General features: G+C 54.5%; 51 protein-coding genes and 2 rRNA genes (2 of these 53 cut by a window edge). 29 read left to right on the top strand and 24 right to left on the bottom strand.

The window, feature by feature from the left end; translation table 11 throughout:
- Positions 1-1171 carry the 3' portion of an envelope stress sensor histidine kinase CpxA gene (cpxA, locus tag GJ746_RS00545; RefSeq protein WP_154678479.1) on the top strand. Its footprint begins 203 nt before the window's first position, so the window shows 1171 of its 1374 coding nt (coding positions 204-1374); its start codon lies beyond the left edge, outside the window; the stop codon is at positions 1169-1171.
- A gap of 289 nt (positions 1172-1460) precedes the next feature.
- Here cpxA and yiiM read toward each other — a convergent pair whose 3' ends face one another.
- Together yiiM and sodA are read right to left on the bottom strand one after the other, a co-directional pair.
- On the bottom strand, positions 1461-2135 hold the full coding sequence (gene yiiM / locus GJ746_RS00540) for a 6-hydroxyaminopurine reductase (RefSeq protein WP_154678478.1): 675 nt from the start codon (positions 2133-2135) through the stop codon (positions 1461-1463).
- A 70-nt stretch (positions 2136-2205) separates the two neighbouring features.
- Positions 2206-2826: a superoxide dismutase [Mn] gene (gene sodA / locus GJ746_RS00535; protein WP_154678477.1), complete on the bottom strand. Its 621-nt coding sequence runs from the start codon at positions 2824-2826 to the stop codon at positions 2206-2208.
- Between the two features lie 291 nt (positions 2827-3117).
- On the opposite strand from sodA, the gene rhaT reads away from it, so the two are divergent.
- Complete coding sequence (rhaT, locus tag GJ746_RS00530) at positions 3118-4152, top strand: L-rhamnose/proton symporter RhaT (protein WP_154678476.1); 1035 nt, start codon at positions 3118-3120, stop codon at positions 4150-4152.
- Between the two features lie 5 nt (positions 4153-4157).
- On the opposite strand, the gene rhaR is transcribed toward rhaT, so the two are convergent.
- Positions 4158-5006 (bottom strand): HTH-type transcriptional activator RhaR, encoded by an 849-nt coding sequence (gene rhaR, locus GJ746_RS00525; RefSeq protein WP_154678475.1) that lies wholly within the window; start codon positions 5004-5006, stop codon positions 4158-4160.
- Positions 5007-5080: 74 nt separating this feature from the next.
- Entirely contained in the window at positions 5081-5917 is an 837-nt protein-coding gene (gene rhaS, locus GJ746_RS00520; RefSeq protein ID WP_154678474.1) for an HTH-type transcriptional activator RhaS, read from the bottom strand.
- Positions 5918-6228: 311 nt separating this feature from the next.
- Between rhaS (GJ746_RS00520) and rhaB the strand changes: the two genes are divergently transcribed.
- The 9 genes from rhaB to rhaM all read left to right on the top strand — a co-directional run bounded on the left by rhaB (position 6229) and on the right by rhaM (position 16266).
- Positions 6229-7695, top strand: coding sequence for a rhamnulokinase (gene rhaB / locus GJ746_RS00510; protein WP_154678472.1), 1467 nt, complete (start codon positions 6229-6231; stop codon positions 7693-7695).
- On the top strand, positions 7692-8951 hold the full coding sequence (rhaA, locus tag GJ746_RS00505) for an L-rhamnose isomerase (protein ID WP_154678471.1): 1260 nt from the start codon (positions 7692-7694) through the stop codon (positions 8949-8951). Before rhaB ends, rhaA begins: the two co-directional genes overlap by 4 nt.
- Positions 8952-9087: 136 nt before the next feature.
- Positions 9088-9918 (top strand): rhamnulose-1-phosphate aldolase, encoded by an 831-nt coding sequence (gene rhaD, locus GJ746_RS00500; protein WP_154678470.1) that lies wholly within the window; start codon positions 9088-9090, stop codon positions 9916-9918.
- 81 nt (positions 9919-9999) lie between these two features.
- On the top strand, positions 10000-10983 hold the full coding sequence (rhaS, locus tag GJ746_RS00495; protein ID WP_154678469.1) for a rhamnose ABC transporter substrate-binding protein: 984 nt from the start codon (positions 10000-10002) through the stop codon (positions 10981-10983).
- 145 nt (positions 10984-11128) lie between these two features.
- A complete protein-coding gene (locus GJ746_RS00490) occupies positions 11129-12640 on the top strand; it encodes a sugar ABC transporter ATP-binding protein (RefSeq protein ID WP_154678468.1) in 1512 nt (503 codons plus the stop codon).
- A complete protein-coding gene (locus GJ746_RS00485) occupies positions 12640-13644 on the top strand; it encodes an ABC transporter permease (RefSeq protein WP_154678467.1) in 1005 nt (334 codons plus the stop codon). The genes GJ746_RS00490 and GJ746_RS00485 overlap by 1 nt, the downstream gene beginning before the upstream one ends.
- Positions 13641-14645: an ABC transporter permease gene (locus tag GJ746_RS00480; protein ID WP_154678466.1), complete on the top strand. Its 1005-nt coding sequence runs from the start codon at positions 13641-13643 to the stop codon at positions 14643-14645. The genes GJ746_RS00485 and GJ746_RS00480 overlap by 4 nt, the downstream gene beginning before the upstream one ends.
- 161 nt (positions 14646-14806) lie before the next feature.
- Positions 14807-15955 (top strand): lactaldehyde reductase, encoded by a 1149-nt coding sequence (gene fucO / locus GJ746_RS00475; protein WP_154678465.1) that lies wholly within the window; start codon positions 14807-14809, stop codon positions 15953-15955.
- Positions 15952-16266, top strand: a complete 315-nt coding sequence (rhaM, locus tag GJ746_RS00470) for an L-rhamnose mutarotase (protein WP_154678464.1) — start codon at positions 15952-15954, stop codon at positions 16264-16266. The genes fucO and rhaM overlap by 4 nt, the downstream gene beginning before the upstream one ends.
- A gap of 104 nt (positions 16267-16370) precedes the next feature.
- Here rhaM and GJ746_RS00465 read toward each other — a convergent pair whose 3' ends face one another.
- The 5 genes from GJ746_RS00465 to GJ746_RS00445 form a co-directional block, all read right to left on the bottom strand.
- Positions 16371-16964, bottom strand: a complete 594-nt coding sequence (locus GJ746_RS00465) for a DapH/DapD/GlmU-related protein (protein ID WP_154678463.1) — start codon at positions 16962-16964, stop codon at positions 16371-16373.
- Between the two features lie 39 nt (positions 16965-17003).
- Positions 17004-18269 (bottom strand): MFS transporter, encoded by a 1266-nt coding sequence (locus GJ746_RS00460; RefSeq protein ID WP_154678462.1) that lies wholly within the window; start codon positions 18267-18269, stop codon positions 17004-17006.
- Positions 18270-18310: 41 nt separating this feature from the next.
- Complete coding sequence (locus GJ746_RS00455; RefSeq protein WP_154678461.1) at positions 18311-20434, bottom strand: alpha-galactosidase; 2124 nt, start codon at positions 20432-20434, stop codon at positions 18311-18313.
- Positions 20435-20548: 114 nt separating this feature from the next.
- Entirely contained in the window at positions 20549-21544 is a 996-nt protein-coding gene (locus GJ746_RS00450) for a substrate-binding domain-containing protein (protein ID WP_154678460.1), read from the bottom strand.
- Positions 21545-21616: 72 nt separating this feature from the next.
- Positions 21617-22168: a helix-turn-helix domain-containing protein gene (locus GJ746_RS00445; protein ID WP_154678459.1), complete on the bottom strand. Its 552-nt coding sequence runs from the start codon at positions 22166-22168 to the stop codon at positions 21617-21619.
- A gap of 100 nt (positions 22169-22268) precedes the next feature.
- Between GJ746_RS00445 and GJ746_RS00440 the strand changes: the two genes are divergently transcribed.
- A complete protein-coding gene (locus tag GJ746_RS00440) occupies positions 22269-22928 on the top strand; it encodes an AzlC family ABC transporter permease (RefSeq protein ID WP_154678458.1) in 660 nt (219 codons plus the stop codon).
- Positions 22928-23251 carry an AzlD domain-containing protein gene (locus GJ746_RS00435; protein ID WP_154678457.1) on the top strand — a complete coding sequence of 108 codons (324 nt, stop codon included), beginning with the start codon at positions 22928-22930 and terminating at the stop codon, positions 23249-23251. Before GJ746_RS00440 ends, GJ746_RS00435 begins: the two co-directional genes overlap by 1 nt.
- A 40-nt stretch (positions 23252-23291) precedes the next feature.
- Here GJ746_RS00435 and GJ746_RS00430 read toward each other — a convergent pair whose 3' ends face one another.
- Both GJ746_RS00430 and fdhD read right to left on the bottom strand, forming a co-directional pair.
- Entirely contained in the window at positions 23292-23504 is a 213-nt protein-coding gene (locus tag GJ746_RS00430) for a YdgH/BhsA/McbA-like domain containing protein (RefSeq protein WP_154678456.1), read from the bottom strand.
- Between the two features lie 128 nt (positions 23505-23632).
- A complete protein-coding gene (gene fdhD, locus GJ746_RS00425) occupies positions 23633-24469 on the bottom strand; it encodes a formate dehydrogenase accessory sulfurtransferase FdhD (protein ID WP_154678455.1) in 837 nt (278 codons plus the stop codon).
- Between the two features lie 156 nt (positions 24470-24625).
- Here fdhD and fdnG point away from each other — a divergent pair, with 156 nt between their 5' ends.
- From fdnG to GJ746_RS00385, 8 genes are all read left to right on the top strand, one after another.
- A complete protein-coding gene (gene fdnG / locus GJ746_RS00420; protein ID WP_154678454.1) occupies positions 24626-27676 on the top strand; it encodes a formate dehydrogenase-N subunit alpha in 3051 nt (1016 codons plus the stop codon).
- Positions 27677-27688: 12 nt separating this feature from the next.
- Positions 27689-28591, top strand: a complete 903-nt coding sequence (fdxH, locus tag GJ746_RS00415) for a formate dehydrogenase subunit beta (protein WP_154678453.1) — start codon at positions 27689-27691, stop codon at positions 28589-28591.
- A complete protein-coding gene (gene fdoI / locus GJ746_RS00410) occupies positions 28588-29223 on the top strand; it encodes a formate dehydrogenase cytochrome b556 subunit (protein WP_154678452.1) in 636 nt (211 codons plus the stop codon). Before fdxH ends, fdoI begins: the two co-directional genes overlap by 4 nt.
- Before the next feature lie 167 nt (positions 29224-29390).
- Positions 29391-30725 carry a vWA domain-containing protein gene (locus GJ746_RS00405; RefSeq protein WP_154678451.1) on the top strand — a complete coding sequence of 445 codons (1335 nt, stop codon included), beginning with the start codon at positions 29391-29393 and terminating at the stop codon, positions 30723-30725.
- Between the two features lie 17 nt (positions 30726-30742).
- On the top strand, positions 30743-32236 hold the full coding sequence (locus tag GJ746_RS00400) for a sensor histidine kinase (RefSeq protein ID WP_154678450.1): 1494 nt from the start codon (positions 30743-30745) through the stop codon (positions 32234-32236).
- A 4-nt stretch (positions 32237-32240) separates the two neighbouring features.
- Positions 32241-32924, top strand: a complete 684-nt coding sequence (locus GJ746_RS00395) for a response regulator transcription factor (RefSeq protein WP_154678449.1) — start codon at positions 32241-32243, stop codon at positions 32922-32924.
- Between the two features lie 145 nt (positions 32925-33069).
- The gene (fdhE, locus tag GJ746_RS00390) at positions 33070-33999 is read left to right on the top strand and encodes a formate dehydrogenase accessory protein FdhE (protein WP_154678448.1); all 930 of its coding nucleotides are present in this window, start codon (positions 33070-33072) and stop codon (positions 33997-33999) included.
- Positions 34000-34271: 272 nt separating this feature from the next.
- Positions 34272-35189 (top strand): alpha/beta hydrolase, encoded by a 918-nt coding sequence (locus GJ746_RS00385; RefSeq protein WP_154678447.1) that lies wholly within the window; start codon positions 34272-34274, stop codon positions 35187-35189.
- Between the two features lie 17 nt (positions 35190-35206).
- Here the strand turns inward: GJ746_RS00385 and fabY are convergent, their stop codons facing one another.
- From fabY to typA, 5 genes are all read right to left on the bottom strand, one after another.
- Entirely contained in the window at positions 35207-36148 is a 942-nt protein-coding gene (fabY, locus tag GJ746_RS00380; protein ID WP_004127112.1) for a fatty acid biosynthesis protein FabY, read from the bottom strand.
- A gap of 44 nt (positions 36149-36192) precedes the next feature.
- Positions 36193-36630, bottom strand: a complete 438-nt coding sequence (gene dtd, locus GJ746_RS00375; protein ID WP_154678446.1) for a D-aminoacyl-tRNA deacylase — start codon at positions 36628-36630, stop codon at positions 36193-36195.
- Positions 36627-37487, bottom strand: a complete 861-nt coding sequence (locus tag GJ746_RS00370) for a virulence factor BrkB family protein (RefSeq protein ID WP_154678445.1) — start codon at positions 37485-37487, stop codon at positions 36627-36629. Before GJ746_RS00370 ends, dtd begins: the two co-directional genes overlap by 4 nt.
- Positions 37484-38080: a glucose-1-phosphatase gene (gene yihX, locus GJ746_RS00365; RefSeq protein WP_154678444.1), complete on the bottom strand. Its 597-nt coding sequence runs from the start codon at positions 38078-38080 to the stop codon at positions 37484-37486. Before yihX ends, GJ746_RS00370 begins: the two co-directional genes overlap by 4 nt.
- Positions 38081-38212: 132 nt before the next feature.
- On the bottom strand, positions 38213-40036 hold the full coding sequence (gene typA, locus GJ746_RS00360) for a ribosome-dependent GTPase TypA (RefSeq protein ID WP_154678443.1): 1824 nt from the start codon (positions 40034-40036) through the stop codon (positions 38213-38215).
- 378 nt (positions 40037-40414) lie between these two features.
- On the opposite strand from typA, the gene glnA reads away from it, so the two are divergent.
- The 4 genes from glnA (at position 40415) to GJ746_RS00340 (ending at position 44701) form a co-directional block, all read left to right on the top strand.
- Positions 40415-41824: a glutamate--ammonia ligase gene (gene glnA / locus GJ746_RS00355; protein ID WP_004127100.1), complete on the top strand. Its 1410-nt coding sequence runs from the start codon at positions 40415-40417 to the stop codon at positions 41822-41824.
- Between the two features lie 188 nt (positions 41825-42012).
- A complete protein-coding gene (gene glnL, locus GJ746_RS00350) occupies positions 42013-43062 on the top strand; it encodes a nitrogen regulation protein NR(II) (RefSeq protein ID WP_154678442.1) in 1050 nt (349 codons plus the stop codon).
- Positions 43063-43070: 8 nt separating this feature from the next.
- Positions 43071-44480 carry a nitrogen regulation protein NR(I) gene (glnG, locus tag GJ746_RS00345; protein WP_154678441.1) on the top strand — a complete coding sequence of 470 codons (1410 nt, stop codon included), beginning with the start codon at positions 43071-43073 and terminating at the stop codon, positions 44478-44480.
- Positions 44481-44590: 110 nt separating this feature from the next.
- Positions 44591-44701, top strand: coding sequence for a YshB family small membrane protein (locus GJ746_RS00340; RefSeq protein WP_110276071.1), 111 nt, complete (start codon positions 44591-44593; stop codon positions 44699-44701).
- A 37-nt stretch (positions 44702-44738) separates the two neighbouring features.
- On the opposite strand, the gene hemN is transcribed toward GJ746_RS00340, so the two are convergent.
- Together hemN and yihI are read right to left on the bottom strand one after the other, a co-directional pair.
- Positions 44739-46112, bottom strand: a complete 1374-nt coding sequence (gene hemN, locus GJ746_RS00335) for an oxygen-independent coproporphyrinogen III oxidase (RefSeq protein ID WP_154678440.1) — start codon at positions 46110-46112, stop codon at positions 44739-44741.
- A 188-nt stretch (positions 46113-46300) separates the two neighbouring features.
- A complete protein-coding gene (gene yihI, locus GJ746_RS00330) occupies positions 46301-46807 on the bottom strand; it encodes a Der GTPase-activating protein YihI (RefSeq protein WP_154678439.1) in 507 nt (168 codons plus the stop codon).
- 585 nt (positions 46808-47392) lie between these two features.
- Between yihI and yihA the strand changes: the two genes are divergently transcribed.
- Positions 47393-48025, top strand: coding sequence for a ribosome biogenesis GTP-binding protein YihA/YsxC (yihA, locus tag GJ746_RS00325; RefSeq protein WP_154678438.1), 633 nt, complete (start codon positions 47393-47395; stop codon positions 48023-48025).
- A 350-nt stretch (positions 48026-48375) separates the two neighbouring features.
- Here the strand turns inward: yihA and polA are convergent, their stop codons facing one another.
- Complete coding sequence (gene polA / locus GJ746_RS00320; RefSeq protein ID WP_154678437.1) at positions 48376-51165, bottom strand: DNA polymerase I; 2790 nt, start codon at positions 51163-51165, stop codon at positions 48376-48378.
- 396 nt (positions 51166-51561) lie between these two features.
- Here polA and GJ746_RS00315 point away from each other — a divergent pair, with 396 nt between their 5' ends.
- Positions 51562-52461, top strand: a complete 900-nt coding sequence (locus GJ746_RS00315; RefSeq protein WP_154678436.1) for an acyltransferase — start codon at positions 51562-51564, stop codon at positions 52459-52461.
- Positions 52462-52510: 49 nt separating this feature from the next.
- Here the strand turns inward: GJ746_RS00315 and dsbA are convergent, their stop codons facing one another.
- The 3 genes from dsbA to GJ746_RS00300 all read right to left on the bottom strand — a co-directional run bounded on the left by dsbA (position 52511) and on the right by GJ746_RS00300 (position 54493).
- Complete coding sequence (gene dsbA, locus GJ746_RS00310) at positions 52511-53134, bottom strand: thiol:disulfide interchange protein DsbA (RefSeq protein ID WP_154678435.1); 624 nt, start codon at positions 53132-53134, stop codon at positions 52511-52513.
- A 27-nt stretch (positions 53135-53161) separates the two neighbouring features.
- On the bottom strand, positions 53162-54148 hold the full coding sequence (locus GJ746_RS00305) for a serine/threonine protein kinase (protein WP_154678434.1): 987 nt from the start codon (positions 54146-54148) through the stop codon (positions 53162-53164).
- A 75-nt stretch (positions 54149-54223) separates the two neighbouring features.
- Entirely contained in the window at positions 54224-54493 is a 270-nt protein-coding gene (locus GJ746_RS00300) for a YihD family protein (protein ID WP_004127077.1), read from the bottom strand.
- A 71-nt stretch (positions 54494-54564) separates the two neighbouring features.
- Here GJ746_RS00300 and mobA point away from each other — a divergent pair, with 71 nt between their 5' ends.
- Both mobA and mobB read left to right on the top strand, forming a co-directional pair.
- Positions 54565-55146 carry a molybdenum cofactor guanylyltransferase MobA gene (gene mobA / locus GJ746_RS00295; protein ID WP_154678433.1) on the top strand — a complete coding sequence of 194 codons (582 nt, stop codon included), beginning with the start codon at positions 54565-54567 and terminating at the stop codon, positions 55144-55146.
- Positions 55143-55661, top strand: a complete 519-nt coding sequence (gene mobB / locus GJ746_RS00290) for a molybdopterin-guanine dinucleotide biosynthesis protein MobB (protein WP_154678432.1) — start codon at positions 55143-55145, stop codon at positions 55659-55661. The genes mobA and mobB overlap by 4 nt, the downstream gene beginning before the upstream one ends.
- Before the next feature lie 119 nt (positions 55662-55780).
- Here the strand turns inward: mobB and rrf are convergent.
- Positions 55781-55896: ribosomal RNA gene (gene rrf, locus GJ746_RS00285) — 5S ribosomal RNA — on the bottom strand.
- 198 nt (positions 55897-56094) lie between these two features.
- Positions 56095-57671 (bottom strand): 23S ribosomal RNA (locus GJ746_RS00280) (it continues 1329 nt past the right edge of the window).

Here is a 57671-nt window from a genome sequence, read left to right as displayed (position 1 = left end):
GCGTCGTCTGTTTCGCGCCATCGATAAGTGGGCTCCGCCGGGCCAGCGTTTGCTGCTGGTCACCAGCGAAGGTCGCGTTATCGGTGCCGAACGCAACGAAATGCAGATTATCCGCAACTTTATCGGCCAGGCGGATAACGCCGACCATCCGCAGAAAAAGCGCTATGGTCGTCTGGAAATGGTCGGCCCCTTTTCCGTCAGGGATGGGGAAGATAACTATCAACTCTATCTGATTCGCCCTGCCAGTACGTCACAATCGGACTTTATCAATCTGCTCTTCGACCGTCCGTTATTGCTGCTGATCGTCACGATGTTGGTCAGCGCCCCGCTGCTGCTCTGGCTGGCGTGGAGCCTGGCAAAACCGGCGCGTAAACTGAAAAATGCCGCTGATGAAGTCGCCCAGGGCAACCTGCGCCAGCATCCTGAACTGGAATCCGGTCCTCAGGAGTTTTTAGCCGCCGGGACCAGTTTTAACCAGATGGTGACCGCGCTGGAACGCATGATGTCCAGCCAGCATCGTCTGTTGTCCGATATCTCTCACGAGCTGCGCACGCCGCTTACCCGCCTGCAGTTAGGCACCGCGTTGCTGCGCCGCCGCAGCGGGGAAAGCAAAGAGCTGGAGCGAATTGAGATGGAAGCGCACCGGCTGGATAGCATGATTAACGATCTGCTGGTGATGTCGCGCAATCAGGCAAAAACCGCGCTGGTCAGCGAAACGGTGAAAGCCAACCAGCTGTGGGGCGAGGTACTGGATAACGCCGCCTTTGAAGCCGAGCAGGTGGGTAAATCGTTCACCGTGGAGTATCCGCCAGGACCCTGGCCGCTATACGGCAACCCCAATGCGCTGGAAAGCGCGCTGGAGAATATTGTGCGTAACGCACTGCGCTACTCGCATACAAAAATTGCCGTTAGCTTCTCGGTGGATAAAGACGGAATCACGGTTAACGTTGACGATGACGGTCCAGGCGTGAGTCCGGAGGATCGCGAGCAGATTTTCCGTCCGTTCTACCGTACCGATGAAGCGCGCGACCGCGAGTCTGGTGGTACCGGCCTGGGGCTGGCGATTGTCGAAGCAGCGGTTCAACAGCATGGCGGTTGGGTTAAAGCCGACGACAGCCCGCTGGGCGGTTTACGCTTAACCATCTGGCTACCGCTGTACAAGCGTACCTGATCCCCCCGGCCCGCGCTTTGCCGGGCCGGGCTACGGGTTCACAGCCGCCTGCAGTCGGGCAGCCCGGATAAGTCGCTACGCGACGCCATCCGGGGAATCTCCCGGCTCGCGCTGTGCTCAGCCGGGCTACGGGTCTACCGCCGCCTGCAATCGGGTAGCCCGGATAAGTCGCTACGCGACGCCATCCGGGAAATCTCCCGACTCGCGCTGCGCTCAGCCGGGCTACGGGGCTACCGCCACTTGCAATCGGGTAGCCTGGATAAGGCGCTACGCGACGCCATCCGGGGAATCATTTGCCCCACAATCTCCGCGAATTATCTTCGATTTTCCCGCTAAGGCGCCGTTTCTGCATGGTACGGCTCCAGCTCACCGACAGCCCCGCGGCCGACAGCAGGCGGTGATACTGCTCATCATCAAACGGCATCAGCCACGCAATCGCCCCGGCCTCGTGGACGCTTACATCGCTCAGGCGGGAGAGCAGCTCCAGCGGCGCATCGCCGGACACCTGTCCGCCCGCCACCACCCGATACAGCCAGCCGGTTTTACCGCTATTCTGCATAAGCTGCGCCATATCGCTGACGGCAAAGTGATAGTTGAGCTTGAAGCACGGCGAACGGGGTTGCGTCACCTGAATCAGCGCCTCTCCCCAGCGGTAGATATCGCCGATATAGACGTTTTTTTCCGTCAGCCCTTCGGTTGAGAGATTCTCGCCAAACGCCGGGGCGCAGAAAAGATCCGCCTGTTGAGGAAGTTCAAGAGCCCAATGGGCGTAGTGTTCACGGGGATAGTGACACAAGGCGCGATCCGGGCCGCCGTGAATTTTCTTCTCGGCCTGCTCATCACCCTCCAGCCCCAATTCGCCGAGGGTTAACTCACCATCAACCTGAATTTTACCGATAGCGCTTGGACGACTGCCGTCGTAATCCCTTACCTTGCCCACAAAGACGTTCACCGGATAGTGCATCGTTGCTCCTTTGCCAGGATATAAAAAAAGCGAGTCATCAGACTCGCTTCTCGCTCAGCACAATGCAACCTTATTTTTTGGCGGCAAAACGCGCTGCAGCTTCGTCCCAGTTCACCACGTCCCAGAACGCTTTAATGTAGTCCGGGCGACGGTTCTGGAATTTCAGGTAGTAGGCGTGTTCCCACACGTCCAGGCCCAGGATCGGGAAGCCGGAAGCGCCGGAGATAGCTTCGCCCATCAGCGGGGAGTCCTGGTTAGCGGTAGAAACGACAGCCAGCTTGTCGCCTTTCAGCACCAGCCACGCCCAGCCGGAGCCGAAACGGGTGGCAGCCGCTTTTTCAAATTCCGCTTTGAAGTTGTCAACGGAACCGAAATCGCGCTCGATAGCCGCTTTCAGGTCGCCCTGCAGAGTGGTACCGGTTTTCAGGCCTTTCCAGAACAGGCTGTGGTTAGCGTGACCGCCCGCGTTGTTACGCAGTACGGTTTTTTTGTCTGCCGGCAGCTGATCCAGTTTAGCGATCAGTTCTTCTGCGGACAGGTTTGCGAATTCGGGCAGGCTTTCCAGCGCAGCGTTAGCGTTATTAACGTAGGTCTGGTGGTGTTTAGTGTGATGGATTTCCATCGTCTGCTTGTCAAAATGCGGTTCCAGGGCGTCATAAGCGTACGGCAGGGCAGGCAGTGTATAACTCATAATCATCTCCATTATTGTCGAGCGGCGGAAAGTGTTAATGCCGCGTAAGCAGTTGGTTCATTATAGTTAATTAAATGATATTGAAAACGCTTATCAATGCCGTATTTTTAATAAGGTTATAACATGGGGTTATAGATGTGATTTTGTGATACAGAACAACTAATTAAGTTTTTGGTTGCCAGGATTGAGCTTCTGGTGGCAACAGCTTAAAGGCGGAAAAACTGACCGATTTTTACACTCATCGGGTCGGAAGAAGATTTATCCGATAAAAAATAGATGAGGATAAAATCAATGAATCACGCGATTACGATGGGTATTTTTTGGCATTTGATAGGTGCGGCCAGTGCAGCCTGTTTCTATGCCCCGTTCAAGAAAGTTAAACATTGGTCCTGGGAAACGATGTGGTCTATTGGCGGGATCGTCTCCTGGCTGATTCTCCCCTGGGCCATCAGCGCCATGCTGCTGCCCGACTTCTGGTCCTATTACGGCTCTTTTGACGCCTCCACGCTTCTGCCCGTCTTCCTGTTCGGCGCCATGTGGGGTATCGGTAATATTAACTATGGCCTGACGATGCGCTATCTCGGTATGTCGATGGGGATCGGCATCGCCATTGGTATTACGCTGATTGTCGGTACCCTGATGACGCCCATTCTCAACGGTCAGTTTGATGTATTGATTAACACTAAAGGCGGCCGGATGACGCTGCTCGGCGTGCTGGTTGCGGTGATTGGCGTCGGTATTGTCACCCGCGCAGGCCAGCTGAAAGAGCGCAAAATGGGCATCAAAGCTGAAGACTTCAACCTGAAAAAAGGGCTGCTTCTGGCGGTGATGTGCGGCATCTTCTCAGCCGGTATGTCGTTCGCCATGAACGCGGCCAAGCCGATGCATGAAGCCGCCGCCGCGCTCGGCGTCGACCCGCTTTACACCGCGCTGCCAAGCTATGTGGTGATCATGGGCGGCGGCGCGCTGGTTAACCTCGGCTTCTGCTTTATCCGTCTGGCAAAAGTGAAAGATCTGTCGATAAAAGCCGACTTCTCGCTGGCAAAACCGCTCATCATCAGCAATATCCTGCTCTCCGCCCTCGGCGGCCTGATGTGGTATCTCCAGTTCTTCTTCTACGCCTGGGGACACGCCAGTATTCCAGCGCAGTACGACTACATGAGCTGGATGCTGCATATGAGCTTCTATGTGCTGTGCGGCGGCCTGGTGGGGCTGATCCTCAAAGAGTGGAACAACGCCGGTCGTCGTCCGGTTGGCGTGCTGAGCCTTGGCTGCGTGGTGATTATCATAGCCGCCAATATTGTCGGCCTGGGAATGGCGAATTAGCGCGATCAGGCGGCGGTGCGACTGCGCTGCCGCCACTGCCCCGGCGTCATACCTATCTCGCGGTTAAACACCACCGAAAAGTAGTTGCTGTCTTCAAACCCGCACTGCATCGCCACCTCGCCAATCAGCCGTTCGGTATGCTGCAGCAGATACTGCGCGTGGCAGATGCGCAGCTGGCGCAGGTAGTGGTTGATGGTCATGCCCGTCTGCTGACGAAACTGCTGGCGCAGCGCGCGTTCGCTGCACCCTTCGCGCTCGCAAAAACGGTCGAGAAAGAAGGGGCGATTGAGGCTACCCGCCAGCTCGGTGAGCAGCTTATCAAGCAGCGCTTCGCTTTGGGTTGCCGCCAGATTATCGGTGGCGTAACGATAGCGCTGAAGAATAAGCACCAGCTGAGCAAACAGCAGTTCGGCCATGCTATTGGCCTGCGCATCGCTGCGGCTACTCTCGTGCTCCAGCTGGGTAATCACCTGTCTGACCTGCGCCATTCCGCTGCTGCCAATGCGCCAGTGTGGAGCCCACGGCGTACCGAACAGGCCAGGAATATGCGCCGACCAGTCAAAGTTGAGCCGCAGCCGGTCCGGGCAATAAATGACATTTTGCAGGACGAGATCGTTCACCGAAGCGTAGGAGTGTTTATCTTCCGCGCGGATATAAAACAGGTCGCCGCGGGTAATACGCCACGGACGATCGTTAAGGACATGCAGGCCGTTGCCCCGCCACACCAGCACCAGCTCACAAAACTCATGGGTATGCTCGGCGAAGACGTTTTGCGGATAGCGATCCGCCACCGCCACCGCTTGGGTGGGGGAGGCAAAAAATTCATCTTTGCGAAGAATCAGCTGACCTGCCACGACGACAACTCCGGACGCGAATAAGCATATTATTATTCTCGTTTATGCCAACGAATACGTTGACTGCTCTCGCGTTACTGAAGAATGGCGTCGCGCCCCTGGCGAATATCGCGCGGAGACCAGTCGAATTCGCGGCGAAAAAGCGTCGAAAAGTGGTTACTGTCGCCGAATCCACAGCGATAAGCGATATCCGTCACGCTGTCATCGCTATGACGCAGCAGATGACGCGCCTTCATCAACCGCACCCGGTTCAGATAACGCTGCGGCGTCAGCCCGGTTTGCTGCTTTAACTGACGATGCAGGGTACGCAGAGAGAGTGAAAAACGCGCCGCCACCTCTTCCCAGCAGATATCTTCTGCAAAATGGTCTTCCAGCCAGGCCATCAAATGATTCAGGCGCGCGTCGTTGTTGGCTGCGCCTTCGGCCAGGCTGCTTTTACGCAGGTGCACCAGCAGCTGCATAAATAAAATCTCGCGGCTGGCGATGGCGTGCATATCCGCATCCGCGCCAACCTTCTCCATCTGCTCAACAATCTGGCGTACCTGCTGCAGCGCGTTCTGATTAACCCGCCAGTGCGAGAGGTAGTTCCCCTCCTGCTCCTGCGGCAATAACTCATGCAGCCCGGACAAAAAGCGAAATGCGTCCGGCGCGCGATAGAGCACATTGGTCAGGCATAAATTATCGGTGTGCTCGTAGAGATGGCGATCGTGATCGCGAATAAAGCAGACCGAGCCGCCGCTGATGGTATAGGGCTGACCATTGAAAACGTGAATTCCCGTACCGTGTTCGACAATAACAATCTCATGAAAATCATGATGATGCTCGGGAAAAGCGGATTGCGGGAGCCGCGGCTCAATGGCGACAGCTGAAACGCCGGACTTAAAGAAATCCACACTGTGCAACATAGTCATAGCAGCTCCTCGAAATGAGAAATGTTATCAATCAGTGGGGCAAATAGTAATTAAGGGTTGGCGATCCGGCCTTCAATTTTTGACCGCAAAATTCGTAAAGCCTGCCGCTTTTTCAAGAAATGACGGGAAAGATCGGGAACTGCGGACAACATCACATCCCTCACGCCACCGCGGAGAAAACGAAACTGTGACCTCTCTCACGGTCACCTTTGCTTTCTTGCCAGCGGCCAATTTTCCCTGTCAGTAACAAGAAGGTGAGCCTGACGCGACTTTTTTAGACTGCATGCAATGATTTTCATAAGGATCCAGCCATGAGTTTTCGTCATTGTGTCGCCGTCGATTTAGGCGCCTCCAGCGGGCGGGTCATGCTCGCCAGCTATGCATCCGACCAGCAGACGCTGGCGCTACGCGAAATTCACCGTTTTACCAATAGCCTGCAGAAGGTGGATGGCTTCGACTGCTGGGATCTCGATAGCCTGGAAGGAGAAATTCGCCGCGGTCTGGAGAAGGTCTGCGAGCAGGGCATTCTGATCGACAGCATCGGCATTGATACCTGGGGCGTGGATTATGTGCTGCTGGATAAACAGGGCCAGCGCGTCGGCCTGCCGGTTTCCTATCGCGATTCCCGCACTCAGGGCCTGATGCGCCATGCCGAAGAACAACTGGGCCGGGCGGAAATCTATCGCCGCAGCGGCATTCAGTTTCTGCCGTTTAACACTCTTTACCAGCTGCGCGCGCTGGTTGAACAGCAGCCGGAACTGGTTAGCCAGGCCGCACACGCGCTGCTGATCCCGGACTACTTTAGCTTCCGCCTGACCGGCAACATGAACTGGGAATACACCAACGCCACCACCACGCAGCTGGTCAATATCAACAGCGATAGCTGGGATCAAGAGCTGCTGAGCTGGAGCGGCGCGCCGCGCGAGTGGTTTGGTGCCCCGACGCATCCCGGCAACGTTATTGGCCACTGGATTTGCCCGCAGGGTAATCATATCCCGGTGGTCGCCGTCGCCAGTCACGATACCGCCAGCGCGGTTATCGCCTCGCCGCTGGCCAGCAAAAACGCCGCGTATCTCTCTTCCGGCACCTGGTCGCTGATGGGTTTTGAAAGCAAAACCCCCTGCACCAGCGATGCGGCGCTAAGGGCCAATATCACCAACGAAGGCGGTGCCGAAGGTCGCTATCGGGTGCTGAAAAATATTATGGGCTTGTGGCTGCTGCAGCGGGTGCTGAAAGAGCAAAACATTAGCGACTTGCCAGCGCTGATCGCGCGCACCGCCGCGCTTCCAGCCTGCCGCTTCGTCATCGACTGCAACGATGACCGCTTTATCAATCCGGACAACATGAGTGCGGAAATTCAGGCCGCCTGCCGCGAATCCGGGCAACCGGTTCCTGCCAACGATGCCGAGCTGGCGCGCTGCATTTTCGACAGCCTGGCGCTGCTTTATGCCCGGGTGCTTAACGAACTGGCGGCGCTGCGCGGTCAGCCGTTCAGCCAGCTGCATATCGTCGGCGGCGGCTGCCAGAACGAGCTGCTTAACCAGCTCTGCGCCGACGCCTGCGGCATTACCGTAGTTGCCGGCCCCGTTGAGGCCTCGACGCTCGGCAATATCGGCATCCAGCTGATGACCCTGGACGAGCTGAACAACGTCGATGAATTCCGTCAGGTGGTACAACAAAACTACGCTCTCACCACCTTTACCCCTAATCCTGAAAATGAAATTGCCCGCTTCGTTGCGCAGTTTCAGCCACAACAGAACAAGGAGCTTTGCGCATGACCACTCAACTTGAACAAGCCTGGGAAATTGCCAAACAGCGCTACGCCAGCGTCGGCGTGGACGTCGAAGAGGCCTTGCGCCAGCTGGACCGCCTGCCCGTTTCCATGCACTGCTGGCAGGGCGATGATGTCGTCGGTTTCGAAAATCCGGAAGGAAGCCTGACCGGCGGTATTCAAGCCACCGGCAACTATCCGGGTAAAGCGCGTAACGCCAGCGAGCTGCGCGCCGACCTTGAGCAGGCGCTGAGCCTGATCCCCGGGCCAAAACGTCTGAACCTGCACGCGCTCTATCTGGAGTCCGACGCGCCGGTGCCGCGTAATGAAATCAAGCCGGAGCACTTTAAAAACTGGGTTGAGTGGGCGAAAGCCAACAAGCTGGGGCTGGATTTTAACCCCTCCTGCTTCTCGCATCCGCTGAGCGCCGACGGTTTTACGCTGTCGCACGCTAACGATGAAATCCGTCAGTTCTGGATCGATCACTGCAAGGCCAGCCGCCGTATTTCCGCTTACTTCGGCGAACAGCTGGGCACGCCGTCGGTGATGAATATCTGGATCCCGGACGGCATGAAAGATATTACCGTTGACCGCTTCGCGCCGCGCCAGCGCCTGCTGAACGCGCTCGATGAAGTGATCAGCGAGAAGCTGGATCCGGCGCATCATATTGACGCCGTAGAGAGCAAACTGTTTGGGATCGGCGCGGAAAGCTACACCGTCGGCTCCAATGAGTTCTATATGGGCTACGCCACCAGCCGCCAGACCGCCCTGTGCCTGGATGCCGGCCACTTCCATCCGACGGAGGTCATCTCCGACAAAATCTCCGCCGCCATGCTCTATATCCCGCGCCTGCTGCTGCACGTCAGCCGTCCGGTACGCTGGGACAGCGACCACGTGGTGCTGCTGGATGACGAAACCCAGGCTATCGCCAGCGAAATCATCCGCCACGACCTGTTCGACCGCGTGCATATCGGTCTCGATTTCTTCGACGCTTCGATTAACCGCATCGCGGCGTGGGTGATTGGTACCCGCAATATGAAGAAAGCGCTGCTGCGCGCCCTGCTGGAACCAACCGGGCAGCTGCGTCAGCTGGAACTCGACGGCGACTACACCGCCCGTCTGGCGCTGCTGGAAGAGCAGAAGTGCCTGCCGTGGCAGGCCATCTGGGAGATGTACTGCCAGCGTCACGATACGCCGGCGGGCAGCCAGTGGCTGGATAACGTACGCGCTTACGAGAAGGCGGTTCTGAGCCAGCGCGGGTAATACCTGGAGTTCCCCGGGTCGCGGCCGGGCTACGAACCGGTAGCCCGGATAAGCCGTTTACGGCGCAATCCGGGGACTCGCACATATTCAGGGCGAGGGGCCAACCCCGCGCCGAATCAACAGGAAAGACAAGACTATGCAGACCATTATCGACGCCTGGTTCGTCCAGGGCATGATTAAAGCCACTTCCGACGCCTGGCTGAAAGGCTGGGACGAGCGCAACGGCGGTAACCTGACGCTGCGCCTGGACGAAGCGGATATTGAACCCTACGCGGCGGATTTCCACGCTAAACCGCGCTATATCGCCCTGAGCCAGCCGATGCCAACGCTGGCCAACCAGCCGTTTATCGTCACCGGTTCCGGTAAATTCTTTCGTAACGTCCAGCTCGACCCGGCGGCGAACCTCGGCGTGGTGAAAGTCGACAGCGACGGTGCGGGATACCACATTTTGTGGGGCCTGACCAACGACGCAGTGCCCACTTCCGAGCTGCCGGCGCATTTCCTGTCGCACAGCGAGCGCATCAAGCTGACCAACGGCAAAGACCGGGTGATCATGCACTGCCACGCCACTAACCTGATTGCCCTGACCTACGTGCTGGAGAACAACAGCGATCTGTTCACCCGTAAGCTGTGGGAAGGCAGCACCGAATGCCTGGTAGTCTTCCCGGATGGCGTCGGCATTCTGCCGTGGATGGTGCCGGGCACCGACGAAATCGGCCAGGCCACCGCTGAGGCGATGCAGAAACACTCGCTGGTGCTGTGGCCGTTCCACGGCGTTTTCGGCAGCGGCCCCAATCTGGATGAAACCTTCGGCCTGATCGATACCGCCGAGAAATCCGCCGAAGTGCTGGTGAAAGTCTATTCAATGGGCGGGATGAAACAAACCATCACCCGCGAAGAGCTGGTAGCCCTTGGCAAACGCTTCAACGTTCAACCGATGCAGTCCGCGTTAGACCTTTATCAATAACAACATCGCGCCCCGCTCACCGAGACGGGGCGAAACATCACCTGCAAACCCTACAAAACTAACTCATGTGGAGTAAAAGCAATGAAAACAAAGACAAGCTTGATCCTCACCGTTGCCATCCTGGCGTTGTCCGGTTCCGCTTTAGCCGAAGTTAAAATCGCCCTCGTGGCGAAATCATTGGGAAATGGATTCTTCGAAGCAGCGAACGTTGGCGCACAGGAGGCGGCCAAAGAGTTAGGCGATGTCAAAGTGATCTATACCGGCCCCACCACCACCGCCGAAGCGCAGATCGAAGTGCTCAATGGCTTGATCGCCCAGGGGGTAGACGCGATCGCCATTTCCGCTAACGATCCCGACGCCGTGGTACCGGTGCTGAAGAAAGCGATGCAGCGCGGTATTAAGGTGGTCTCCTGGGACTCCGGCGTCGCGCCGGCGGGCCGCCAGATCCATCTGAATCCATCCAATAACGCCTTGATTGGCGAAACCAACGTTAAGCTCGCCGTCGATGCGCTGAAAGCGCTGAACGTGGAAAAAGGCGATGTGGCGATTTTAAGCGCCACCCCCACCTCCACGAATCAGAACATCTGGATTGAGGAGATGAAAAAGGTGCTGCGGCAGTACCCGTCCGTCAATCTGGTCACCGTCGCCTACGGTGACGATCTGTCGGATAAAAGCTACCGCGAAGCGGTGGGCCTGCTGAAATCATATCCGGACCTGAAAGTCATTGTTTCGCCGTCATCGGTGGGCATTGTTGCCGCTGCGCAGGCGGTGAAGGATCAGGGCAAAATCGGCAAGGTGTACGTGACCGGGCTGGGGCTGCCGTCGGAAATGGCCGGAGCGATTAAGTCCGGCGCCAGCAAAAGCTTCGCCATCTGGAACCCGATTGACCTCGGCTACGCCGCCACGTATCTGGCCGACGATTTAGTCAAAGGTACGGCGACCAAAACCGAAGCCAATATGGGCAAGCTGGGCAAAGTGAAGCTCGACGCCGACGGTAACGGCGCGATGGCCGAGCCGTTCGTCTACGATGCCAGCAACATCGATAAGTTCTCGAAAATTTTCTAATCCCTGTTCCCTCACCCCGGCCCTCTCCCAAAGGGAGAGGGAGAAAGTCAGGCCCTCTGCGTAATGCTATCAGGGAGCGCCGAACAGTCCCCTCGCCCCTTTGGGGAGAGGGTTAGGGTGAGGGGCGATTTTACGGAGAACTATCATGTCAGCATCCATCCCATTGCTGTCGCTGAAGGGCATCACCAAGGTTTTTCCCGGTGTGCGCGCCCTTGAAAACGTGCAGCTCGATCTCTGGCCCGGCAAAGTGACCGCCTTAATCGGTGAAAACGGCGCGGGCAAATCCACGCTGGTCAAAGTGATGACCGGCATTTATCAGCCGGAAGAGGGCGAGATTCTCTATAAAGCTATCCCTATCCAACTGCCGACCCCGGAGTCAGCGCATAAGGTCGGGATCACCGCCATTCACCAGGAAACCGTGCTGTTCGACGAACTCTCGGTCAGCGAAAATATCTTCGTCGGCCAGTATCTGCATCGCGGACTGTTGAAGAGGCTCGACTGGCCCGCGATGCACCGTAAAGCCAGTGAAATCCTCAACCGCCTTGAGGTGCAGATTGACCCGCGCGCGACGCTGAAAACCCTCAGCATCGCCCAGCGCCATATGGTGGCCATTGCCCGGGCGCTCTCCTTTGAAGCCCAGGTGGTGATCCTCGATGAGCCGACGGCGGCGCTCTCGCAGCATGAAATTCTGGAGTTTTATCAAATCGTTGAGCGCTTGAAGCAGGACGGCAAAGCGATTCTTTTTATCTCGCATAAGTTCGATGAGATTTTCGAGCTGGCGGACTACTACACCATCCTGCGCGACGGCGTGTACGTCAGCTCCGGCGCGATTAACGACATCACCGAAGAGCGGATGGTGGCAATGATGGTGTGTCGCGCAATTACCCAAACCTATCCGAAAGTCGACTGTACGCCAGGGGAAACGGTGCTGGAGGTGAAAGACCTCTGCCACCCCACCGAGTTTGCCCATATCAATTTCAGCCTGCGCAAGGGAGAAATCCTGGGCTTTTATGGCCTGGTCGGCGCCGGGCGCACCGAGCTGATTCAGGCGCTCTGCGGAGCTTCGCATCCCTCTTCCGGCGACATCGTGCTGAAGGGCGAGACGATGCGCTTTCGTCAGCCAGCCGACGCCATCAGAGCCGGTATCGTCTGCGTGCCGGAAGAGCGGCAGAAGCAGGGAGCGATTATCGCCCTGCCGATCGCCCAGAACATCAGCCTGCCGCAGCTCAGTAAACTCAACCCCAGTGGAATACTTAACGACGCCCGCGAATGGCGGCTGGCGGATGAGTACGCTTCGCGCTTACAGGTCAAAGCCTTTAGCTGGCGGCAGGCGGTGGAGACCCTTTCCGGCGGCAATCAGCAAAAAGTGGTGATCGGCAAATGGCTGGCGACCCATCCCGAGGTGATTATTCTCGACGAGCCGACCAAAGGCATCGATATCGGTTCCAAAGCGGCGGTGCACCAGTTTATGTCCGAGCTGGTCAGCCAGGGGTTGGCGGTCATTATGGTCTCTTCGGAGTTGCCGGAAGTGATGGGTATGGCCGACCGGATTATCGTCATGCACGAGGGGCTGATGGTGGCCGAGTATCGCGCCGGTGAAGCGACGGCGGAAACCATCGTCAGCGCCGCCAGCGGCGTGAATCAGGAGGCAGCGTAATGGGCAAACAGCTGCTTAAACACCGCGAAGCGCTGCTGGCGGCGGTCATCATTTTGATGATCGGCGCTATCGGCAGCCGGGCGCCGTCGTTCATCTCGCCGGGCAATCTGGTGGAGATGTTTAACGACACCGCCATTCTGATCATCCTCGCCCTCGGGCAGATGATGGTGCTGCTCACCAAAGGCATCGATCTGTCGATGGCCGCCAATCTGGCGCTGACCGGAATGATCGTCGCCCTGCTCAACGCTCACTATCCGGGTATCCCGGTGGTGGCGCTGCTGGCGCTGGCGACTCTGCTTGGTTTGTTAATGGGGATGATTAACGGCCTGCTGGTCTGGCGGCTCGGCATCCCGGCCATCGTAGTGACGCTGGGCACCATGAGCATTTACCGGGGGATTATTTTCCTGCTCTCCGACGGCGGCTGGGTGAACTCGCACCAGATGAGCGCCGACTTTCTCGGCCTGCCGCGCGCCTCGCTGCTGGGGCTGCCGCTGCTGAGCTGGTGCGCCATCGCCGCACTTTTGCTGGTGGGCTATTTCCTGCTCTACAGCCGCACCGGCCGGGCCCTGTACACAGCAGGAGGCAACGCGACGGCAGCCTACTACACCGGCATTAACGCCGGGAAAATGCAGTTCGTCAGCTTCTGCCTCTCCGGCGCGCTGGCCGGATTCTGCGGCTATCTGTGGATCTCGCGCTTCGCCGTCGCCTATGTCGATGTCGCCAACGGTTTTGAACTGCAGGTGGTCGCCGCCTGCGTTATCGGCGGCATCAGCACCATGGGCGGGACTGGTCGCGTACTCGGCTGCCTGTGCGGGGCGCTGTTCCTCGGCGTTATCAATAACGCCCTGCCGGTGATCGGCATTTCACCGTTCTGGCAAATGGCGATTTCCGGCGCGGTTATCGTCATTGCGGTGCTGCTTAACGAGCGCGGCAATAAAGGTCACGGGCGGTTAATCCTGCGCAACGCGGCGTTAGCCCGGCAGAAACAGGCGGTGAAATCATGAGCAAAATGATGATATCTGAAGAGATGAAAAGCGCCCCGGCCGCGCCGTCGCCGCTGCGCCGTCTGCTGTGCTGGGAAGGGTTTCTGCTGGCGGTGACTCTGGCGATATTCGTGGTTAATGCCCTGGCATCCCCCTGGTTCCTTAACATCTGGAACCTGTCGGACGCCACGTTTAACTTTACCGAAAAAGCGATCATCGTGCTGCCGATGGCGATGCTGATTATCGCCAGAGAGATAGACCTCTCGGTGGCCTCAACGATGGCGCTAAGCTCAACGGCGATGGGCTTCTGCGCGGCGGCGGGTATAGATACGCCGCTGCTGGTAGTCGTCGGGCTGGGCGTGGGGCTGCTGTGCGGCCTGTTCAACGGTATCCTGGTGACGCGCTTTAACCTGTCGTCGATCGTCATCACCATCGGCACCATGAGCCTGTATCGCGGGATAACCTACATTCTGCTGGGCGACAAGGCGCTCAATCACTACCCGGACAGCTTCGCCTGGTTTGGTCAGGGCTACGTGTGGGGGGCGCTCTCTTTTGAGTTTGCGCTGTTTATCCTTCTCGCCGCCGCCTTTACCTTCCTGCTGCATAAAACCAACTTTGGCCGCCGGACCTACGCCATCGGCAATAACCCGACCGGGGCATGGTTCTCCGGGATCAACGTTAAGCGCCACAATCTGGTGCTGTTTGCGCTGGTCGGACTGATGGCCGGGCTGGCGGCAGTCCTCCTGACCTCAAGGCTCGGCAGTACCCGCCCGACGCTGGCGATGGGCTGGGAGCTGGCGGTCGTCACCATGGCGGTGCTCGGCGGCGTCAATATTCTCGGCGGTTCCGGCAGCATGGTGGGGGTGATTATCGCCGCTTTCCTGATGGGGCTGGTGACGTTTGGCCTGAGCCTGCTCAACGTACCGGGGATCGTGATGTCGATCATCATCGGCACGATGCTGATTGTGGTGATCTCGCTGCCGATTATTACCCGCCGGATGATGCAGCGAAGACGAATTTAATTTCCCCCTTCCCCTCAATCCCGGAGGCGGTGCTACGCACCTGTCCGGGCTACCGGCCCGCAGACGACAGTGAACCTGTAGCCGGGCAAGGCGGCGCCAGCCGCGACCCGGGGCGGGTGAAGGGAAACGGATTACCCAAATCAACATTAAGGAGAATTATCATGAGTTTTATGTTGGCACTACCCAAAATCAGCTTCCACGGCGCGGGCGCAATCGGCGACATGGTCAAGCTGGTGGCGGGCAAACGCTGGGGCAAAGCGCTGATCGTCACCGATGGCCAGCTGGTGAAGCTGGGACTGCTGGACAGCCTGTTCGCCGCGCTGGATGAACAGCAGATGTCTTACCATCTGTTTGACGAGGTATTCCCCAACCCTACCGAGGCGCTGGTGCAAAAAGGCTACGCGGCGTATCGGGAGGCCGGGTGCGATTACCTTATCGCCTTTGGCGGCGGCAGCCCGATCGATACCGCTAAAGCGGTAAAAATCCTCACCGCTAACCCCGGACCATCAACCGCCTACTCCGGCGTCGGTAAAGTGAAAAACGCCGGCGTGCCGCTGGTGGCGATCAACACCACTGCCGGAACGGCGGCGGAGATGACCAGCAACGCGGTGATTATCGACACCGATCGCCAGGTGAAAGAGGTGATTATCGACCCGAATATCATCCCCGATATCGCCGTTGATGACGCCAGCGTGATGCTGGATATTCCGCCGTCAATTACCGCTGCCACCGGCATGGATGCCCTGACTCACGCCATTGAAGCCTTTGTTTCCGTTGGCGCGCACCCGCTGACCGATGCCAACGCCCTGGAAGCGATTCGCCTGATCAACCTGTGGCTGCCGCAAGCCGTGGACGACGGACACAATCTTGAAGCCCGCGAACAGATGGCGTTTGGCCAGTATCTGGCGGGTATGGCGTTTAACAGCGCCGGTCTCGGCCTGGTGCACGCGCTGGCCCACCAGCCGGGCGCCACCCATAACCTGCCGCACGGCGTGTGTAACGCCATCCTGCTACCGATCATCGAAAATTTTAATCGCCCGAACGCCGTGGCGCGTTTTGCCCGCGTGGCGCAGGCGATGGGCGTCGATACCCGCGGCATGGGTGATGAAGCCGCCAGCATGGAGGCAATCAACGCCATCCGCGCTCTGAGCAAACGCGTGGGTATCCCGCAGGGCTTTAGCCAGCTTGGCGTCAGCAAAGAGGATATCGAAGGCTGGCTGGACAAAGCGCTGGCCGACCCATGTGCGCCGTGCAACCCGCGCACCGCCAGCCGCGATGAAGTCCGCGAACTCTATCTGGAGGCACTATGATCCGCAAAGCTTTCGTGATGCAGGTAAACCCTGAGGCGCATGAAGAGTATCAGCGCCGCCATAACCCCATCTGGCCGGAGCTGGAAGCGGTGCTGAAGGCCCACGGCGCGCACCATTACGCGATTTATCTCGATAAACAACGTAACCTGCTGTTCGCCACGGTGGAGATTGAATCCGAAGCGCGCTGGAACGCCGTCGCCAGTACCGAGGTATGCCAGCGCTGGTGGCGGCACATGCGCGATGTGATGCCAGCAAACCCGGATAACAGCCCGCTGAGCGCAGAGCTTAAAGAGGTGTTTTATCTGGAGTAAATCTCATTGTGCCGGATAGTTCTAATGCTTATCCGGCACCGCATTTAATGTGGCTCACGGAGCGGTAACCTGAGCCAGTTACTCATCGGTCATTGCTTTTAATATCACCCCGTAAACAGCTGATATTTATTTTTATCCTCATCGGTGATTTCTCTTAATACCCGGCAAGGCACTCCTGCGGCCACCACATTCGCCGGTATAGAACGGTTTACCACGCTTCCGGCGCCAATCACCGAGTTTTTCCCGATGGTGACGCCAGGGTTGATAATCACCCCCGTCCCCAGCCAGACGCCGTCTTCAATAACCACCGGTAGAGAGAACTGCTGCTGCGTATGGCGCAGATCCGGATGTATCGGGTGACCGGCGGTTGAAATCGTTACGTTGGGCGCAAACATCACGTTATCGCCAATAATAATCTCGGCATCATCGACCAGCGTCAGATTAAAGTTTGCGTAAAAATTATCGCCGATGGAGGTATGCGTTCCGTAGGCAATATTTATCGGTGGTTCTATCCAGCACTCTTTACCTACGCGGGCAAACATGCGCTGAATAATGTCGTTTCTTAATTCCTGATTAAATGGGTACGAGTGATTGTATTCATAGGCTCGCGCCTTGCCCATCAGCCGCTGCTGCGGTAAACCATACCCTGAATCAATATACAGCTCGCCGCTGTTCATTCTTGCTTTCATATCCATCATATAAACCGCTCCTGTCACGGTGAATAATTGCTCTGTTGGCTAAACCGTCATGGCGTTATCGCTAATATTTTCCGATTTTGCCTTACCCGATAAGGTAAAGGCGGATATTAGCGTGACGGCCAGCGCTATTCCGCCGAGGATCATATAGGTATCCTGGAAGCCGATTCGGTCATACATATTCCCGGCAAAAGCGGAGAGGAAGATCGCTGCCACCTGTTTGGAAAACTGGAAACCAACCAGATAAATCGTCGCCGACAGGCGGACATCAAACACGCCGGTAATATATTTAAATGCGCCGACCAGCAGGAACGGCACCTCCAGCGCGTGGAGCATTTTCAGGGCCACCACTTCCGCAGCCGTCGTGGCGAACGAAGAACCAACCATTCTTGCTGCCATCACCATCCCGGCAATCAGCAGCGTATTTTTCGCGCCGATGCGGTTAATAATCCACGGCGAGCTGAACATAATAATAGCGTTGCATATTTCCCCGGCGGTGGTCGCAAAACCAAAGGCGCGAGTCCCGGCTTCCGGCGTGGCAAAAAAGGTTTTAAAGAAGGTGGCAAACTGCTGATCGAAAACGTCATATACGCAGGCGACGCCAACCACGTACAGGATAAACATCCACATTTTGCGCTGGCGAAACATGCGTAAGGCGGTTTTTAAATCAACCGCGGAACGGTTAGCCCCCAGTGAATCCATCACCTGCGCGCTCTGGCTGGCCTGCGGTTTAGCGATAGCGACCAGCACGACCAGCACCAGCGCAGCGGCCGACCCCATCCAGAACACCCACTCGGGGTTCACGCTGAACAACATTCCCGCCGTTGTCGCGCACAGCGCCCAGCCGAGACAGCCAAACGTACGCGCCTTACCATACTCAAAACCGCTATTGCGGCTCACGCGTTCGATATAGGCTTCCATCGCCCCGGCTCCGGCGGAGAAAACAAAGCCAATGTAGGCCCCGCCGCTCAGCGCGCCAAGCCAGATATTGGTTTTCAGCAGCGGCGCAAAAACGTAGAGGAAAAAAGGCGCGATCAGCACCAGCAGCACGGTCACGATCCACATCAGATGCTTTTTTAGCCCGAGCTTATCGGAGATCACGCCCAGAATTGGCTGAAAACAGATGGCAAACAGCGACAGGCTGGAGAAAACAATGCCGGTCTCGGTTTTATTCAGGCCGATGACGTCCGATAGCCAGATTGGCAAAAACGGAAAGCAGGTGGCCATAATGAAAAAGTAGAGAAAAAAGAACAGCCCGAAAATCCAGAAATTGGGGTTGTTTTTATGGGTACAGACGGTCGGGTTCATGGTGTATTCCTCAATAAGGGCCGACGCGCGGCCCGTCGCCATCACACGCGTTGCAGGCCAATCAAAATAGCGCTTTCCGGATCGAGGATGGGCAGCGCCAGACCCGCCTGTTGCAGCCACTCGCCGCTGACGATCTGCGGCGTCGTCATCCATTCCGGCAGCTTACGCATCGTATGGCCGCCCTCTCCGGTAATCTGAATGTTCGGATGGTCAAGCAGCGTTATCTGATAGCGGGCTCCCGCTTCCAGCCCCGCCACGCGCAGCGGCGCCATCAGGGTGTAATCCGGCATCGCCAGCTGGCTGACGAGGAAAATTGCCCGGCTCTGGTCTTCGCTCACCACGCCGTGCGCGAGGGTTGTGGCGTCCGGCATATCAATACGCCACTGCACGCCGTGATGAATGACATCGCGCCACTGTTTATGCAGCGCCGCGTATTTGCGATAGCCCGCGCGTTCCTGCTCGTCGGCGCTCACCGGATCCAGCTCAAGCCCCATATGGCCGAACAGCGCCGTCAGGCCGCGAAACGCAATGCTGTGCTGGCGGAAAGTGGCGTGGCAGTGGCGATTGCCGATGTGCGCGCCCATCACTTCCGGCGGGAAGAAGTAGCTCATGCCGCGCTGAATGGTGTTGCGCTCCAGAGCATCGTTATTGTCGGAAGCCCAGAAGCGATGGCTGCGCTTCAGCACCTCATAGTCGATACGCCCGCCGCCGGAGGAGCAGGACTCAAATTCAATATGCGGGAAGCGGGCCACCAGCGTATCCAGCAGACGATAAAACTGACGGGTTTGCGCATCGGCGGCGGCTTTGCCGTTATGCCCTGGCTGCACCAGCTCGCGGTTCATATCCCACTTCACATAGTCCACGGCGTGCTCGCCCAGCAGCCAGCTCATCCGTTCCAGCAGATAATCAAAGGCTTCTGGAATATTCAGGTTCAGGACAAACTGATGACGCCCGGGAATCGGCGTGTAGCCCGGCAGCGCCAGCAGCCAGTCCGGATGCGCACGGTACAAATCGGAGTTTGGGTTAATCATCTCTGGCTCCACCCAGATGCCAAACTCCATCCCCAGCGACTTCACGTGGTCGATAACCGGGGTCAGGCCGTGGGGGTATTTGTTTTCATCGAGATACCAGTCGCCGAGCGCCGCCCAGTCGTCGTTGCGCCCTTTAAACCAGCCGTCATCAATGATAAAGCGCTCAACTCCCAGCGCCGCGGCCTCATCCGCCATGCGCATGATGTACAGCGGGTCGTGGTCGAAATAGATCCCTTCCCAGGTATTGAGATGCACCGGGCGCGGTTTGTTGTCCGGGAAGCGAATGATCTGTTCGCGCAGATAGCGGTGGAACTGCTGGCTCATGCCGTTCAGCCCTTGCGCTGAATAGCTGGCGTAGAGGTTCGGCGTCCACAGCGTTTCGCCTTCCGCCAGCGCCATTTCGCCCGCCAGATAGAGCGCTTCCGCCTGCAGGTAGCGGCGACCGTCGGTTTTCACCTCCGCCCGCAGACGATGGTTACCGCTCCAGCCGAGATGCACGCCCCACACTTCGCCCTGCATTTCGCTAAAGGCTTTACTACCGGTGATCAGCGCCGGGAAATGCTCGTGAGAAGTTCTTCCGCGGCGGTTTTCCAGTACAAAGCTGTCATGCTCAAGTACCAGTCGGTGAGGCTGGAATTCACGGATCCAGCGGCCATGAAAGGCCATCACTTCGCGGGCGCGCTCGGCAATCGGGAGCGTGACGGCCAGACGCTCCACCTGCCACAGCTGCGCGCGCAGGTTAGTCAGGCCATGGCGAACGCTCAGCACGCCGCTACTATCAAGCTGGATTTCACTGCATAACCGCAGGCCTGCCTGCGCGTCTTCACTGATGATGGTTAAATTCTGCCCATCCTGTACCACCTCGGTGGTGGTGAACATCGGCGAAGCGTCCAGCCCCTGGCGGTGGCCTTCGATGCCCGGCGCACCAAACAGACCGTGACCCAGTTCAGCCATTAAGGTCACCGGTGAATCCACATCAAGGCGACCATTGGCCACCGGACGGGCGATACTGGCCGCATCCTGCGGCGAAAAATGGCTTAAATGCGGCCCCCAGTAGATAATTTCGGCGAACGGATGGGTTTTTATCACCACATCAGCCGCTGCGCTTTGCAGACGTAAAATAGAATCAGACATCAGGCATCTCCATAACAAGGAATGCCTTACTGTTGATCCGAAACGTTTCGGAAGCCAACCAAAACGTTTCGGATACGTGATCGAGTTCAGGAAATTAATCTGATTAAAAGGGAATCAGGCGGTTTCGCCGGGGATGAATTCCGGCTGCCAGAGTACCTGGAGAGAGGCAAGATCGTCGCCGGCGATTAAGCGGCGAACCATACTGGCTATCTGGTGGCCAACGCCCTGCCGGGTGGATTGAATCACCGCACCGACCGGGGTTTCAATGATGCTGTCCTGCGGCAAGCCGTCGTAAACCACCAGCGAAACGCGATTTTCGCCGGTAAGTCGTCCGAGCTGGGCCAGCGCCATCGCCGCGCCGTCGCCATGGGTGTTGCAATCGGTGACTATGGCCGTGGGCGGTTCGGGCAAACGCAGCAGCTCCATCGTCGCATGAAACCCAGCGCGACGGGTTGGTGACACGCTGCGCAGCCAGGTTTCCGCCAGGCCCGCTTCGCGCAGCGCCTCCAGGTAACCGTTGCGGCGCTGGGTAATAAAAGCCTGATTGTTATTTTCGCTCAGCAGAGCGATACGCCGGTGACCCTGGCTAATCAGATGACGGGTGGCGCGGTACGTCCCGGCCTGGTTATCGAAATCAAACCAGGCGTAGGGTTGCGGCAGACGGCTACGGCCGAGGGCAAGAAACGGGAAACCGGAGGAGAGTAGCTGGATCAGGCGCGGGTCGTCGTCGAGGGTGTGCGCAACGATCAGCGCATCGACGCGTCGGCTCTGCACCATACGCATATAGCCGTGCTTGTCGGACTGTTCATCATCGGCAATCAGGAGTAAATCAATCTCATAGCGCGCCAGCTCATGGCTGATTTCGCCCACCATCTCCAGAAAGACGTTGTTATTCAGCGGCGCGGGACGCACGGGAAACACCAGACCAACGGCGTCAATTTTGCCCATTTTCAGGCGACGGGCGAAAGTGTTTGGCCGGTACCCGCGACGCTGCGCTTCAGCCTCCACGCGGGCGCGCGTCTCCTGCGACACATCGTCATAGCCGTTTAACGCGCGGCTGACGGTAGTGACCGAGATCCCAAGTTCTTTAGCAATGGCTTTCAGCGACATAAGTATCTCTGTCTTCGCGGGAAATTGCGGTTAGTGTCCCGCAATACGGCCATGGCGTCCAGCTTACCGCCATCACTGATTCTGCTCGGCGACCAGCAGCGCCTGGGTGTCCGGCTCCAGCGCCTGGAAAACGTGCTCCCGATCGGCGGGATAGCAGATGTAATCCCCCTCCCCCAGCTCTTCCGGCGCCTCCGTCAGGCCGACCCGCGCGCGTCCCTGGGTGATAATAATATGCTCTACCGAGCCCGGCGGATGAGGGTGAGAAATGCGGTCAGCTCCCGGCTGGGTCAGCAGTAGATAGATGTCGCGCCTTGCGCCCGGCGGACAGGCAGCCAGTAAAATCGCCTGATAGTTTGCCTGCTCGGCCACCACTTTCGTCCCTTCGCCGCGGCGGATCACCTGGGTGGTATTCACCTGCGGCTCCAGCAGTCGGGCAAAAGGAATATCGAGGGCCACGCAAAGCGCCCAGAGCGTTTCCAGACTCGGGTTACCGTTGCCGGACTCCAGCTGCGATAACGTTGACTTGGCGATCCCCGCTCGCCGCGCAACTTCAGCGAGAGACAGTCCGGTACGCGCGCGTTCGCGCACCAGACTTTTGGCAATCAGGCTAATTGGCTGAGTCATACAGCGCTCCATGTTTTTTATAACGAACGATTCGTTCGCCTTGAAATGCGATTCTGTTGCGTTCATTATAATGAAAATTCGTTCGATATGGCTAAAGAGTATGAAAAATCACTTCGCCAGTCTTAAAGGCGACACCATCAAAGCAATTTTTCTGGTCTGCCTCGCGGTAGGCATCGTCGGGATGTCCTATGGCTCGCTGGCCATCGCTTACGGCTTCCCAATTTGGGTGCCCTTTGTGCTTTCGGTCAGCGTCCTGGCGGGCGCTTCGGAGTTTATGTTTATCGGCATTGTCGCCAGCGGCGGTAATCCATTGGCGGCCGCGGCGGCCGGTTTGCTGGTCAACGCACGCCATATTCCCTTCGGCGTGACGGTTCGTGACCTGGTTGGTCAGCGCGCCGCCAGCTTCCTCGGCTGCCACATTATGAACGATGAAAGCGTGGTATTTGGCCTGTCGCAGAAACCCCCCGAGCAGCGCCGGGCGGCCTACTGGCTGTGCGGCCTGGGCGTGGCGCTGATCTGGCCTTTGGGAGCGCTATTGGGCGCAGGCGTCGGCAAACTGCTCCCGGCACCGGAGACTATCGGCCTTGATGCGGTTTTCCCGGCGATTTTACTGGCTTTGGTTATACCGGCATTTAAAAACCGCACCACGCTTATCCGCGCCTGTAGCGGAGCGGCGCTATCGCTGGCCGCCGTGCCTTTTACGCCGGTTGGCCTGCCGGTTTTACTGTCGCTGTTTGGCCTGCTGACGAGGAAAAAATAATGGGCAATATGACGCTTTTTATCGCCGGTATCGCGATTCTGTCGCTGGGGACCTACCTGATGCGTTTAGGCGGGGCGAAGTTGGGAAATCGGCTGGCGTTTTCCGAGCGTTCTCAGGCGCTGCTTTCGGATGCGGCGACAGTGCTACTTTTTGCCGTGGCGCTGGCGACCACCTTTTATGAAGGCGAGAGCTTTGCCGGCATGGCCCGAGTCGTGGGCGTTGGCTTCGCGGTATTCCTCGCCTGGCGTAAAATGCCGCTGATCGTGGTGATTATCGCTGCCGCCGTGGTAACGGCGCTGCTGCGGATGGCGGGGATACGCTAAAAGCGCCCCTAAGGCGCTCTTTCGACAGTATCTTTTAAGCTTATTTATTCAGTTCCGCGGTCATGTGTACGCGGTTACCGGTAAAGGCTTCGGTAATTTTATAGGAAGATGCGCCAGCAGCCTCGGCCTGAGCGGCGATTTTCGCTTCTGCACCGTCCATCGTTGTTGCGGTAGCGGTGACAGTTTCGGCAGCGAAAGAACCAAAAGAAGCGGCCAGAGCGATAACTGCAACAAAAGTTTTGATGCTTTTCATGATATAAACCCTTTACGTTAGTTGTTTTGATAAGGCGCCGTGCCTTGATGTGATAAATAATAGCCCTCACATCGCCAAACAAAAAGCGGAAGGATTTGTTGTCATCATTCAAAAAAATTGACTTAAATTTAACCGGCAATTAACCGCTGCGGATGCGTATAGATGGTCGCCCTGCCCGGCTTGCAGAATCCCACCAGCGTCAGGTTGCAGCGCTCGGCAACTTCCACCGCCAGCGTGGTCGCGGCAGAGACCGCAAACAAAATTTCCACCCCGCACATGGCTGCCTTTTGCACCATTTCATAGCTGGCGCGGCTGGAAACTAACACCGCGCCATTTAGCCAAGCGGCTTCAGATTCCGCGCGCTGTCCGAGGAGCTTATCCAGCGCTACGTGACGGCCAACGTCTTCGTGGCCACCCGCAAGCTCGCCGGAAAGCTTTATCCATGCCGCAGCGTGGGTACAGCCGGTAAGCCTGCCAATCGGCTGGAAATCATGCAAGTGCGCCAGCGCGCGATCGAGATTCGCCAGCTCGAACGTTTGGGTAAAAGGCAACGGCTGCACGGGTTTACCAACATCATTGAGCTGCTCTACGCCGCAAACGCCGCAGCCGGTGCGCCCGGCCAGCGCGCGACGGCGCTCTTTCAGACCCATAAAGCGGCGGCTGGACAGTTCGATTTGCACTTCCAGACCGTTACAGGCCTGAACGATATCTATGCCATAAATCTCGCTTCGGTTTTCTATAATCCCTTCGGATAAGGAAAACCCCACCGCAAACTGCGCTAAATCCTTCGGCGTCGCCATCATCACCACGTGCGAGATACCGTTATAGACCAGGGCAACGGGTACCTCTTCAGCTAACTCGTCTGGTTGAGGATGTTGCAAATTTTCACGTTTCCACAGCAATACCTGGCGGCAACCTGTGATATTCGTCACATTTTCGATTTGTTGAAGAGGCTTCTTGTTCACTTTGTCTTAACCGTATTGGAACAGGCATACACACAATGTGGTATTCTGTTTAAATCCCTCCGGGAACGAGGGAAATTATCCCTGATTCTGAACCTTTGCGGCCCTTACCGCAAAGTAAAAAACTATATGTGACAATGTCGAAACAAGGAGCGAACCATGCAGGTCAGCAGAAGGCAGTTCTTTAAGATCTGCGCTGGCGGTATGGCAGGAACCACGGCAGCGGCGCTGGGCTTTGCGCCCGGTTTAGCGCTCGCGGAAACACGGCAGTACAAGCTACTGCGCACCCGCGAAACCCGTAACACCTGCACTTACTGTTCCGTCGGCTGTGGGCTATTGATGTACAGCCTCGGCGACGGCGCGAAAAACGCCAAAGCGTCTATCTTCCATATCGAAGGTGACCCGGACCATCCGGTCAACCGTGGTGCGCTCTGCCCGAAAGGGGCCGGTCTGGTGGACTTTATCCATTCCGAAAGCCGCCTGAAGTTTCCAGAATATCGCGCACCAGGTTCCGATAAATGGCAGCAAATCAGCTGGGACGAAGCGTTTGACCGCATCGCTAAGCTGATGAAAGAGGACCGCGACGCTAACTTTGTCGCACAAAATAGCGAAGGCATCACCGTTAACCGTTGGCTGACAACCGGTATGCTATGCGCCTCCGCATCCAGTAACGAAACCGGTTATTTAACCCAGAAATTTACCCGCGCGCTCGGTATGCTCGCGGTCGACAACCAGGCACGCGTCTGACACGGACCAACGGTAGCAAGTCTTGCTCCAACATTTGGTCGCGGTGCGATGACCAACCACTGGGTCGACATCAAGAACGCCAATCTCGTCGTGGTGATGGGCGGCAACGCCGCTGAAGCTCACCCGGTTGGATTCCGCTGGGCGATGGAAGCCAAAATTCACAACGGCGCGAAGCTGATTGTGATCGATCCGCGTTTTACGCGTACCGCGGCGGTGGCTGATTTCTATACCCCAATTCGTTCTGGTACTGACATCACCTTCTTGTCAGGCGTCATCCTGTACCTGTTGAACAATGAAAAAATTAACCGTGAATACACTGAAGCCTATACCAACGCCAGCCTGATCGTGCGTGAAGATTATAGCTTTGAAGACGGTCTGTTCAGCGGCTACGATGCGGAAGCCCGCAAGTACGACAAAACATCCTGGAACTATGAGCTGGATGAGAACGGCTTTGCTAAACGCGATACCACGCTGCAGCACCCGCGCTGCGTCTGGAATTTACTGAAGCAGCACGTTTCCCGCTACACTCCAGAAGTAGTCGAAAATATCTGCGGAACGCCAAAAGCCGACTTCCTTAAAGTCTGCGAGTACATCGCTGAAACCAGCGCGCATGATAAAACCGCGTCGTTCCTGTACGCGTTAGGCTGGACGCAGCACTCCATCGGCGCGCAGAACATCCGTACCATGGCGATGATCCAGCTGCTGCTCGGTAATATGGGGATGGCAGGCGGCGGCGTAAACGCCCTGCGCGGTCACTCCAATATCCAGGGTCTCACCGACTTAGGACTGCTGTCGCAGAGCCTGCCTGGCTATATGACGCTGCCGAACGAGAAGCAGACCGACCTGCAAACCTACCTCGCCGCCAACACGCCGAAACCGCTGTTGAAGGACCAGGTAAACTACTGGGGTAACTACCCGAAATTCTTCGTCTCTATGATGAAGGCCTTCTTTGGCGATAAAGCAACGGCGGAAAACAGCTGGGGCTTTGACTGGCTGCCGAAGTGGGATAAAGGTTACGACGTTCTGCAGTACTTCGAAATGATGAACGAGGGCAAAGTGAATGGCTACATCTGCCAGGGCTTTAACCCGGTGGCCTCATTCCCGAATAAAAATAAGGTTGTCGCGTCGCTGTCAAAACTGAAGTTCCTGGTGACTATCGACCCGCTCAACACCGAGACGTCCACCTTCTGGCAAAACCACGGTGAGTCGAACGACGTCGATCCGTCGAAAATCCAGACCGAAGTCTTCCGTCTGCCGTCTACCTGCTTCGCTGAAGAAAACGGCTCTATCGTCAACTCCGGTCGCTGGCTGCAGTGGCACTGGAAAGGCGCGGACGCCCCGGGAATGGCGACCACCGATGGTGAGATCCTCGCCGGTATCTTCTTACGCCTGCGTAAGATGTACGCCGAACAAGGGGGCCCAACGCCGGAGCCGGTGCTGAACATGACGTGGAACTACTCCACTCCGCATGAACCAGCGTCGGAAGAAATCGCCATGGAGAGCAACGGTAAAGCGCTGGCAGACATTATCGACCCGGCAACCGGTGCGGTGATCGTCAAGAAAGGCCAACAGCTCAGCTCGTTCGCGCAGCTGCGCGATGACGGTACGACGTCCAGCGGCTGCTGGATCTTCGCCGGTAGCTGGACGCAGGAAGGCAACCAGATGGCGCGTCGCGACAACGCCGACCCGTCCGGCCTTGGCAATACGCTGGGTTGGGCATGGGCGTGGCCGCTTAACCGCCGCATCCTGTATAACCGCGCCTCCGCGGACCTGCAGGGTAAACCGTGGGATCCGAAGCGCCAGCTCCTGAAGTGGGACGGTGCGAAATGGGGCGGTGTGGATATTGCGGACTACAGCGCCGCCGCGCCGGGTACCGATGTCGGGCCGTTTATCATGCAGCCGGAAGGGATGGGTCGTCTGTTCGCTATCGACAAGATGGCCGAAGGGCCGTTCCCGGAACACTACGAGCCGTTTGAAACGCCGCTGGGTACTAACCCGCTGCACCCGAACGTGATCTCTAACCCGGCCGCTCGCGTGTTTAAAAGCGACCTTGAGCAGATGGGTAAAGCGGAGAAATTCCCTTACGTCGGCACCACTTACCGTCTGACCGAGCACTTCCACTACTGGACCAAGCACGCGCTGCTTAACGCCATCTCGCAGCCGGAACAGTTCGTGGAGATCGGCGAGAAGCTAGCGAACAAGCTCGGCATCGCCCACGGCGATACCGTGAAGGTCTCCTCTAACCGCGGCTATATCAAAGCCAAGGCGGTGGTGACCAAGCGAATTCGCACGCTGAAGGCGGACGGCAAGGATATCGATACTATCGGTATACCGATTCACTGGGGCTACGAAGGCGTGGCGAAGAAAGGTTTTATCGCCAATACCCTGACGCCGTTTGTTGGTGATGCGAACACGCAGACGCCTGAGTTCAAGGCTTTCCTCGTGAACGTGGAAAAGGCGTAACGGAGACGAATTATGGCTTATCAATCGCAAGACATTATCCGTCGTTCCGCGACTAACGGCTTCACCCCCGCGCCCCGTGCGCGGGATCACCAGGAAGAGGTGGCGAAGCTTATCGACGTCACCACCTGTATCGGCTGTAAAGCCTGTCAGGTGGCCTGTTCCGAGTGGAACGACATCCGGGATGAAGTTGGTCACAACGTCGGGGTTTACGATAACCCCGCCGACCTGACCGCCAAATCCTGGACCGTGATGCGCTTCTCGGAAGTGGAGCAGAACGACAAACTGGAGTGGCTAATCCGTAAGGATGGCTGTATGCACTGCGCCGATCCGGGCTGCCTGAAGGCTTGCCCGGCAGAAGGGGCAATCATTCAGTATGCCAACGGTATCGTCGACTTCCAGTCCGAGCAGTGCATCGGCTGCGGCTACTGCATCGCCGGCTGCCCGTTCAACGTGCCGCGCCTGAACCCGGAAGATAACCGCGTCTACAAATGTACGCTGTGCGTCGACCGCGTTACCGTTGGTCAGGAACCGGCCTGCGTGAAAACCTGTCCGACCGGCGCTATCCACTTTGGCTCCAAAGAGGAGATGAAAACGCTGGCAGGCGAGCGCGTGGCTGAGCTGAAAACCCGCGGCTACGACAACGCCGGGCTGTACGATCCGGCCGGCGTTGGCGGTACGCACGTGATGTATGTGCTGCACCACGCCGACAAGCCGAATCTGTACCACGGCCTGCCGGAGAACCCGGAAATCAGCGCTACGGTTAAGTTCTGGAAAGGTATCTGGAAACCGCTGGCTGCGGTCGGTTTTGCGGCCACCTTCGCCGCCAGCATCTTCCACTACGTCGGCGTCGGTCCGAACCGCGCGGAAGAGGAAGAGGACAATCTGGATGAAGAGAAAGACGAGGTGCGCAAATGAAAAGACGTGACACCATCGTGCGCTACACGGCGCCGGAACGCATCAACCACTGGGTCACCGCCTTCTGCTTCATTCTGGCGGCGGTGAGCGGGCTGGGCTTTTTCTTCCCGTCCTTCAACTGGCTGATGCAAATCATGGGCACCCCGCAGCTGGCGCGTATTCTGCACCCGTTTGTGGGCGTGATCATGTTTGCTTCGTTCATCATCATGTTCTTCCGTTACTGGCACCACAACCTGATCAACCGGGACGATATTTTCTGGGCGAAGAATATTCGCAAGATTGTCGTCAACGAGGAGGTGGGTGACACCGGGCGCTATAACTTCGGCCAGAAATGCGTGTTCTGGGCGGCGATTATCTTCCTGGTGCTGCTGCTGGTGAGCGGAGTGATTATCTGGCGTCCGTACTTTGCGCCGTCGTTCTCTATCCCGGTCATTCGCTTCGCGCTGATGCTGCACTCGTTCGCAGCGGTCGCGCTGATCGTGGTTATCATGGTGCATATTTACGCCGCGCTGTGGGTAAAAGGCACGATTACCGCGATGGTGGAAGGCTGGGTCACGAAGACGTGGGCGAAGAAGCATCACCCGCGCTGGTATCGTGAAGTCCGCGAAAAGCAGGATAAGCGCCAGTCGTAGGCCCGAGCGCTTTGTAGTCTCTAAAATGGCGTCGTATATCGACGCCATTTTTTTAGCTAATGCCGTTCGATTTTGACAACTTTTTGACAACTTTATACAGATAACAGACCAACCGAAGTTCAGGCGGCATAAGAATGGAGTCGATTCTTTTGACAAGGAGACGTATCGTGAATCTGAAACACCTCTTCGCAGCCCTGGCTCTGCTTGCGACAACCGCAGGCGCACAGCAGCCTGTACCAAAAGTCGCCATCAAATCTGAACTGGCCTCCCCTGTAGTACTGGAAAATACGCAGGACAAAAACTATCTCAAAGTGTCGCTGACGGGGTTCCCCCTGAGCGCCACCAAACGCAGCCCCATCAATCTTGCGCTGGTTATCGACCGTTCAGGTTCGATGAGCGGTGACCGTATTAAGCAGGCCACCGAAGCCGCCGTGATGGCGGTAAATACCCTAAGCTCCGGGGATACGCTCTCGGTGGTGATTTACGACAACGTAGTGGATGTCATCGTGCCGGCGGCGAAACTCGGCAATAATAAAGAGAAACTCATCAGCCAGATCCGCGAACGGTTAACCGCCCGCGGCGGTACAGCGCTATTTGCAGGCGTCAGCGGGGGTATTAAAGAAGCCAGTAAATATCTCGATAAAGCCCATGTTAACCGCATTATTCTGCTCTCTGACGGTCAGGCAAATGTTGGTCCGTCATCTACCAGCGAGCTGGCGGAACTGGGTAAAATTGCCGCCAGAAAAGGTATTGCCATCACCACAATGGGAATTGGCAACGGCTACAACGAGGATTTAATGGCCGCCATTGCGCAATACAGCGATGGCAACCACGTTTTCGTGCAAAATACGGCCGATCTGGAAAAAGCTTTCACCCACGAATTTGGCGATGTGATGTCAGTTGTCGCCCAGGATGTGGTGGTAGAGATCAAAGTGGCCGATAACGTTAAGCCGCTGCGCCTGTTAGGGCGAGAGGGTGATATTCACGATAATACGGTTACCGTGAAACTGAATCAGCTTTACGCCAACCAGGAAAAATATGTCATGCTGGAAATTCTCCCGGCAAAAGGCAAAGCCGCGCAAAGCCAACCTCTGGCTGATGTTAATGTCCGCTACGATAACCTCGCTACCCGGCAGAAAGATCGCTGGGATGAAAAAATGGCGATTCAATACACCGCCTCCGCCAGCGAAGCGCAGAAAGCGCAGGTGGAAGAGGTGGTGGTCGATTCGGCAATTCAGAAATCAGCAATTGAAAACGAAAGAGCTTTGAAGCTTATCGACGAAGGCAAGATGGATGAAGCGAAAGCGGTGCTGCGTGAAAACTCGGCTGCTCTGAGCGCCCTTCCACTCAACGCGCCAGCGCCAAGAATGAAAGCGCAGGAAAGTGCAGAAGAGAACCGCCAGCTGCTGCAAAAGCTGGAAACGGAAAGTAAAGAAGACTCACGTAAGTCACTGAAAGAACAGAACTACCGAACCAAATATCAGAGTTCGAAATCGTACTAATCCACAAGGAGTGCTGGATGCTCAGAAGCAAGCTAATTTACCTCATCGTTACGCTGATGTTTTTTATTCTGCTTGCTTATCTGGGTATTCGCACTCTGGAGCATGAAGTTCTTTTGCGGCAGTACCAGACGCAGACGCTGGCCAAAGCCCAGACTACCAGCATTGTTGCGAACATCGAGAACCTCCTGCAACAAAAGGCCTCGCGTCTGCACACCATCAGCGATTTTATCGAACCTGATGATGCCGCCACTCTGCGCACTCTCAAAGAGAATGACAGCGATATTGCCGCGGTATTCACGCTACGTAAAAACCAGCTTCTTTACCCTGACGAGCGCCAGTCATTAAGCAATGAGGATAAAGAGTGGGTACGGCAGCTAACCTCACTGGTTAACGATCCCAGCCAGCTAGCCAGTCATATAACCCACGGCGAACAGGAAACGCCGCAGTCCGGTTGGTTTATCGCTAACGAAACCCAAGAGCCGCTGCTGATCTACTGGCGAAAAAAAGGCAGCACCATCGTTGGCTTTCGCCTCTCTTATGTACAGTTGATGATGGAAATAGCGAATAACGTTCAGGCTCCCCCACAAGAGCAGCAGATCGTACGGGTCACTGAAAACGGCCGCCAGCTTTATCAGAACGAAATAGCAGATCTGAACCAGCTGGAGCTGCTTGACTCACGTACCCTGGATTACCCGCTAACCACATGGCAGGTCAGCGTTTATGGAGTCAGTACGCCGCTTTTGCACGTCTGGCTATGGGGTAGCTTGTTAATTGTGCTGTTGCTGGCGGCAGTCGCTCTGCTCGGCTATTCGCTGTGGCGGGAGTATACGCGCGCCGCACGCCAGGCGCGCCAGCAGGTAGATTTTGTTAGTCAGGTCTCACATGAACTGAAAACGCCGCTGACAAACATTACGCTGTATGCTGAACTGCTGCGCGAAGGTCTGGATGACGAACAAACCCAGGAACAGCGGTATCTGGACGTCATCACCCAGGAAGGCCAGCGTTTAACCCGGCTCATCCAGAACATCCTGAGCTTTACGCGCGCACCGAAACTGCATCTCCAGCAGGTAGATATTTCGCGCCTTCTTACGGAGATTGCCCACATTTTTACCCCCGCGTTACAAACAAAGGGGATGAAAATTCAAATTACTTGTCCTGAAAATGTCATAGTGTGCAGCGATCGCGACATTATCACGCAAATTATCAGCAATTTTTTGAGCAATGCTGAAAAATACGCGCTGAAGAGCCATCAGGTTGATATCCTGGTAAAAACAACTGCGGAACAGATTGAGATCGCCGTCCGTGATTATGGCCCAGGCATTGCGGAGAAAGAGATGAAAATGATTTTCCAGCCGTTTTATCGGGTTAAGTCATCCATCACAGAAGGCGTTTCGGGAACCGGTATTGGGCTGACGATAGCCTGTCAGCTGGCCCAGCGCCTGCAAGGACAAATTCTCGTGACGGCGGAAAATCCCGGCGTGCGTTTTACCCTGATACTGCCTCAAGGATGAGAATATGAAAATATTGCTTGCTGAAGATGACGTTAATATTCGTCAGGGCCTGGTCGACGCGCTATCGCGTGAAGGCTATACGCTGATTGCTGCTTCCGACGGTCGCGCGGCGCTGACGCTCTATCACCGCGAAATGCCGGACTTCGTTCTGCTGGACATCATGATGCCCGAAATGGATGGCTACAGCGTTTGTCGCGAAATTCGTCGTCACAATGAACATATCCCGATTGTCTTTCTCTCCGCGAAAGATGAAGAAATCGACCGTGTTGTTGGCCTGGAGCTGGGCGCAGATGACTACATCAGCAAGCCTTTTGGCATTCACGAATTACGGGCGAGGATTAAAACCATCGCCCGGCGCTGCTTAAGCCGCAATGCGCCGCAGAGGCTTAGTTTTCCCTTCGGCGATTTAACGGTATTTCCCAACGAGCTATGCGCGTGCCGCGGCGAGCAGAAGCTGGAGCTCTCTCTGCGAGAAGTACGAATATTAAGCTGCCTTGAGCATCATAAAAATCAGGTGGTTACCCGAGATATGCTTTTTGACGCCGCCTGGGGCTACGACTATGTTCCCAATAGCCGCACGCTGGATCAGCACATCTCACGGTTGCGAAAAGTCATCGAGCAGGATGCAAACCACCCCCAACTAATCCGAACGGTGCATGGTCTGGGATATCGATATCAGGTATCGTAACGCACACATTGCGATGTCTTAGGTATATCCCGTATGCCGATTGCGGTTATCATTAATGACATTCACCAGAGTGGGCGCATGATGCCCGCCAAATCACAAAGCGGACGCGACCACAGCCGAATCTGCTGAAACAGGAAGTGACAGAATGAGCATTCGTATCATCCCGCAAGATGAGCTGGAAAAGAGCGAGAAACGTGCGACGGATATGATCCCGCCGTTGTTATTCCCCCGGCTCAAAAATTTATACAACCGTCGTGCCGAACGCCTGCGCGAACTGGCTGAAAATAACCCGTTAGGTGATTACCTGCGCTTTGCTGCGCTTATCGCCCACGCGCAGGAGGTCGTGCTGTACGATCATCCTCTGCAGATAGATCTGACCGCGCGCATTAAAGAAGCGAACGAACAGGGTAAACCACCGCTGGATATCCACGTTTTGCCGCGCGATAAGCACTGGCATAAGCTGCTGCATTCGCTGATTGCCGAGCTGAAGCCAGAAATGAGCGGCCCGGCGCTGGCGGTCATTGAGAATCTGGAAAAAGCGTCAGAGCAGGAGCTGGAGCTGATGGCAAGCGCGCTATTTGAGTCAGATTTCGCGTCCGTCAGCAGCGATAAAGCGCCGTTTATCTGGGCCGCGCTCTCGCTTTACTGGGCGCAGATGGCCAGCCTGATTCCGGGTAAAGCCCGAGCTGAATATGGTGAACAGCGTCAGTTCTGCCCGGTTTGCGGCTCAATGCCGGTCTCCAGTATCGTGCAAATTGGTACGACTCAGGGTCTGCGCTATCTGCACTGCAACCTGTGCGAAACCGAGTGGCACGTAGTGCGCGTAAAATGCAGCAACTGCGAACAAACTCGCGATCTACACTACTGGTCCTTAGATAACGAACAGTCAGCTATTAAAGCCGAAAGCTGTGGTGACTGCGGTACCTACCTGAAAATTCTCTATCAGGAAAAAGACCCAAAAGTAGAAGCCGTGGCCGACGACCTCGCCTCACTGGTGCTGGACGCACGGATGGAACAGGAGGGCTTCGCCCGCAGCTCCATCAATCCGTTCCTGTTCCCGGGCGAAGGGGAGTAATTGTTGGTCTTAAGTCGGGTGGCCCCAGCTGCCCGGCTTACGCTGCCCACATCCATTCCTGCCATCATGTTCACTGAGACCTCCAGCAAAACATTGGCGGTTAATTTTCAAATAACATACCCCTGTAACAAACGGTGGAAAAGTGTCGTATGAAACGATTTTCACTTTTGCGAGCCGCTTTCCAGAATCCCTTTTCGATTTAAATCGCCCATTTTCTTTTGCCCACAACCAGGCTATAACACTGTATATCCAAACAGTTTAAGGGAATAAAAATGGCGCTAGAAAAGGGTATCGCAGAGCTGGTGCGAGAATTTATCAATGCAGGTCGCCCCTCATCGCGCGAACAGAATATTGATGACCGGAGAAACGGCTATATTGCCAGCGCAATTTTAGCTGGTGAACAAGAAAAGCGCGTTCAGGTAGAAGATATTGAGCTCGAAGGCATGCGTTTTCGCATTGTCTCCCCCCTTAACGTCGCAGGCACACTCCCTGCCGTTATCTATTTCCACGGCGGCTGCTTTATCAGCGGCGGTTTCGCCACTCATGACAACCAGCTCCGTCAGCTGGCGTACCACAGCGGATGTCGGGTTATCGCCGTGCAATACCGGCTGGCGCCAGAGCACGTTTATCCTGCCGCCCATGACGATGCGGAGAAAGGCACCCTGATTATTCACCACCACGCGAAGCGGTTAGGTATCGATACTTCGCGCATTACGCTAGCCGGCGACAGCGCCGGAGGACATCTGGCCCTGGTGACCGCCCTGCGGTTGAAAAAAGCTCAGGTATGGCAACCCGCACAGCTCGTCTTGATCTACCCGATGCTGGATGCCACCGCCAGCATGAAGAGCTATATCGATAACGGGCAAGATTACATCATCACCGAAGATACGCTACTCAGCGGCTATGAAATGTATCTGTCATCAACGGAACTCCATCACCCGGAAGCCAGCCCACTGTGGCGTAAAGACTTTAACAGTTTACCGCCGGTGCATATTCTGACTGCGGAATACGACCCTTTGCGTGACGAAGGAGAAGCGCTTTACCAGCGCATGCTTGAGCAGGGCGTTGACTGCACCTGTCAGCGCTATTTCGGGGTAATTCACGGCTTCTTTCAGTTGGGAGGCATTAGCGCAGCGGCAGACAGCGCGATGAGAGATATCGCCTGGCGGCTTCAATCGCCAGGCCAGTAGCCATGTATAAAGGTGGGCTACTCTTCTTCGTTACCACCCTCTTCATACGGGCCGAACGGCTTCGCGGGAAGAACAATGTAGATACCTTCAAAAACCGCGCCCAGCCGATCGTCGCCAAAAAGCTCAACCTGCAGCTGAACGCGCGCTTTGCGGCCTCGCGCCAGGCGGTCAAGATCGCCGCTTAATGAGCCAAGATCGGCAACGGCGCTGGGGCGTCCGCTAATCGGCTGACTGTAACGAATATGCGCATCCGCCAGAATAATTGTGCCCCCAAGATGCCGCTCGCGCAGCATCAGCCAGATTAAGCCCCAACCGGTTAACGTTGCCTGCGAAAACAGGCTACCCGCAAATAGCGTATGGTGAGGGTTCTGGTTGCCGGCTTCGGGCATGGTGGTAATAAATTTTTGCCCGGTATACTGCTGAATTCGCACGCCCATTTTCTCGCTAAGCGGGATATGCTGATACCAGGCCTGCTGCAGCTGAGCGCACCAGTCACCACGATGTAAAATGTCGTCCAGGGAGGCTATCGGTTTAATCATCAGGAAGTGGCGAATCGGCGTGGTGGTCGGCGTCGTAATTTCTCCCTGATTCACAAAACCGAGCTTCGCAAAGAATTCCACCGCGTCTTCACGTGCGCTACAGGTCACCCGCTTCACGCCTTCCTGACGGGCGACAGACTCCAGCGTCATCGCCATCAAAGTACCCAGACCTTTATCCTGTACCGATGGATGAACGGCCATAAAGCGGATAGACGCTTCGTTTTCCGCATTCACATATAGCCGCCCGACGGCAACCAGATTGCCTTCTTCATCGACCACCATCTGATGGTGCGCCATCGCGTCCCACGCATCGCGTTCGGATCCTTTCGGCTGATGCAGCGGCTTACGCAGCATCTCCCAGCGGAACTGATAGTAGCTCTCTAACTCTTCTTCTGTTTGCGGTACACGAAGGTGATACATAGCTGTACTCTCTTTTGTTACCCGCAGCCTGCCCGGAAGCTGGCTCATACCTGCAACCAAAAGGTTACGGGACCATCATTCACCAGAGAAACCTGCATATCGGCAGCAAATCTCCCGGTCTGTGTATTCATTTCCTGCTGGCGGCAACGCTCAACAAAATATTCGTACAGCGCTTCCGCCCTATCCGGCGCGGCTCCTTTAGAAAATCCCGGACGCATCCCGCGTTCGGTATCGGCAGCCAGCGTAAACTGTGACACCACCAGCACGCTGCCGCCAGCCTGCTGCACGTTAAGATTCATTTTGCCTTCGGCATCGCTAAAAATACGGTATCCCAGCACACGCTCGCACAGGCGGTTGGCTTTTTGCTCGTCGTCATCCCTTTCGACGCCTAACAGCACCAGAAGCCCAGGGCCGATTTCGCCCGTCACTTCCCCCTCCACGGTAACGCTAGCTCGGGATACGCGTTGAATTAATGCAATCATGATTGTTCTGTTTCTTCTTTTTTCAGTTTGCGGTATTCACCGAGAGTGACAGTAATTTCAGCGCCAAGCAAGACGATACACCACGTCCAGTATACCCAGACGAACAAAATTGGTACGACTGCAATCACGCCATAAATCAGCTGATATGACGGGAAGGCGGTGATATATAAAGCAAAAGCTTTCTTACCCGCCTCAAAGAGCAGCGCTGCAACCAACGACCCCACTATTGCATCACGGTTGCGTACCTCCGCCGTCGGCACAATGCTGTAAAGCAGCCAGAATGCCACCCAGGACAAAATTAATGGAAAAATGCGCAGCACATCGTCAATAACGCTATTCAGGTCGCTGGCCCAGCGTAACGACAGGAGATAGGAGCTGATCGCCAGGCTCGCTCCCGCCAGCAGCGGGCCTAAAGTGAGGATCATCCAATAGACGGCAAAGGAGTAGGTTTTTGGCCGGATACGGGTACTGCGCCAGATGGTATTCAGCGCGCTATCAATGGAATACATCAGCAGCAGCGATGTCACAATCAGGCCGAAAGCCCCCACGGCGGTCATCCGACTGGAGTTGGCCACAAACTGCTCAATATAGCCCTGAATAACATCCCCGGTTGTCGGAATAAAATTGGCAAAAATAAAGTGGCGAATCTGGATGCTTACATCAGAAAACATCGGAAATGCCGCGAACAGCGCGAAAATCACGGCAATCAGCGGCACAAGAGAGAGTAACGACACATAGGCCAGGTTTCCCGCCAGAGTCGTCATATGGTCTTCATCAATACGCCGCCATAGCAGCTTCAGCCAGGCTACAATCGGCCGCATATGGCGCGCTGCTTTTTGATGAACGGTTTTTATCATAGCTGTTTGGCAAAATAGTGGGGTATGGTTTCCTTCCCGGTCACCAGAATGCTGGTAATACCCAACTGGTTAGCTCCGGCGATATTATCAGCGTTATCATCGAAAAAGACCGTGTCGTCAGCGGAGAACCCTTCCGATTCAAGCACGCTTTGATAGATCCGCGCTTCAGGTTTACGCATCCCCATCTCTTGCGAAAGATAGATATGGTCGGCGACAGCGCGTATCTCCGGATATTCATCCGGCCAGAAGGTCGTATGCAAACGGTTAGTATTGGACAGGACCACAACCCGATGCCCCTGCTCGCGTAATTTTTGCATAATCGCGATAACGTCCGGGCGCAGGGCGACAAAAACAGCCTGCCAGCCGTGAGAAAACTGCTCGTAGCTAAGCGGCATGTTCATTTCATGGCACATTGCCGCCGCAAAATCTTCATCGCTGATTTCACCGCGCTCATGCTGGTGGAACGCTTCGCCCATGGTGAAGTGCTGCTTCAGCGTCGCAAGCGGGATTCGCGTTAAATCGCTCCACGTCCCAAGCACACGGCTGAAGTCAATATCGACAATCACATTACCTAAATCAAAGATATAGAGCATGGTCCTCTCCTTTTGCACCGTGGAAAATTAACTGTAGCGGGAAAGGAGGGGTTTGACTATGGGTGGCAAAACTTTGTACAAAAAAGAAACCCTGCCATAAGGCAGGGTTGAGTTAACCGTCAGAAGCGTTAATTAATCTTCTTTTGCACCGCGCATCGCGCGTTTACGGTCGTTTTCGGTCAGGTGACGTTTACGGATACGAATAGAGGTTGGGGTAACTTCTACCAGTTCGTCGTCATCAATGAACTCCAGAGCCTGCTCCAGGGTCATCTTAATCGGCGGAACCAGAACCGTTGCTTCGTCAGTACCGGACGCACGCATGTTGGTCAGTTTCTTACCGGTCAGGCAGTTTACCGTCAGGTCGTTAGAACGGCTGTGAATACCGATGATCTGGCCTTCGTAAACTTCTGCACCGTGGCCCAGGAACAGCTTACCGCGATCCTGCAGGCTGAACAGTGCAAACGCTACTGCTTTACCCTGGCCATTGGAGATCAGAACACCGTTCTGGCGCTGGCCCACATCACCCGCACGAACGTCGTCGTAGTGGCTGAAGGTGGAGTACAGCAGACCGGTACCCGAAGTCATAGTCATGAACTCTGAACGGAAGCCGATCAGACCACGGCTTGGGATCACGTAGTCGAGACGTACGCGACCTTTGCCGTCTGGATTCATATTTTTCAGGTCGCCTTTACGCTCACCCAGTGCCTGCATCACAGAACCCTGGTGCTGCTCTTCAACGTCCAGCGTGACGTTTTCGAACGGCTCTTGTTTACGACCATCGATTTCGCGGAAGATAACTTTCGGACGGGAAACCGCCATTTCGAAACCTTCACGACGCATGTTCTCGATAAGAACGGACAGGTGCAGTTCGCCACGGCCTGAAACGCGGAATGCGTCTGCATCCGGAGTTTCTTCAACGCGCAGCGCCACGTTATGCACCAGCTCTTTGTTCAGACGGTCAAGGATTTGACGAGAGGTAACGTATTTACCTTCTTTACCACAGAACGGAGAGGTGTTAACGCAGAAGAACATAGATACGGTCGGCTCATCGACAGACAGCGCCGGCAGAGCTTCAACATTCTGCGTATCGCAGATGGTATCAGAGATGTTCAGCTCGCCCAGACCGGTAATAGCGATGATATCGCCCGCTTCAGCGATGTCGCTCTCAATACGCTCCAGACCCAGATGGGTCAGAACTTTACCGACTTTACCGTTACGCGTTTTGCCTTCGCTATCAATGATAGTGACCTGCTGGTTCGGCTTCACTTTACCGCGTTTGATGCGGCCGATACCGATGACGCCAACATAGTTGTTGTAGTCCAACTGGGAGATTTGCATCTGCAGCGGACCATCAAGATCGACGTTCGGTGCCGGTACACGATCGACGATAGTCTGATACAGCGGAGTCATGTCTTCAGCCATATCTTCGTGATCAAGACCCGCGATACCGTTCAGCGCAGATGCGTAAACGATAGGGAAATCCAGCTGTTCATCAGTTGCGTCAAGGTTAACGAACAGGTCGAATACCTGATCAACAACCCAGTCAGGACGTGCGCCAGGACGGTCAACTTTGTTGATAACAACAATTGGCTTCAGGCCATGGGCAAAAGCTTTCTTGGTGACGAAGCGCGTCTGCGGCATCGGACCATCAAAGGCATCAACCACCAGCAGCACAGAATCTACCATGGACATAACACGTTCAACTTCACCACCGAAGTCGGCGTGCCCTGGGGTATCAACGATGTTGATACGATAATCATTCCATTTGATAGCGGTGTTTTTAGCGAGGATAGTAATCCCACGCTCTTTCTCCAAATCGTTGGAGTCCATCACTCGTTCTTGTGCTTCAGTACGCGCGTCGAACGTACCGGATTGCTGTAGCAGCTTATCAACCAGGGTAGTTTTACCATGGTCAACGTGCGCGATGATGGCGATATTACGCAGATTTTCGATCACAACTTTGCCTCAGGCATTAGAAATAGCGCGTTATTGTACACGGATTAATCGCAGTACAAAACAGGATCACAAACATCCTCCGCAAACAAGTATTGCAGAGATTCTTTGTGATCGCTTTCACGGAGCGTTAAAAGGGTTATTCAAGGTCAATTGCACCAAATAAGTGCCCAACGTTCACACAAATGCACTATATTGGTGCAATGCATTCATTTTGGTGCAGCCCTTTTGCACGATGATGTGCATGATAACGCCTTTTGGGGGCAATTTAAAAGTTGGCACAGATTTCGCTTTATATTTTTTAAGGCAACAACGCCACTTTTAGTAGTTAAAAAGTTTTCGTTTCCACGACGACACAGACCAATCCGGGAGAGTTTAAGTATGTCCGCTGAACACGTTTTGACGATGCTGAACGAGCATGAAGTGAAGTTTGTCGATCTGCGCTTCACCGATACCAAAGGTAAAGAACAGCACGTTACTATTCCTTCTCATCAGGTAAATGCCGAATTCTTCGAAGAAGGCAAAATGTTTGATGGCTCCTCGATTGGCGGCTGGAAAGGTATTAACGAATCCGACATGGTTCTGATGCCGGACGCAACCACCGCGCTGATCGACCCGTTCTATGAAGAACCGACCCTGATCATCCGCTGCGACATCCTCGAACCAGGCACCCTGCAGGGCTATGACCGCGACCCGCGCTCCATCGCTAAGCGTGCGGAAGAGTACCTGCGCTCTACCGGCCTGGCCGACACCGTGCTGTTCGGGCCAGAACCAGAATTCTTCCTGTTTGACGACATCCGTTTTGGTGCGTCCATCTCCGGTTCTCACGTGGCTATCGATGATATCGAAGGCGCATGGAACTCCTCCACCAAATACGAAGGCGGCAACAAAGGCCACCGCCCGGGCGTAAAAGGCGGCTACTTCCCGGTTCCACCGGTAGACTCTTCTCAGGATATCCGCTCCACCATGTGTATGATCATGGAAGAGATGGGCCTGGTTGTTGAAGCTCACCACCACGAAGTGGCGACTGCGGGCCAGAACGAAATCGCAACCCGCTTCAACACCATGACCAAAAAAGCGGACGAAATTCAGATTTACAAATACGTTGTTCACAACGTCGCACACCGCTTTGGTAAAACCGCGACCTTCATGCCGAAACCAATGTTTGGCGATAACGGTTCCGGTATGCACTGCCACATGTCCCTGTCCAAGAACGGCGTAAACCTGTTCTCCGGCGACAAATACGCAGGCCTGTCTGAACAAGCGCTGTACTACATTGGCGGCGTTATCAAACACGCTAAAGCAATTAACGCCCTGGCTAACCCGACCACCAACTCCTACAAGCGTCTGGTCCCGGGTTATGAAGCTCCGGTCATGCTGGCTTACTCTGCCCGTAACCGTTCCGCTTCTATCCGTATTCCGGTAGTCACGTCTCCGAAAGCGCGTCGTATCGAAGTTCGCTTCCCGGATCCGGCTGCTAACCCGTACCTGTGCTTCGCTGCGCTGCTGATGGCTGGCCTCGACGGTATCAAGAACAAAATCCATCCGGGCGAAGCCATGGATAAAAACCTGTACGATCTGCCGCCGGAAGAAGCGAAAGAGATCCCACAGGTTGCAGGCTCTCTGGAAGAAGCACTGAATGCGCTGGACGCAGACCGTGAGTTCCTCACCGCCGGTGGCGTATTCACCAACGACGCAATTGATGCTTACATCGCCCTGCGTATAGAAGAAAACGACCGCGTACGCATGACTCCGCATCCGGTTGAGTTCGAGCTGTACTACAGCGTCTGATTTTGCTGTAAATCCGCGGTATTCCGTGTTGTGGCGTGGGGTACCAAGGATATTTTGTTGCCGTGGAAACTTTCAGCCCATCTCAGGATGGGCTTTTTTCTCCACCAACACGCTGATCTCATGAGCTTTTTATTCATAAAAAGCTATACTGCACTAAAACGGTGCACTCTTTTTCTGGAGACTGTCGAATGGCAACAGGCACACTGCCCGATGCTGGGCAGATCCTTAACTCTTTAATCAACAGTATCTTACTGGTCGATGACGACCTGGCGGTACATTACGCGAACCCGGCGGCGCAGCAGCTGCTGGCACAAAGTTCTCGTAAGCTCTTCGGCACGCCGCTGCCGGAACTGTTGAGCTATTTCTCGCTGAATATCGGCCTTATGCAAGAGAGCCTCGCTGCAGGTCAAGGGTTTACCGATAACGAGGTCACGCTGGTTATTGATGGCCGCTCCCATATTCTGTCCCTGACCGCACAACGTCTGCCGGAAGGCTATATCCTGCTGGAAATGGCGCCGATGGATAATCAGCGTCGGCTGAGCCAGGAACAGCTGCAGCACGCGCAGCAGATTGCCGCTCGCGACTTAGTGCGCGGTCTGGCCCATGAGATTAAAAACCCTCTGGGAGGCCTGCGTGGCGCGGCCCAGCTGCTGAGCAAAGCGCTGCCCGACCCTGCGCTAATGGAATATACCAAAGTCATTATTGAGCAGGCCGACAGGCTAAGAAATCTGGTCGACCGCCTCCTGGGCCCCCAGCATCCCGGAATGCACGTAACAGAGAGCATCCATAAGGTCGCTGAGCGGGTGGTGAAGCTGGTGTCGATGGAGCTACCGGAGAACGTTAAACTGGTTCGCGACTATGACCCTAGCCTGCCAGAACTCCCGCACGATCCGGACCAAATTGAACAGGTACTGCTGAATATCGTTCGTAATGCGCTGCAGGCGCTGGGACCTGAAGGGGGCGAGATAACTCTGCGCACCCGCACGGCCTTCCAGTTAACCTTGCACGGCGTGCGCTACCGCCTCGCTGCGCGTATTGACGTTGAAGATAACGGCCCTGGAATACCGTCTCATTTACAGGATACGCTGTTTTATCCAATGGTGAGCGGGCGCGAGGGCGGTACCGGACTCGGTCTGTCTATTGCCCGCAGCCTTATCGATCAGCACTCCGGCAAAATTGAATTTACCAGTTGGCCAGGGCATACCGAATTCTCGGTGTACCTGCCTATTCGGAAGTAGAGGTGTTTATGCAACGAGGGATAGCATGGATCGTGGACGACGATAGCTCCATCCGTTGGGTGCTTGAACGCGCGCTCACCGGGGCAGGCTTGAGTTGTACAACGTTTGAAAGCGGCAACGAGGTGCTTGACGCCCTCACCACCAAAACCCCGGATGTGCTGCTGTCTGATATCCGCATGCCGGGAATGGACGGGCTGGCGCTGTTGAAACAAATTAAACAGCGCCATCCGATGCTTCCGGTCATCATAATGACGGCGCATTCGGATCTGGATGCGGCGGTCAGCGCCTACCAGCAAGGCGCTTTTGATTATCTGCCGAAACCGTTTGATATTGACGAAGCAGTGGCGCTGGTTGACCGTGCAATTAGCCATTACCAGGAGCAGCAGCAGCCGCGAAATACGCCGATTAATAGCCCGACGGCCGATATCATCGGTGAAGCGCCGGCAATGCAGGACGTTTTTCGCATCATCGGTCGCCTGTCGCGTTCTTCAATCAGCGTGCTGATTAACGGGGAGTCCGGTACCGGTAAAGAGCTGGTTGCTCATGCTCTTCACCGCCACAGTCCGCGCGCCAAGGCACCGTTTATCGCGCTGAATATGGCAGCAATTCCTAAAGACTTGATTGAATCAGAACTGTTTGGCCACGAGAAAGGGGCTTTTACCGGCGCCAATACCGTGCGTCAGGGACGCTTTGAGCAGGCGGACGGCGGAACGCTGTTTCTCGATGAGATCGGCGATATGCCGCTGGATGTCCAGACCCGCCTGCTGCGCGTGCTGGCTGATGGCCAGTTTTATCGCGTGGGCGGCTATGCGCCGGTGAAAGTGGATGTGCGCATCATTGCCGCAACCCACCAGAACCTTGAGCTGCGCGTCCAGGAAGGAAAATTCCGCGAGGACTTATTCCACCGCCTGAACGTGATACGCGTCCATCTGCCGCCGCTGCGCGAGCGTCGGGAAGATATTCCGCGCCTGGCGAGGCATTTCCTGCAAATTGCCGCTCGTGAACTGGGCGTGGAGGCCAAACAGCTGCATCCGGAGACGGAGATAGCGTTAACCCGGCTGGCGTGGCCGGGCAACGTACGTCAGCTGGAAAACACCTGTCGATGGCTGACGGTGATGGCCGCAGGCCAGGAGGTTCTGACGCAGGATCTTCCCAGCGAGCTATTTGAAACCGCGATACCGGATAACCCGACGCAAATGCTTCCGGATAGCTGGGCCACGCTGCTGGGACAATGGGCCGATCGCGCTTTACGTTCCGGTCATCAAAACCTGCTCTCGGAAGCGCAGCCTGAGATGGAGCGTACACTGCTGACCACCGCGTTACGCCATACTCAGGGGCATAAACAGGAAGCGGCACGCTTGCTTGGCTGGGGTCGTAACACCCTGACCCGTAAGTTAAAAGAGCTGGGAATGGAGTAGCAGCGCGGCGGCGCGTAAAAAATAGTCACCCAGCGCAAACTGCTGCTATTTTGTACTTTACTGTTGCAATACGTTGAGTATGATCTTGCCCGGAAAGACGGGGGTTAATCATGCTTGAATCACTTATTAATATTATATCGAGCGGCGTCGCAGCTGGTCATACGCCGCAGACGGCAATAGCTGCCGTTCTGTGCGCGGCGATGGTTGGGCTGTTTAGCTGACAATTACCCCTCTCCTTTCCAGGAGAGGGGTAATTGTTTATATCACGCGAGAAAATTGCTGCATTCTGGCCTTCTGCCGCAGATAAGCATCAAAACACATGCAGATATTGCGGATCAGCAGCCGACCTTTTGGCGTCACCTGAATACCTTTGTCATCCACATCCACCAGCCCGTCTTTGGCCAGCGGCGCCAGAAGCTGCAAATCTTGAGCAAAGTAGCTGCCAAAATCTAATTCCCACTGAGCTTCTATCGCGGTGAAATCGAGACGGAAGTTACAAATCAGCGCTTTAATGACATCACGACGAATACAGTCATCGCGAGTCAACGCAATGCCGCGCCACAGCGCCGTTCCGGTTTCATCAACCTGCTGATAATACTGTTTCAGCTCTTTCTGGTTCTGCGCATAGCAGTCGCCAATCATGCTGATCGCCGATACGCCCATACCCAGCAGGTCAGTATCCCCCTGAGTGGTGTACCCCTGGAAATTGCGATGCAGAATGCCTTCACGCTGGGCTATCGCCAGCTCATCATCCGGACGGGCAAAGTGGTCCATGCCGATAAACTGATATCCCGCGGTCGTCAGCGAAGCAATTGTTTCCTGGAGAATGTCCAGCTTCTGCTCTGCCGAAGGTAAGTCGGCATCTTTGATTTTGCGCTGCGCGGCAAAAAGCGTTGGCAGGTGCGCATAGTTGAATACGCTGAGACGATCGGGGTTGAGCTCGGCTACTTTCTGTAACGTATAAGCAAAGCTCTGCGGCGTTTGTTTTGGCAGGCCGTAAATCAGGTCAATATTAGTAGAGGTAAAACCAATTTCGCGCGCATGGTTCAGCAGCGCGAAGATAAACTCTTCATCCTGCTCGCGGTTTACCAGGCGCTGCACTTCTTTATTGAAATCCTGGACTCCCATACTCAGGCGATTAAAACCTTCGCTGCGTAAATGATCCAGTACATCAAGCTCGATTTCCCGCGGATCAACCTCGATAGAGATCTCTGCATCTGCGTTAAAATTGAAATGCGTGCGCAGTAAACCCATCAAAAGGCTAATTTGTGCCTTGTTTAAATATGTCGGCGTACCGCCGCCCCAGTGCAGCTGATTTACCTTGCGGCCGACAAAAAGCGGTGCGCGGTGAATAATCTCCTGCTCAAGAACATCCAGATACTGGTCGGCCTTATGCTGCTGACGGGTAACGATTTTATTACAGCCGCAGAAATAGCAGAGCTTATGGCAAAACGGGATATGTACATACAGCGACAGGGGGCGCTGCGGATAGCGGGCTACCGCCGCATCAAATTCGGCTGCGCCAAATTCTGGAGAAAACTCCAGCGCGGTTGGGTACGAAGTATAACGTGGCCCGGAATAGTTATATTTCTGGATCAGGGCCAGATCCCAGTCGATTAACTGCACAGACATGCTCACTCCTTCCGATGGTGCCGTCGGCGGGTACGCCGCCCCGGCCCAACCGCACCTCGGGTGATGAGCCGGTTGCGCAGCCATTTCTGACGCCGCGACAACCGTCGTAGTTTAACGAATAACCACAGCAGATAACATATAACCAGAAGGGTTATAAGCAGGACCGGGAATCCGATGGGGTGCAAACGTTAGTTTCCACCCTTCAGCAGGCGCATCATATCTTCTTTGCGCTCTTCCTCTTCTTCATCTTCGTCGTCATCGTAGGAGAGGCCCAGCTGCTGCATCAGCTCATCAATGCGATCCAGTTTGGCATCGACCCAGGTTTGCTCTTCTGCATTCAGGGTGCCACCCTCTTCCAGTCGTTCCAGCAGCGCGTCCAGGCGCTCATCGTTCTCCAGCAAATCCAGCTCAGCCTGCGGTGAAAGCATAGGTTTCTCGCTCTTTGGTTTATGCTGCTTAACTGCCGGAGCGCTTTCAGTTACGCCCAGCGGGATTGGTTTTTTACTGCCAATTCGGGGATCTTGCTGCTGACCTTGTTTTTTGGCTGCTGATGCGGCTTCACCGCCGGTAGCACGACTTCCTGCCGCATGGCCGCGATGCTTCTTCTGATGCTTGCGTTCGCGTGCTTCCTGATTCAATTCTTCGCGCGTTTTGCGATTTTTTTTGCCGCGAGGTACGGATGTCGGTTTTTTCATATTGTGTAATCTTCAGGCCGTTTTCTTCAGTATAGAATTGAGGCGGAATCTAGCAGAAAGCAAGCAAAGAAAAAAGGCGACAGATTACTCTGCCGCCTTTTTCCGCACTGACAACCCTTAAAGGGCTTCTACTTTCCATGTTAGCTAACAACACACCCTGTCTTTCCTTTAGCTACCAACTTGTCCCTGTTACATCCATTTCCTTTTAAAAACGTCTCCAGACGTTTGTCATCCTGACAATCCGTAGTCTTCGCCTCCTGGCGCTTCCTGACCCCTCGTCCTGAGTCATAATCCTTTTAGCATCCTCGCCCTTGACCGCTACTTTACTGATTTGAGGAAAACCTACAACCAACTGTACAGAAAAAAAACAACTTTCAGAATTTTCTTTTATACCAACGCTTTGATTTACATAATTTTGTTTTATTTAAGCTCGGATTTTTCTCACCAATTTCGCATATTATCAATGGTCAATGTCTTACAAAGACTGTGGTTTTAACTTACATCTAGGTTGTGCGGTAAAAACAGCCTTTTTCTGTTGTTCAGGTATAATCCTCGCCATAGCCTGATTTAACGGAGACGACCGTCTTGACCAACTGGAATTATCAACTGACGCATTTTGTCACTAGCGCACCGGATATCCGCCATCTTCCTGCCGATACCGGCATTGAAGTGGCATTTGCTGGCCGCTCTAACGCCGGGAAATCCAGCGCTCTGAACACCCTGACTAACCAGAAAAGCCTGGCTCGTACTTCAAAGACCCCTGGTCGTACGCAGCTTATCAACCTGTTTGAAGTTGCTGATGGCAAACGCCTGGTCGACCTTCCGGGCTACGGCTATGCTCAGGTTCCGGAAGAGATGAAGATTAAGTGGCAGCGCGCGCTGGGCGAATACCTGGAGAAGCGCCTGTGCCTGAAAGGTCTGGTTGTCTTAATGGATATCCGTCACCCGCTTAAAGATCTCGATCAGCAGATGATCCAATGGGCAGTCGAAAGCGATATTCCTGTTTTGGTGCTGTTGACCAAAGCCGATAAGCTGGCAAGCGGCGCGCGGAAAGCGCAGCTCAACATGGTTCGTGAAGCGGTTACTGCTTTTAACGGAGATGTGCAGGTAGAAGCGTTTTCTTCTCTGAAGAAGCAAGGCGTGGATAAACTGCGCCAGAAGCTGGACAGCTGGTATAACGATATCCCACCCCAGGAAGAACCTGAAGGCGGCGAATAATTTCGCTCATTATCCCGGATAGCGACGCGTAGTGGCTGATCCGGGCAGCCTCACCTTTGCAGCATTGATACGCAGAAAATTTTCCTTCGCGCAATAAAAAACGCCCCGGTCATAAATGACCGGGGCGGCTAAAATATTCAGCCAAATCCGATTACGTGAAGTAAAAGGTCTGAAAGATAGAACATCTTACCTCTGTACCCTACGTCTTTAACTCTACTCTTCTTTCGGGTACGGATAAAGCATTTTTTGTAGTTTTTTTTCACTCTTTACATAGCAAATTCCAATGATCATCACAAAACACGATAAGTTATGTTACTCACTTACAAAAAATGACCTTACCCACCGAATACTTAGTGCGCTTGATCCCAGTTTTCTCCACTGCCAACTTCCACCAGCAGCGGAACCGCCAGCGTTGTACTGCTTTCCATCAGTTCGTGGATTTTTTTCGCGACCTCAGCAAGATCGTCCTTATGCACTTCAAAGACCAGTTCATCGTGCACCTGCATGATCATCCGCACGCGAGGCTTTTCGCTTAACAACCAGCTATCTACAGCAATCATCGCACGCTTAATAATGTCGGCAGCGGTTCCCTGCATCGGCGCGTTGATCGCTGCTCGCTCGGCGCCTGCACGGCGCGCACCGTTACTGGATTTGATATCAGGCAGATAGAGCCGACGACCATCAAGCGTTTCAACATATCCCTGCTCTTTTGCCTGGGTACGGGTACGCTCCATATATTCCAGCACGCCCGGATAACGCTCAAAGTAGAGATCCATATACTTTTGCGCTTCTTTACGGGGAATATTAAGCTGGCGGGCCAGGCCGAATGCGCTCATACCGTAAATCAGGCCAAAGTTAATCGCCTTCGCGCTGCGACGCTGCTCACTGCTGACGCTCTCCAGCGGCAAACCAAAGACCTCTGCCGCTGTCGCACGGTGGATATCTTTTCCCTCAGCAAAAGCCGTTAGCAGGCCTTTATCGCGGGACAGATGCGCCATGATGCGCAGTTCAATTTGCGAGTAGTCGGCAGAAACAATGAGATAATCTTCCGGAGCAATAAACGCCTGGCGGATACGACGCCCTTCCTCATTGCGTACCGGTATATTCTGCAGGTTAGGATCGGTAGACGATAAACGTCCCGTAGCGGTAACCGCCTGGTGATAGGAGGTGTGTACTCGGCCCGTTTTCTGGCTGATCATCAGCGGCAGCTTATCGGTATAGGTAGACTTGAGTTTCGCCAGGCCACGATATTCCAGGATAACTTTCGGCAGCGGGTAGTCGAGCGCCAGCTCTTCCAGCACCTCTTCTGATGTAGAAGGAGCGCCGCCCGGAGTTTTCTTCAGCGGCTTAATTCCTTGTTTCTCAAACAAGATGGTTTGCAGCTGCTTCGGCGAAGAGAGGTTGAACTCTTCACCTGCAATTTCGTACGCCTTTTTCTCCAGTTCGATTAGGCGCTTAGCTAATTCCTGAGAGTGCGCATGCAGTACGGCCGGATCAATCTTAACGCCATTACGCTCAACGCGGGATAGCACCGGCACCAGCGGCATTTCAATATTTTTAAAGACGTTCAGCGGGCCTTCATTTTGCTGAAGTTCAGGCCACATCTTTAAGTGCAGCTGCAGCGTAACATCGGCATCTTCCGCCGCGTAGCGGCCCGCTTCTTCCAGCGCAATTTGGTTAAATGTGAGCTGATTTTTGCCTTTACCCGCAATTTCTTCAAAGGTAATAGTTTTATGCTTCAGCCAGCGATCGGCGAGGCTATCCATATCATGACGGCCCACCACGCTGTCGAGAATGTAGGATTCCAGCATGGTATCAAAGGCAATACCGCGCAGCTCAATATCGTAGTTGGCCAGAATGCCGCGATCGTACTTCAGGTTTTGCCCTACTTTCAGCACATTGCCATCTTCCAGCAGCGGCTTAAGAAGCTCCAGCACGCGTTCGCGTGGGATCTGGTCCGGCGCGTCGAGATAATCATGAGCCACCGGTACATAGGCCGCGATGCCTGGTTCAATGGCGAAGGATAAGCCGATTATATTGGCGGATACGTTATCCAGGCTGTCAGTTTCGGTATCAAAGGCAAAAAGCGGCGCTTTTTTGAGTTTCTCAATCCAGGCCAACAACGTTTCTTCATCAAGAATCGTGACATAGTTTTCTGCTGAGAGCGTTGCCGCGCGCTCCTCTTTCGCATCAGTCACATCAGCGGCTACCGTCACCGACCTGGCAGCAGGTTTAGCGCCTTTTGCCTGCATCCATTTGCCGGATTCCACATCGATGATCCAGCGTTTGAATTCATATTTTTTAAACAGCGTTAATAGTTCATCAGCTATCGGCTGTTCAACCAACAGGTCTTCACAGCTCAGATCCAGTTCAACGTCGGTTTTGATCGTCGCCAGCTGATAAGAGAGATATGCCACCTCTTTATTCTGTTCCAGCTTCGCTGCCATCGTTTTCGCACCGCGGAAGGTCAGACCGGCGATTTTTTCAGGCTCCGCATATAGCGTGTCAAGCCCCCCCAGCCCCTGCAGCAGCGCCTGCGCGGTCTTCTCTCCCACCCCCGGTACGCCAGGAATGTTGTCCGACGAATCGCCCATCAGGGCCAGGAAATCAATGATCAGTTCCGGCGGCACGCCATATTTCGTCACGACTTCATCAGGACCAAGAATGGTATTGGTCATGGTGTTAATCAGCGTAATACCCGGCGTAACCAGCTGAGCCATATCTTTATCGCCGGTGCTAATCAGCACCGGGCGTCCTACCTTCTCAGCCTCACGGGCCAGAGTACCAATCACATCGTCAGCCTCAACGCCAGGAACGGCCATCAGCGGCAGACCCATCGCCTTCACCATGGCATGCAGCGGTTCGATTTGCGCACGCAGATCGTCCGGCATCGGTGGTCGATGAGATTTATAGTGCTCAAACAGTTCATCACGGAAAGTCTTCCCCTTGGCATCGAACACAACGACGGCATGAGTCGGTTGATATTGCAGGATCAGGCTTCGCAGCATATTCAACACGCCATACATTGCGCCAGTCGGTTCGCCTGCGCTATTCGTTAGCGGGGGAAACGCGTGATATGCCCGATAAAGGTAAGAGGAGCCATCAACGAGGATGAGAGGGTTTTCTGGGATCTGAACCATATTTTCCGTGCCTGTTTATCAGATTATCGCTAAAGGATGCCACAGACGGGCATTAAATCCTGAATTTTTCCCACATTTTGTCGAAAAGATTCATTGATCCTTTCGATCGTACTACGGTTAAACCTGTGGATAACTTTGTGAATAGTTTTATAACGATGACTAATCAATCATCAATAAAATAATATATATATAAATTACTCCATATTTATCATGCAATTAAAAGACCATTAATCGCTTTAATGTCTTCCTTGTGGCTCAATGTTCCATGTGGATATAAGATCCAGTAATTTTTCTATTCTGGTAAGACCCGTCATTTCCTGTATTTTCTGGTAAAATCAGCCTCTTGCGCTGTTTAAATGCGTTCTTTGTCAGTCTAACTTTCTGAATAAATTAACTATGTCGAGATTACTCGCTGCGATAATGCTCCCGCTGAGTATCGCCCTTACCATCGTAGTCACCATAATCTGCTCCGTGCCAATCATCGTCGCCGGGTTGATTAAACTTCTTGTGCCTATTCCTGCGGTCTGGCGCTCGATATCGATTTTCTGCAATTTCATGATGTACTGCTGGTGTGAAGGGCTGGCGCTGCTGTTACATCTTAATCCCTGGCTCAGGTGGGAGGTACAGGGTCTTGAAGGCCTGAATAAGAAAAACTGGTATCTGCTTATCAGTAACCACCATAGCTGGGCAGATATCGTTGTGCTTTGTGTGTTGTTTCGCAAACATATCCCGATGAATAAATACTTCCTCAAACAACAGCTCGCCTGGGTACCGTTCATTGGGCTAGCGTGCTGGGCGCTGGATATGCCTTTTATGCGCCGATATTCCCGAGGATATTTACTCCGCCATCCGGAGCATCGTGGCAAAGATGTTGAAACCACCCGCCGCTCCTGCGAGAAATTCCGCTCTCATCCAACAACTATCGTTAATTTTGTTGAAGGTTCACGCTTTACTGAAGAAAAGCGGCATCAGACGCGCTCGCCTTATAAGAATTTGTTAGCGCCAAAAGCAGCGGGTATTGCTATGGCATTAAGCGTTCTGGGCTCGCAGTTTGATAAGTTGTTGAACGTAACATTATGTTATCCGGAGAACAATCAACGTCCGTTTTACGACATGCTAAGCGGAAGATTGACGCGGATTGTGGTGCGAATCAGGCTTGAGCCTGTAACGGAAGAACTGCACGGCGATTATGTTAATGATAAAAGCTTTAAACGACGCTTTCAGCAATGGCTAAATACGCTTTGGGAAGAAAAAGATCGGCAATTGACGGAAATATTGCAGAAAAAAGAGAAGTGATTGTGCATGCTGAAAAGAATAACGCCGGTCTGGAACCGGCGTTAATATTTTATTTCTTCTCAACTAACTGTTTAACGGTATCGGCATACTGAGCAACAAACGCATCCATGTTGCTGGTATCCATCCCCTGAGGGTTAAGCTGATATTTGCCGTTAACATACATAGCTGGAACGCCCTGCAGCTGGAAATCAGCGGCGGCTTTCTCTTGCTGAGCAACCAAGGATTTCACCACGAAACTGTTCCAGGCTGCATCATAATCTTCACCTTTAACGCCAGCATCAACGAAAACCTTGCGAATATCGGCCACGGTCTGAACCGTTTGCTTTTTCTGTACCGCTTCAAACATCGGGACAGTGATCTTATCTTCCACGCCCAGCGCCATCGCTACGGCCCACGCCTGAGTCAGATCCTTGCCTAGCGGCCCCAGGAACTCAACGTGGTATTTCGTCATTTTAACGCCTTCAGGCAGTTTTTTCTTCACGTTATCAGACACATGAAGTACTTCTTCAAATTGATAGCAATGCGGGCAGTAGAACGAGAAAAACTCGAGCACCTGTGGCTCACCGGCAACGGGTTTATCGAGGGTAATATACTGTTTACCGTCGGTGATCTGGGCAGCGGATGCACTAAAAGCCAGAATCATACCAGCCAGCGCCAGCCAAATTTTTTTCATGATTAACTCTCTCCTGGATATATCACATTAATACATTGGCGTTAACTGAAGAGGGGGTTCCTGAAGAACCTTTACCTGCTCAAGAAAAGTTGTTGTCTGCCCGCGCCAGTAATCTTCCCCGGTTAACCATGGGAAATTTATGGGGAAAGCAGGATCGTCCCAGCGCCTTAACAACCACGCCAGATAATAAACTAACCGCATAGCACGTAAAGGCTCGATGAGGGCAATTTCATCCGTATTAAAAGAGCTAAACTCCTCATACGCTTCAATAATCATCTCCAGCTGCATCCGCTGTTCGGCCTTATCGCCGTTCAACAACATCCACAGATCCTGAATTGCCGGACCGTTACGTGAATCATCTAAATCAACAAACAAGGGGCCGTCGCGCCAGAGGATATTCCCCGCATGACAATCACCGTGTAAGCGTAAAATATTAGCGCGCCCGTGCCATTGCCCCATTACAGCTTCAATCAGCTTATCGGTCGCGCTGAGAAAAGCCTCTTTCAAACCGGCCGGAATCAGCGGGGAAAGTTCAAAGACTTGTCGAGGCTCAAGGAGATATTCCTTCGTACCAATCTCCGGGCGAGCGACAAAAAGCTGTTTACGTCCCGTTTGATGCATACGCCCAAGGTACCGTCCCACCCATTCCATCTGATCGAGGTTATCCGCCTCAAACTGACGTCCACCCAGGCTTGGAAATACGGCGAAAAAGAACCCCTGGTGCTGGTGAAGAGTACTTTCGTTAAACGCCAATGGAGCCGCTACGGGCACTTCGTCCTGAACGAGCTGAAGGGAAAACTGATGTTCTTCGAGGATTTGTTCGGCGGACCAGCGCTCAGGACGATAGAACTTCACCACATAGCGGCGACGATCTTCGTCCTGAAACTGGTAAACTCGGTTCTCATAGCTGTTAAGCGGAGTGAGACCGGAATCTACCCGCATTCCCAGATCAAATAAACCATCAATAATGGTATCCGGGTTGAGCGTCTGAAAAGTGAAGGCCTTATCGTGCATCCTGACATCCGATAATCGTACGAATGATACAGGATATCATCTCGTTGACGATTTCGCGGCAGTGCTTACAACCTTTTACTCTTTAATTACTCCGCGTGCGCGTAGCAATGCGGTCTTAAAATCTTCCTCATAATCTTTCTGAATTCCGGGGATAACGGCCTCTTTTGCAGAGTCGCGCATCTTCAGATGATAAATCAGAATATCGTCGGAAAGATCGCTTAATTCCCCTGCATAACCGGCCTCTTTCGCCAGTTTTTGCAAAAATTGAATTAAATTCAGTTCTGGTTCTTTCTGCCAGGCTGGCTGGAGGAGTTCAATGACTTCATTCAGGCGTTTACATTTCATAGCAATGCTCCTTAATCTTGATAGGAGTACGTTAGCAGGGACAATCCCACAATGAAAGAGGCTATATTGATATGCAGGGTAAGGTAATAACCGGTGTTGTGCTGGCAGGAGGAAAAGGCACGCGCATGGGTGGGATAGATAAAGGATTACAATTGCTAAATGGTAAAGCCTTATGGCGTCATGTTGCTGATACTCTACAACCTCAGGTTACGAGCCTGGTGATTAGCGCTAACCGCAATCTTGATAGCTGGCAAAACAGCGGCTACCCGATTATTACCGACAGTCTGAGCGATTTCCCGGGACCACTAGCCGGAATGCTTTCCGTGATGCAGCAGATTGAGAGCGAATGGTTTGTATTTTGCCCATGCGATACGCCGTTTATTCCTTCTTTCCTGACGGCACGCTTAATGCAGCAGAAAAAATCATCCCCGGCCGTATGGGTGCATGACGGTGAGCGCGACCATCCGGCTATTGCTTTGGTGAATCGCGATGTAGTTGGCGAACTGGCTGGCTATCTGGCCGCAGGAGAGCGGCGGGTGATGGTATTTCTGCGCAAAATTGGCGGTCATAGCGTCGATTTTAGCGATGAAAAATCTGCCTTTATTAACGTAAACACGCTCGACGATTTGCATAGCATGCAGGAGCCATCATGATCCCTCTTTTAGCTATTGTGGCCTGGAGCGGCACAGGTAAAACAACATTATTGAAAGCGCTGATTCCGGCACTACGAGCAGAAGGCTTACGCCCGGGGCTAATTAAGCATACCCATCATGATATGGATGTGGATAAACCAGGCAAAGATAGCTATGAACTACGTAAAGCCGGAGCGGCTCAAACGATTGTCGCCAGCTCGCAGCGCTGGGCATTAATGACGGAAACTCCGGGGGAATCGTGTTTGGATCTGACATGGCTGGTTAGCCGAATGGATGCATCAACGTTGGATTTAGTCCTGGTCGAAGGTTTTAAACATGAGCCGGTACCCAAAATTCTTCTTTATCGACAAAATAGCGGGCATTGCATAGAAGAACTCGTTTTTGATGATTGCGTTATTGCTGTAGCCAGCGATGTGCCTGTCGAGACATCGCTTCCATTGTTAGATTTAAATGATATTCTGCAGATAGCCGCTTTTATTATGCAGTGGTTAAAGGGGGATAATAATAATCACTAGATATTTCATACATATAGAAATGACTTATTATTCTGAACTCACTGGCTGGCCTTTCGATCTTTCAGTCGACAAAAACGCAAAAAGCCCATCCGTCAGGATGGGCTCTTCACTGGTTTGATGCCTGGCAGTTCCCTACTCTCACATGGGGAGACCCCACACTACCATCGGCGCTACGGCGTTTCACTTCTGAGTTCGGCATGGGGTCAGGTGGGACCACCGCGCTGTTGCCGCCAGGCAAATTCTTTGTGCTCAGTACGCAATTCTTTATCGCATCAGCTGCGTTGCCCGCGCTCGCAAAGCCAGTCACATACTTCAGTATGCTCCTGCCTTTCCTTCGCTTGTCGCCTTGCTGCTGCGCAAATTATTGCGTACTCAACTCTGAATCATTGCTGAAAATCGTCTCTCAAATCCGCCAAAACATCTTCGGCGTTGTAAGGTTAAGCCTCACGGTTCATTAGTACCGGTTAGCTCAACGCATCGCTGCGCTTACACACCCGGCCTATCAACGTCGTCGTCTTCAACGTTCCTTCAGGACTCTCAAGGAGTCAGGGAGAACTCATCTCGGGGCAAGTTTCGTGCTTAGATGCTTTCAGCACTTATCTCTTCCGCATTTAGCTACCGGGCAATGCCATTGGCATGACAACCCGAACACCAGTGATGCGTCCACTCCGGTCCTCTCGTACTAGGAGCAGCCCCCCTCAATTCTCCAGCGCCCACGGCAGATAGGGACCGAACTGTCTCACGACGTTCTAAACCCAGCTCGCGTACCACTTTAAATGGCGAACAGCCATACCCTTGGGACCTACTTCAGCCCCAGGATGTGATGAGCCGACATCGAGGTGCCAAACACCGCCGTCGATATGAACTCTTGGGCGGTATCAGCCTGTTATCCCCGGAGTACCTTTTATCCGTTGAGCGATGGCCCTTCCATTCAGAACCACCGGATCACTATGACCTGCTTTCGCACCTGCTCGCGCCGTCACGCTCGCAGTCAAGCCAGCTTATGCCATTGCACTAACCTCCTGATGTCCGACCAGGATTAGCTGACCTTCGTGCTCCTCCGTTACGCTTTGGGAGGAGACCGCCCCAGTCAAACTACCCACCAGACACTGTCCGCAACCCGGATTACGGGCCCACGTTAGAACACCAGCCATTAAAGGGTGGTATTTCAAGGATGGCTCCATGCAGACTGGCGTCCACACTTCAAAGCCTCCCACCTATCCTACACATCAAGGACCAGTGTTCAGTGTCAAGCTATAGTAAAGGTTCACGGGGTCTTTCCGTCTTGCCGCGGGTACACTGCATCTTCACAGCGAGTTCAATTTCACTGAGTCTCGGGTGGAGACAGCCTGGCCATCATTACGCCATTCGTGCAGGTCGGAACTTACCCGACAAGGAATTTCGCTACCTTAGGACCGTTATAGTTACGGCCGCCGTTTACCGGGGCTTCGATCAAGAGCTTCTCCGCGAGGATAACCCCATCAATTAACCTTCCGGCACCGGGCAGGCGTCACACCGTATACGTCCACTTTCGTGTTTGCACAGTGCTGTGTTTTTAATAAACAGTTGCAGCCAGCTGGTATCTTCGACTGAGTTCAGCTCCATGAGCAAGTCACTTCACCTACCATCAGCGTGCCTTCTCCCGAAGTTACGGCACCATTTTGCCTAGTTCCTTCACCCGAGTTCTCTCAAGCGCCTGGGTATTCTCTACCTGACCACCTGTGTCGGTTTGGGGTACGATTTGATGTTACCTGATGCTTAGAGGCTTTTCCTGGAAGCAGGGCATTTGTCACTTCAGCACCGTAGTGCCTCGTCATCACACCTCAGCGTTAATAAGGTTCCGGATTTACCTGGAGCCTCCGCCTACATGCTTAAACCGGGACAACCGTCGCCCGGCCAACATAGCCTTCTCCGTCCCCCCTTCGCAGTAACACCAAGTACAGGAATATTAACCTGTTTCCCATCGACTACGCCTTTCGGCCTCGCCTTAGGGGTCGACTCACCCTGCCC

This window comes from Klebsiella oxytoca, from assembly GCF_009707385.1.
Classification (GTDB): domain Bacteria; phylum Pseudomonadota; class Gammaproteobacteria; order Enterobacterales; family Enterobacteriaceae; genus Klebsiella; species Klebsiella oxytoca_C.
Note: the sequence above shows the minus strand (reverse complement) of the source record. Positions and strands in the feature narration are given on the sequence as shown.

What these genes read in the sequence shown, in the direction of transcription:
- yiiM (WP_154678478.1), bottom strand. Translation starts at nt 2,135, where the DNA reads ATGCACTATCCGGTGAACGTCTTTGTGGGCAAGGTAAGGGATTACGAC.
- sodA (WP_154678477.1), bottom strand. Translation starts at nt 2,826, where the DNA reads ATGAGTTATACACTGCCTGCCCTGCCGTACGCTTATGACGCCCTGGAA.
- rhaT (WP_154678476.1), top strand. Translation starts at nt 3,118, where the DNA reads ATGAATCACGCGATTACGATGGGTATTTTTTGGCATTTGATAGGTGCG.
- rhaS (WP_154678474.1), bottom strand. Translation starts at nt 5,917, where the DNA reads ATGACTATGTTGCACAGTGTGGATTTCTTTAAGTCCGGCGTTTCAGCT.
- rhaB (WP_154678472.1), top strand. Translation starts at nt 6,229, where the DNA reads ATGAGTTTTCGTCATTGTGTCGCCGTCGATTTAGGCGCCTCCAGCGGG.
- rhaA (WP_154678471.1), top strand. Translation starts at nt 7,692, where the DNA reads ATGACCACTCAACTTGAACAAGCCTGGGAAATTGCCAAACAGCGCTAC.
- rhaD (WP_154678470.1), top strand. Translation starts at nt 9,088, where the DNA reads ATGCAGACCATTATCGACGCCTGGTTCGTCCAGGGCATGATTAAAGCC.
- rhaS (WP_154678469.1), top strand. Translation starts at nt 10,000, where the DNA reads ATGAAAACAAAGACAAGCTTGATCCTCACCGTTGCCATCCTGGCGTTG.
- GJ746_RS00490 (WP_154678468.1), top strand. Translation starts at nt 11,129, where the DNA reads ATGTCAGCATCCATCCCATTGCTGTCGCTGAAGGGCATCACCAAGGTT.
- GJ746_RS00485 (WP_154678467.1), top strand. Translation starts at nt 12,640, where the DNA reads ATGGGCAAACAGCTGCTTAAACACCGCGAAGCGCTGCTGGCGGCGGTC.
- GJ746_RS00480 (WP_154678466.1), top strand. Translation starts at nt 13,641, where the DNA reads ATGAGCAAAATGATGATATCTGAAGAGATGAAAAGCGCCCCGGCCGCG.
- fucO (WP_154678465.1), top strand. Translation starts at nt 14,807, where the DNA reads ATGAGTTTTATGTTGGCACTACCCAAAATCAGCTTCCACGGCGCGGGC.
- rhaM (WP_154678464.1), top strand. Translation starts at nt 15,952, where the DNA reads ATGATCCGCAAAGCTTTCGTGATGCAGGTAAACCCTGAGGCGCATGAA.
- GJ746_RS00465 (WP_154678463.1), bottom strand. Translation starts at nt 16,964, where the DNA reads ATGATGGATATGAAAGCAAGAATGAACAGCGGCGAGCTGTATATTGAT.
- GJ746_RS00460 (WP_154678462.1), bottom strand. Translation starts at nt 18,269, where the DNA reads ATGAACCCGACCGTCTGTACCCATAAAAACAACCCCAATTTCTGGATT.
- GJ746_RS00455 (WP_154678461.1), bottom strand. Translation starts at nt 20,434, where the DNA reads ATGTCTGATTCTATTTTACGTCTGCAAAGCGCAGCGGCTGATGTGGTG.
- GJ746_RS00450 (WP_154678460.1), bottom strand. Translation starts at nt 21,544, where the DNA reads ATGTCGCTGAAAGCCATTGCTAAAGAACTTGGGATCTCGGTCACTACC.
- GJ746_RS00445 (WP_154678459.1), bottom strand. Translation starts at nt 22,168, where the DNA reads ATGACTCAGCCAATTAGCCTGATTGCCAAAAGTCTGGTGCGCGAACGC.
- GJ746_RS00440 (WP_154678458.1), top strand. Translation starts at nt 22,269, where the DNA reads ATGAAAAATCACTTCGCCAGTCTTAAAGGCGACACCATCAAAGCAATT.
- GJ746_RS00435 (WP_154678457.1), top strand. Translation starts at nt 22,928, where the DNA reads ATGGGCAATATGACGCTTTTTATCGCCGGTATCGCGATTCTGTCGCTG.
- GJ746_RS00430 (WP_154678456.1), bottom strand. Translation starts at nt 23,504, where the DNA reads ATGAAAAGCATCAAAACTTTTGTTGCAGTTATCGCTCTGGCCGCTTCT.
- fdxH (WP_154678453.1), top strand. Translation starts at nt 27,689, where the DNA reads ATGGCTTATCAATCGCAAGACATTATCCGTCGTTCCGCGACTAACGGC.
- fdoI (WP_154678452.1), top strand. Translation starts at nt 28,588, where the DNA reads ATGAAAAGACGTGACACCATCGTGCGCTACACGGCGCCGGAACGCATC.
- GJ746_RS00400 (WP_154678450.1), top strand. Translation starts at nt 30,743, where the DNA reads ATGCTCAGAAGCAAGCTAATTTACCTCATCGTTACGCTGATGTTTTTT.
- GJ746_RS00395 (WP_154678449.1), top strand. Translation starts at nt 32,241, where the DNA reads ATGAAAATATTGCTTGCTGAAGATGACGTTAATATTCGTCAGGGCCTG.
- fdhE (WP_154678448.1), top strand. Translation starts at nt 33,070, where the DNA reads ATGAGCATTCGTATCATCCCGCAAGATGAGCTGGAAAAGAGCGAGAAA.
- GJ746_RS00385 (WP_154678447.1), top strand. Translation starts at nt 34,272, where the DNA reads ATGGCGCTAGAAAAGGGTATCGCAGAGCTGGTGCGAGAATTTATCAAT.
- fabY (WP_004127112.1), bottom strand. Translation starts at nt 36,148, where the DNA reads ATGTATCACCTTCGTGTACCGCAAACAGAAGAAGAGTTAGAGAGCTAC.
- dtd (WP_154678446.1), bottom strand. Translation starts at nt 36,630, where the DNA reads ATGATTGCATTAATTCAACGCGTATCCCGAGCTAGCGTTACCGTGGAG.
- GJ746_RS00370 (WP_154678445.1), bottom strand. Translation starts at nt 37,487, where the DNA reads ATGATAAAAACCGTTCATCAAAAAGCAGCGCGCCATATGCGGCCGATT.
- yihX (WP_154678444.1), bottom strand. Translation starts at nt 38,080, where the DNA reads ATGCTCTATATCTTTGATTTAGGTAATGTGATTGTCGATATTGACTTC.
- glnA (WP_004127100.1), top strand. Translation starts at nt 40,415, where the DNA reads ATGTCCGCTGAACACGTTTTGACGATGCTGAACGAGCATGAAGTGAAG.
- glnL (WP_154678442.1), top strand. Translation starts at nt 42,013, where the DNA reads ATGGCAACAGGCACACTGCCCGATGCTGGGCAGATCCTTAACTCTTTA.
- glnG (WP_154678441.1), top strand. Translation starts at nt 43,071, where the DNA reads ATGCAACGAGGGATAGCATGGATCGTGGACGACGATAGCTCCATCCGT.
- GJ746_RS00340 (WP_110276071.1), top strand. Translation starts at nt 44,591, where the DNA reads ATGCTTGAATCACTTATTAATATTATATCGAGCGGCGTCGCAGCTGGT.
- hemN (WP_154678440.1), bottom strand. Translation starts at nt 46,112, where the DNA reads ATGTCTGTGCAGTTAATCGACTGGGATCTGGCCCTGATCCAGAAATAT.
- yihI (WP_154678439.1), bottom strand. Translation starts at nt 46,807, where the DNA reads ATGAAAAAACCGACATCCGTACCTCGCGGCAAAAAAAATCGCAAAACG.
- polA (WP_154678437.1), bottom strand. Translation starts at nt 51,165, where the DNA reads ATGGTTCAGATCCCAGAAAACCCTCTCATCCTCGTTGATGGCTCCTCT.
- GJ746_RS00315 (WP_154678436.1), top strand. Translation starts at nt 51,562, where the DNA reads ATGTCGAGATTACTCGCTGCGATAATGCTCCCGCTGAGTATCGCCCTT.
- dsbA (WP_154678435.1), bottom strand. Translation starts at nt 53,134, where the DNA reads ATGAAAAAAATTTGGCTGGCGCTGGCTGGTATGATTCTGGCTTTTAGT.
- GJ746_RS00305 (WP_154678434.1), bottom strand. Translation starts at nt 54,148, where the DNA reads ATGCACGATAAGGCCTTCACTTTTCAGACGCTCAACCCGGATACCATT.
- GJ746_RS00300 (WP_004127077.1), bottom strand. Translation starts at nt 54,493, where the DNA reads ATGAAATGTAAACGCCTGAATGAAGTCATTGAACTCCTCCAGCCAGCC.
- mobA (WP_154678433.1), top strand. Translation starts at nt 54,565, where the DNA reads ATGCAGGGTAAGGTAATAACCGGTGTTGTGCTGGCAGGAGGAAAAGGC.
- mobB (WP_154678432.1), top strand. Translation starts at nt 55,143, where the DNA reads ATGATCCCTCTTTTAGCTATTGTGGCCTGGAGCGGCACAGGTAAAACA.